The sequence below is a fragment of the Oricola sp. genome, from assembly GCF_022763245.1.
Classification (GTDB): domain Bacteria; phylum Pseudomonadota; class Alphaproteobacteria; order Rhizobiales; family Rhizobiaceae; genus Oricola.
Map to the genome: position 1 here is coordinate 110956 of NZ_JALEGV010000041.1, position 56697 is coordinate 167652.

Consider the following 56697-nt stretch of genomic DNA (forward strand, 5'->3'; position numbering starts at 1 on the left):
CGCCGTGCGCCGCGACGCCTGAGGAGCAACCCCGATGACCGATTTCAGCCTGCACGACCTGGAAAAGATCGTCGCCGCGCGCGCAACCTCCGGCGACGAGACTTCCTGGACGGCGAAACTCGTCGCCAAGGGGATCGAGAAGGCATCCAAGAAGCTGGGCGAGGAAGCGGTGGAGACCGTGATCGCCTCTCTCGGGCTGGATCCCGCGCCGCTCGTGGCCGAAACGGCGGACCTGTTGTACCATTTGCTCGTTGTGCTGCACATGCGCGGCGTGGCATTGGATGACGTTATGACCGAACTGCAGGGGCGAACCGGGCAGACCGGGATTCAGGAAAAGGCGGCGCGCGCGCCGGAGTGACGACAGGCAACCATATGGACCAGACCGTCCAGCGCAGCGGGCTTGATGCCTTCCCGGATCCGCTCGACCAGCTTTCGGGCAGCGAGTTGTCGCCCTATCGGCGCTATTCGGCGGCCAGATGGGCGGAGTTTCGGGCCGACACGCCGCTCACGTTGACCCTGGACGAGGTTCTGCGCCTGCGGTCGCTGAACGACCCGATCGATCTCGATGAGGTGCGGCGCATCTACCTGTCGCTGTCGCGGCTGCTCTATTCGCATGTCGAGGCCTCGCAGAGCCTGTTCGAACAGCGCAAGCACTTCCTCAACGTCGACGAGGCGATCAAGACGCCCTTCATCATCGGCATCGCCGGTTCGGTCGCCGTCGGCAAGTCGACGACGGCGCGCGTCCTGAAGGAATTGCTCACCCGCTGGTCTTCGCATCCGAAGGTCGACCTGGTAACGACCGACGGCTTCCTGCTGCCCAACGCCGTGTTGCGCGAACAGGGGCTGATGGAGCGCAAGGGCTTTCCCGAAAGCTACGACGTGTCCGCGGTGCTGCGCTTCCTGTCGCAGATCAAGGCCGGCGAACATTCTGTGCGCGCGCCGCTCTATTCGCACATGTCCTACGACGTGCTGCCGGGCGAATATGTCACGATCGACCGGCCGGACATCCTGATCTTCGAGGGCATCAACGTCTTGCAGGTGCGCGACCTGCCGGAAGACGGCAAGATGGTGCCCTTCGTGTCGGACTATTTCGACTTCTCGATCTATATCGACGCCGAGGAAGACCTGATCCACGACTGGTACGTGACCCGCTTCATGCATCTGCGCGAGACGGCGTTCCGCGACCCGCGGTCCTTCTTCCACCGCTATTCGGAACTCTCGCAGGACGCGGCGCTGGCGATCGCGGAGGGTCTTTGGGCGAACATCAACCTGAAGAACCTGAAGGAAAACATCCAGCCGACGCGGCCCCGCGCCGACCTCATCCTCAAGAAGGGCTCGAACCATCTTGTCGAGGAAGTGCTGCTCAGGAAGCTTTGAGCCGGGATCGAAACGACATTTGGAGCGCGGCTCGATGAGCGGTCCGATCACAGGGCCTGTGCGACCATGCGTTTCAGCGTTTCGATGAAGTTGAGCAGCGACAGCGGCGCTGCGGATTTCGACCAGACAAAGTCGAGCTGAAGCGACACGTCGAGACCCTCGACCGGCTTCAGCACCAGATCCGGGGTGACGATCCCGGCCATCGAGGCGTTGACGAAACCCAGGCCCATTCCGGCGGCGACGAAGCTCATCTGCATGTGGTCGTTGCTCGCCTCCTGAACGATGCGGGGGAAGAGACCGAGGGCGCGGCAGCGGGCCATCAGCCGTGTCTGCGGCAGCCAGTATGTCGTCATCGCGACCGACACGAACGGCTCACCCGCGAGCGCGTGCACGGGTATGCTGTCCAATCCGGCAAGGCGGTGGCTTCGGGGCATGGCGATCCAGAACGGGTCTTCCGCGATCGCGACGTGATCGAGCCCGGGCTCTTCCGGGCGCTCGATCATGACGCCGGCGTCGATCTTGCCGTGGCGAAACGCGGTCAGCTGATCCTGCGAAACCTGTGTCACGAAATCGAGCTGCACCTCCGGGTAGTCATGCGCGAACGCCGCGATCGCACGCGCCAGCGTCCGATTGCGCGCGCCGATGTCGTTCATGGCGATCGTCAGGCGGTCGATTTCGCCTCGCGCGGCCTTGCGCGCACGCACCCCGGCGCGCTCGATCATCTCCAGCGCCCGGCGCGCCTCTTCCGCGTAGGCATGTCCGGCCTGGGTCAGGCGGACGCCGGTCGGAAGGCGATCGAACAGTTTGACCTCCAGGCGCGTCTCCAGTTCGGCGATGTGTTTCGACAGCGCCGATTGGGCGACATGCACCGTTTCGGCGGCGCGGCGAAAGTTCTCGTGTTCGGCCACGGCGAGGAAATAGCGGATCTGCCGGAAATTCATCAAGGCTCCTGATCTCTTTTCGAGATCATACCATGAATTCTTTATATTGGCGCATTGCAAGGGGTTCGACCACACTTTCCGCAACAAGAAGACGGGGGAGTGAGTGAAGGCATCTCTTGGCAAGATCACCCAGGTCGCGTTCATGACGCGCGACATTCGCGCTTCGATCGACCATTTCGCGGAGCATCTCGGGATCGGTCCCTGGTTCATGATCGAGGGGGGCAGTTTCACCGAATGCCGGTATCGCGGCACGTCCTGCGCGCCGCGCCTCACGACGGCCTTCGCCAATGTCCGCGGCATGGAATTCGAACTCATGCAACTCGACAACGACGAGCCCTGCATGTGGCGCGACGCTTTGCAGAAGCAGTTCGCCCGCGAGATTTTCCATCACTGGTGCCATTGGCCGGACGATTACGACGCGTGTCTCACCGAGACCCTGCGGCGCGGCTACGGGATCTACCAGGACGGTTCGACCACGCGCGGGCGCTTCGCCTATCTCGAACATCCCGATCAGCCGGACGACATCCTGGAACTGACCGAGCGCACGCCCGGGCGGCGCGCCTTTCAGGAGCAGGTCGCCGAGGCCGGCCGGAGGTGGGACGGCGTCCGTCGCGTCATCACCGACTGGGCCTGACCGGCTTTTCGAAGAACATAAGGAGGAGACCCCATGAAGCAGATGATCCTGAGCGCGCTGGACATGTCCTGTGTCGGCTTTCTCGCGCAAGGCGTCTGGACCCATCCGGCCGACCGTTCGACCGAACTCAACAGCCTCGACTACTGGATGGACTACGCGAAGCTCCTGGAAAAGGGCATGTTCGACACGATGTTCCTGGCCGACACGATCGGCAGCTACGACGTCTATGGCGGCAACATGGACGCGGCGGTGCGGGGCGGTGTGCAACTGCCGATGAACGACCCGTCGGTCGTCGTCTCGGGCATGGCAGCGGTCACGAAGCATCTGGGCTTCGGCATCACCGGAAACCTCGTCTACGAGAAGCCCTATCTCTTCGCCAGGCGCATGTCGACGCTCGACCACATGACCGGCGGTCGGGTCGGCTGGAACATCGTCACGGGCATCCTCGCCAGCGGCGCCAGGGCGATGGGCCAGGAGAAGATGGTCCCGCATGACGAACGCTACGACATGGGCGACGAGTATCTGGAGCTCATGTACAGTATCTGGGAGGGCTCCTGGGACGAGGGCGCGGTGAAGCTGGACCGCGAGGCCGGTCTCTTCGCCGACCCGGACAAGGTCCACAAGGTCGTCCACGACGGCAAGTATTTCCGCATGGAGGCGGTGCATCCCTGCATGCCGTCGCCGCAGCGCACGCCGGTGCTTTTGCAGGCCGGGGCCTCCGGGCGGGGCAAGCAGTTCGCGGCTACCCATGCCGAATGCGTCTTCGTCAACGGTTCGTCCAAGGACAGCATCGCCGCCAATGTCGCCGACATCCGTCGCCGCGCAGTCGGGCAGGGCCGACGGCCCCATGACGTGAAGGTGCTGGCAGGCGCGACGATCATTGTCGGCCGCACCGAAAAGGAAGCGCAGGAGAAGGCCGCGGAATATCGCCGTCATGCCAGCCCCGAGGCCGTGCTGGCGCATGCTTCGGGCGGGCTCGGCATCGACCTGTCGCGCTACCCGCTGGACGAGCCGATCCGCTACGAGGAGAACGATTCCAATCGCACCGCCATGGAAAACCTGACGCGCGGCAAGGACGGCGCCTACACGCCCCGCCGGATCGCCGAGGAAATGGCACTGTCCGCGCGCAATCTCCTCATCATCGGCAGCGTGGACCAGGTGGTGGTCGAACTGGCCGACTGGATGGAAAAGACCGACATCGACGGGTTCAACATCGCGCGGCTCATCATGCCCGACACGACCCGCGACTTGGTCGAGTTGGTGGTGCCGGCGCTGCAGGAGCGCGGATTGGTCAAGCGCGACTACAGTGACGGGACCCTGCGCGAGAAACTGTTCGGGGCCGGCGCCCGGCTTGAAGCGCCGCATCCCGCGGCGAATGCCAGGAGCCAGTCATGACGATCCATTCTCATGCGATGCGGGATGAAGACGCCGTGCCGACGAACATCGAGCGGCCGACGCCGGACATGCTCAAACGCGCATTTTCGCTGTTTCCGAGCGGTGTCGTGATCGCCACGACGCTCGACGCCGAAGGCGACCCGCACGGATTCACCGCGAGCACCTTCGTGCCGCTTTCGGTCGATCCGCCGATGGTGCTGATGTGCCTCAACCGCTCGGCCCGGTGTTTCGAGGCCTTCATGACCAGTCAGCGGTTTGCCGTGTCGGTTCTGCGGCCGGGCCATGAGGAGGTCGCAATGCGGTTCGCGACCAGGGGCGCCGACAAGTTCAAGGACGTCGTCTTCGATCGGACCGGTGACGGGTTGCCGGTCATCGAGGGCGCCCTGGCGACATTCGAGTGCCGCACTTCCGGACGCCACCCGGGCGGTGACCACGTCATTCTTACCGGCGTCGTCGAGGGCCTGTGTTTCGAGGATGGGGGCGCAGCCATGGTGCATTTCGTCCGGTCGTTCCGTGAATTGCAGGTCTGATTAAGTGCCGCACAGGAAGCTTTGAAGGATAATCGAATCTTAGCTATTTTGGCGTTCTATTTTCCCTGAACGGGGAGATGTTCGGATTTGACCGCGCCGACACCTCAGGAGAATTTGAAGCGGGGAGCGCATGACGAGGCCAATACTTTGTCACCCGACCAGCGCACACTGACGGTCGCCCTGATCATCCCCGTCTTCAACGAAGCCGACACGATTGCCGCGTTCCTGTCCGACACCCGTGCGGTGATCGACCCTCTGCAAACCAGTCGCCTTCGTTTCCAGCTTCTCTTCGTCAATGACGGCAGCACAGACGGAACGCTCGACGCCTTGTGTGGCGCGCGCAGGGACGACAGCCGTATCCGCATCGTGGATCTCTCCCGCAATTTCGGCAAGGAAGCCGCGTTGACGGCGGGCCTCGACGCCTGCGATGCCGACGCCGCGATCCCGATCGACGTCGACTTGCAGGATCCGCCCGGCCTCATCCCGCAGATGATCGACCGCTGGCGCGAGGGTGCTGAAGTCGTCGTCGCCAAGCGGGCGGACCGTTCCTCCGATTCCCGGGCCAAGAGCCACTCGGCCAGCCTGTTCTACCGGGTGCACAACATGCTGTCGAAGACGCAGATACCGGAAAATGTCGGCGATTTCCGGCTGATGGACCGAGCTGTGCTCGACGTTCTGAAGAACCTTCCGGAGCGGCGGCGCTTCATGAAGGGCCTGTTCGCCTGGGTCGGCTTCAAGACGGCGATCATCGAATACAAGCGCGCGCCGCGGTCCGGGGGTGTCACCCGGTTCACGCCCTGGAAGCTCTGGAACCTCGCGCTGGAGGGAATCGCCAGCTTCTCCTCCGTCCCGCTGGAAATCTGGGGCTATGTCGGCAGTGTCATCTCGGTGCTCGCCTTTCTCTATGGCGGCGTCCTGATCGGCCGGACGATGATCTTCGGCGCCGACGTTCCCGGCTACACGTCCCTGATGACCGGCATGCTGTTCCTGGGCGGCATCCAGCTCATCGGCATCGGTGTGCTCGGACAATATCTCGGCCGCGTCTATGACGAGGTCAAACGGCGCCCGATCTATGTGGTGCGCAAGATCTACGAGGACGACGACTGATGGAACCCGCCGCGTATCGGAAAATGGCCGAGACGGAGGACCGGCACTGGTGGTTTTGCGGCCGCCGGGCCGTGATCGCCGCGATCCTCGAAACGCTGGACCTGCCGAAGGACGCGTCGATCCTGGAAGTCGGCGCCGGTACCGGCGGCAACATCGCGATGCTCTCGCGGTTCGGTACCGTCACCGCCGTGGAGATGGATGCTGGAGCACGCCGGATCGCCGCCGAGAAGACGGGTATCGAGCCGCTTGCCGGCCATCTGCCGGACAGCCTCCCCGCCTTCGGCCAGACATTCGATCTCGTCTGCATGTTCGACGTGCTGGAACATGTCGAAAAGGACGCCGCCGCGCTGCAGACGCTCGCCCGCCTGTTGAAGCCCGATGGCCGGCTGCTCGTCACGGTCCCGGCGCATCAATGGCTGTGGAGCCACCACGACGAGCACCTGCACCACTTCCGCCGCTATTCGAGGGACGGCCTGGCGGAGGTGCTGCGGGAAAACGGCTTCGACGCGCAGCGCCTGACGTTCACCAATTCGGCGTTGTTTCCGGCGGCGGCTGTCATGCGGGTTCTCGACCGGGCCCTGCCGAAGGACAAAGACGCTGCGTCCACCGGCGCAGACATTCCGCCAGGCCTCGCCAACAGGATGATGAAGGCACTGTTTGAAGCCGAAAGGCATCTGGTTGGCCGGATGAACCTTCCTGTCGGGCTGGGCCTCCTCGCCGTGGCCAGGCTTTCGGAGTTGCCGGCGAGAGCGGCAGGAAACGCGCCTCGCGCCGCGTGAGGCGGCGAAGGCGGGCACAGGGAGGAACGTGTCATCGCCACAACCTGTCACCCCGCTGCGACCCGAACACCGAGCCTTGCGCTGGGCCCCCTTCTGGCGGGCCTTCTGGTCATGCTGGCGGCGGCGTTGCTGCAACTCGGTTTCGCGGAATTGCATGGTGACGTCTCCTGGCTGCTCATCGTTGCCGACCGGGTGCTGAACGGCGAGACGCTCTACCGAGATGTCTACGAGATCAATCCGCCCTTATCGGTCGCGCTCTACCTCCCCTGGATGGGCCTGGAGCATCTGACCGGCATCCGCGCGGAAGTGTTCACGACCCTTGCCGTCTTCGCGGTCTTAGCCGTGTCCATGATGCTTGTCCTGGGCATCCTGCGCCGGACGGCCTGGCTGGACGGGTCCGTGCGGCCCGCGCTGTTTACCGTGGCGGCCCTGCTCTTCTTCGCACCGACCTCCGTCTTCGCCCAGCGCGAACATTGGGGCATGATCGCGTTCTTGCCCTGTCTGACCCTCATTGCGGCCCGCGCGGTCCGGGGTCCGCGGCTGGAGATGCCCTTGGGCTTGGTCATCGCCAGCGGCGTCCTCGGGGCAGCGATCGTCTGCCTGAAACCCTATTACGTGCTCGCCATCCTGTTGCCCGTCCTCATATCGGCGGCACGGCACCGGTCCCTGCGCATCCTGTTCGCCGTTGAGAACCTCGCCGCGGCGGCGGTCGTCGTCGCCTATGGCCTGATTGTCTGGAAATTCTTTCCCGCCTATGCGGAGAATGTTCTGCCCATCGCACTCGATCTCTACGGCACGAACTGGACCGACGCGGGAAGAGCGAGCCTTGAAGGCCTCAAGGTCACAGGGTTTGCCTTTGCGGCCGTGGCCGTCATCTGTTGGCGCACTCGTTTCGACCCGGTGGTGACGTCAGGCTTTGCTGCTTCGACGGGCTTCCTCGCGGTCTTCCTGGCGCAGGGCAAGGGTTGGGACTATCACCTCCTGCCGGTCGTCGTGACGGTCGGTCTGACCCTTGCGATCGCCTGGCGGCAGGCACCGCGGAGGGACGGTGCGCTCGGGATCGGGCGCATCCTTGCCCTGTGCGCCTGCGTCTCCTTCGCCCAATGGAGCGCCGACCGCATCCGAAACGGAACGCAATATGTCTTCGAACTCGCTTCGCTCGACAATTTGCCGCCCGATGCGACGTTGCTCACCTTCACGCAGCACCTGAAACTCGTGCATCCGGCCGCCCGGCACATCCGCGCCCGATGGATAGCGCGCGACGGCAGCGACTGGATCGCCGGTTTGGCCCTGAAAGGTCTGAGAACGCTGCCCGAAGGCGCGCCGCAGGCCAAAACCCTGCGCCGTCGGCTCGCCGAGGTGATCGATCAGAAGGCGGCCGAGCTTGCGACGAAGCCGGATCTCGTCGTCACCGTGCCGGAGGACGACGCGGCGGCGGCCTTTCTCGCCGACCCGCGTATTGCCGCGGCGATGCGCGACTACCGGCACGTGATGACGATAGGGCCCGTCATCTACCACATGCGCGTCGATCGCGCGTTGAACCATCCGTCACGTTAAATTTAGCCGACGAAATGATTTGGATCCACCGGGCGTACGAAGATGCGTCTTTCAGACGACGAGCGAGAGTTGCTTTGCTTCGTCCGGCGCATGCCGCGGTTCGCGGTTCTTGAGGAACGCGACCAGATCCTGGAAATCCAGCGGCCGGGCGATGTAATAGCCCTGCGCTTCATCGAAGAGCCCGCTGGCGCGAATGGCCTCCATTCGGTCTTCCGTTTCGACCCCCTCGACGACGAGCGCGAACCCGGCGCTCCTGACCATTTCCGCGGCGCGCGTCAGAAGCTCGGCCATCAGCGACCCGTCGGGCGCCTGGCCGAATGTCCGGTCCAGCTTCACGCCGGCGACGGATAGGTGGCCAAGATACTGGATGTTGCAATAGCCCGTGCCGAAATCGTCGACATAGGTGAGAATGCCGTGTTCCCGCAGCGTTTCGACGGTCTGGTGCGTCTGCTCCAGCGGCAGGCGGTCGCTCTCCACGATTTCCAGAACGATCGAGCAGCGGTCACCCAGCAGTCGCAGCGGCGCGAAGGCTTCCAGCAGCCACTTGGCCTCGAAGTCCCGCGGAAAGATGTTGAAATGGACGCTGAGCGGCCATTCGTGGTCCGGCAGCGTGAGCAGGTCCCAATAGACCTTGCGGACCAGCTGTTCGGTGAAGACGCGAGACAGGCCGCCTTCGAGGATGAGCGGCAGGAACTTGTCGGGCATCACCGTCTCGCCGGTCACGTCACGCCAACGGGCCAGAACCTCGAAGCCCGAGATCCTGTCGTCTCTGATCGACAGGATCGGCTGGTAGGCCGCGCACAGGCTGTCCCCGTCCATCATGTAGCGCAGGCGGTTGGGAAGGGCCCAGAGCCGATCGAGCCCCGTCCGGGTCAGCAGCATGGCGATCAGCCCGAGCAGGACGGAGAGAAGCCCCCCGGCCACGATCCACAAGCGTTCTTCGGCGACCAGGGCCGCAGGCGACACGACCAGATCGACGCAGAGCAGCCCGTTCGTCTCGCAGGCATTCTCGCGAAAACTCGGCATCCAGGGAGTGGCCGCCGTTGGCACGGCCGTGTCGCTGGCTTCAGCGGTTGCGCCGGCGGATTTCAAGGCGGCCCAGAACGATGCGCGCTGGGCGATCCATGGCACCGGAGCAGGCGATTGTGCCGGGTCGGTGATCACGACGATGTAGTTGTCCATGCGCAGGAAAGTGGCCTGCAGGTTCGGCTGGCCGAGAAGGCCCAGATTGCGGTCGAACCAGAAATCCAGGCCCTTGTCCTCCAGCGTCAGATCGGGAGCGCCGATCTCGATCGGGACGTCCGGGCGGCCGAGCGTGACCGAGCATTCGATGACATTGTCGCGCGTGTAGATGAGTTCGTGGATGCCGTCGGGCAGGAACGCGATCAGGCGCAGGCGCCTGATGAAGTCGGGCGAACAGGCATCCGCCTGGTCCAGCGCGCCGAGGCGCCGAAGCGTATCCAGCCAGTGGGTGGTCGACCGCCCCAACGCATGCGTCTTGTGGGCCGCGTGATGCGCCAGCGTCGATTTCACGGCGAGCGTGGTGGCGAATGCCAGAAGGGCTGCGGTCAGCAGGAATCCCGCGACAAAACTGCCGGCAATCACCCCGCGCCTGTGCGGGATCGCTTTCAGGGAAAGCCTGTACAAACTCACGGAATAGGCTCCAACTCGCGATCCAGTTAGTGGGCGCGAAATGAAGAAACGGTAAAATCGGAGCCGAACAGTGACGTAGGGTTAACGGGTGGGTTTCGTCACCCGGCGAAGGGTCAGGTTGATGCGCCCTTCCTTCTTCAGGAGCATCGAGGTTCCCGGATAGATCCGGTCCACGCCGTGATGGCGAAGCCGGCTGGCCCCGCCGAGAACCAGAACGTCGCCGCTTTCGAGCCTGAGGGGGACCGTGCGGCCCTTGCGTTCGATCTCCCCAATGCGGAAAAGGCAAGCGTCGCCGAGCGAGATCGACAGCACCGGCGCGTCGAAGGTCTCCTCGTCGCGGTCCTGGTGCAGGCCCATCTTCGCGGTCTCGTCGTAGAAATTGACCAGACAGGCCTCGGGCGGATGCGGGTGGTCGCTGTATTCGCGCCAAAGCTCAGTCAGCCGGTCCGGGATCGGCGGCCACGCCGCGCCGGTCACCGGATGCGTCGCCTGGTAGCGGTAGCCCCGGTCCTTGTCGGTCACCCAGCCGAGCGACCCGCAATTGGTCATTCGCACGCTCATCGGCTTGCCGGTGCGCGGCATGCGTGGCGTGAACAATGGCGCCCGTTGCACGACGCCGCGAATGTCATCGAGCAGCGCGCGCTGTTCTTCGGGGGAAAGGCAGGCGGGAAAGTGGCGCACGCCGTCGGGAAGGACCGTCATGCGCGCAATGTAATGCGCCGGCGGCGAAGCGCCATGCCCGCCGCCGGCCAAAAGGCCTAGTCGAGCTCGGGAATGCGCAGCACCTGCCCGGGATAGATCTTGTCCGGATGCGTCAGCATCGGAGTGTTGGCTTCGAAGATCGTCTGATATTTCGAGCCGTTGCCATAGGCCTTCTCGGCAATCGCCCACAGCGTGTCGCTCTTTTCCACCGTGTGGAATTTCGGATCCTTGGCGGGCGTCTCGGCGACCTTCAGTTCCGAGGCTTCCACCTTGGATATGCCGAGCGTGTTGCCCACGGCGACCACCGCCTTCTCGAAGATCGACTGATCCTCCACCGCACCCTTGATGATCGCAGTGTCGCCCTTGACCTCGACTTCCACGCCGTCGGTGCCGAGCTTGTGCGAATCGAGCTCCTTCTTCAGCTCCTTCGCATTCTCTTCGTCATCGTCGCCGAAGCCGAGCTTCTTGCCGGCCGACTTCACGAAATCGAAAATTCCCATCGCGGTGTCCTTCTTGAACTGAACATGTGTCTGTGCCGCGCACGGCTGCCACGAGACTAATGCCGGGTCCGACCGGGCGCCAGCCCCGATTCCCTGCGCGCTGTGTCAAATCGCACGGAACGCGCCACGGCCCCGCGATAGTCTCGGTGGGCCAATCGAACCTGGATGGAGAACATATCGAGATGCTGGCGAAACATGCTTCCGTGATCGGCCTCGCCGTCGCCGTCTCGATGTCCATGCATTCCGCCGCCCGGTCGGGCGATCGTTACGGAGGAGCGTCAGTCATGAAAGCGTCCACACATGAGAGCGTCGTCATCAATGGCCGCGACATGGGCCGGAACTGGGCGGCGACCTATCGCGTTCCCGCCGGCAGTTACTGGTATGACCGCATGTCGGGCCTCTGGGGCCTCGAGGGCCAGCCGGCCGCGGGACAGATCTATCCGGGCCTCGACCTCGGCGGCCCGCTTCACGAAAACGCCTCGCGCGGGTCCAGCAACGTATTCGTCAACGGGCGCAGGCTGACCGCCTCCGAGGTCGCCTATCTGCAGCAGCGCTACGGCTATGTCCTGCCGGGACGCTACTGGCTGAACGCGCAGTTCGTCGGCGGCGTCGAGGGCGGCCCCGCGAGTTTCCATCTCGGCAGCGCAGCCGGCGGGTCGGGCTCCAACGTTTCGACGCCCTTCGGCGACGTCATGAGCGACGGCAGCTGCACCTTCTTGCATCTTCCGGGTGGCGCCAGTGTCGGTGCGGGCGCCTGCTGACCGGCAATGAAAGATACGGCGATCAGGAATTCTGATCGTCGCGATCGACAGCGCCGCGCATCTTCTTGACCTGTGACCGACCGGCCTTGGCCTTCAGCCGGCGTTCGATCGCGCCGCGTGAAGGCCTCGTCGCCTTGCGCGGTGGCGGCGGCGGTTCGAGCGCCTTCAAGACGAGATCCTTCAGGCGATCGCGTGCATCCTCGCGATTGCGCTCCTGCGCCCTGAACCGGCTCGCCTGGATCAGGATCGAGCCGTCCTTGCCGGCGCGCCTGCCGGCGAGTTGCATGAGCCGTCGCAGCTGGTGGTCGTTGAAAACGCCCGCCGATCCCGGGAAAAAGCGCAACTGGACGGCGCTCGACGTCTTGTTGACATTCTGCCCGCCGGGCCCGGATGCGAGCACGAATTCCTCCGTCATCGACCAGCTGGGCAGGGTCAGCCCGTGGCGGATCGGCAGGTCCGCGACGCTCATGTCCGGACGTCCTGAAGTGGCGGAATTCTCGTCATGGCGCGACCATAGCCGTTGCCGCCCGCGGTGCAAGACCGGCAACGAAAACGGCGCCCGCCGGAGGCGGACGCCGTGATTTCAATCCCGATGCCGGTCCTTTATTCGGCGGCTTCGAGGAAGCGCGGTGCGGCGTCCATCACCTCGACATCGACATGCGGCGCGAATTTCTCGAAATTGGCGGTGAACATGGCGGCGAGTTTCTTGGCCTGCTCGTCATAGGCTTCCGGATCGGCCCAGGTCGAACGCGGATCGAGGATCGCCGTGTCGACGCCGTCGACCGCCACCGGAACCGCGAAGCCGAAATTCGGGTCGGTGCGGAATTCCGCGTCGTTCAGCTTGCCGTTCAGCGCCGCGGTCAGCAGCGCGCGGGTCTCCTTGATCGGCATGCGGTTGCCCGTGCCGTAGGCGCCGCCGGTCCAGCCGGTGTTCACCAGCCAGCAATCGACCTCGTGCTTGGCGATCAGGTCGCGCAGCAAATTGCCGTATTCCGACGGGTGGCGCGGCATGAAGGGAGCGCCGAAGCAGGTGGAGAAGGTCGCTTCCGGCTCGGTCACGCCCTTTTCCGTCCCGGCCACCTTGGCGGTGTAGCCGGACAGGAAGTGATACATGGCCTGCGCCGGCGTCAGCTTGGCGATGGGCGGCATCACGCCGAAGGCGTCGGCGGTCAGCATGATGATGTTCTGCGGCTGGCCGGCCTTGCCGGTGTCGCTGGCATTGGAGATGAAGTGCAGCGGATAGGCGCAACGCGTGTTTTCCGTCAGCGACGCGTCGTGGAAGTCCGGCATCTTGACGTCGTCGAGGATGACGTTTTCCAGAACCGTTCCGAAGCGTTCCGTCGTGGCGTAGATCTCAGGCTCGGCTTCGCGCGACAGGCGGATCGTCTTGGCGTAGCAGCCGCCCTCGAAATTGAACACGCCGTTCTCGCTCCAGCCATGCTCGTCGTCGCCGATCAGCGTGCGTGAGGGATCGGCGGAAAGCGTCGTCTTGCCGGTGCCCGACAGGCCGAAGAAGACGGCCACGTCGCCGTCTGGACCTTCATTCGCCGAGCAGTGCATCGGCATGACGCCCTTCTTCGGGAGAACGTAGTTGAGCGCGGTGAACACCGACTTCTTCATCTCGCCGGCATAGGAGGTGCCGCCGATCAGCACGATCATGCGGGTGAGATCGACCGCGATCACCGTGCCCGTGCGGCAGCCGTGACGTTCCGGATCGGCCTCGAAATTCGGCAGGTCGATGATCGTCAGTTCCGGCACGAAGGAGGCCAGCGCCGAACGCTCCGGCCGGATCAGCAGGTTGCGGATGAACAGCGAATGCCAGGCATTCTCGGTCACCACCCGCACCTTGATCTGGTGTTCCTCGTCGGCGCCGCCGATGAGGTCCTGCACGAACAGTTCCATCCCCTGCGCCTGCGTGAGGAAGTCCTCGTGCAGCGTCTTGAAATGCTCCGGCGACATCGCCTTGTTGTTGTCCCACCAGATGTGGTCGTCGACCAGGCCGTCCTTGACGACGAACTTGTCCTTGGCCGAGCGGCCGGTGTGCACGCCGGTCTTGGCGACGAGCGCGCCATGGGCGCTCAGCTGCGCCTCGCGGCGGTCGATCGCCTCTTCGTAGAGTTCTGCCTCGGTGAGGTTGTAATAGACGGCAGCCGGCGCCCGAAAGCCCTGTTTATCCAGTCCGTGCGCTGCGTTGAACAAGCCTGCTGTCTTCATGATCCTCACCCGTTGGTCTTTGGTTTCGATGCGCCGATCGCCGCCGTGGCTGCGAAATTTTTAATCCTGTTTAAAGCCGCGTTTAAGCAGACTCGTGGCTCAAACAGAAATCGTCTTGCATTTCAAATGATTAATCGATTTAACCTTTCAAAAAAGAGTTCAATCGGTTCAGGCGACGACTGAGTCACAGCATTTCGGCTGTCTCGTCAGGTGGATTGCGTGATCGGCGTGACGGGTGTCCAACCCGGTCAAAGCGGCGTCACGATGACACCGAAAACGTTCTGTGCCACATTTTGCGCCAAGTTTCGGCGTCAACCGCTTGCGTTTTTGACGGGCAGGGACTTGGCGGAATGGCCGGGGAGAATTTCAGCATGCAGACGATCGCGCTGGTCGATGACGACCGCAACATTCTGACCTCCGTCTCGATCGCCCTGGAGGCGGAAGGGTATCGCGTCGAGACCTACACCGACGGCGCGTCCGCGCTCGAAGGGCTGATGGCGCGCCCGCCCAACCTCGCCATTCTCGACATCAAGATGCCGCGCATGGACGGCATGGAACTGTTGCGGCGGCTGCGCCAGAAGACGGACCTGCCGGTCATCTTCCTGACGTCGAAGGACGACGAGATCGACGAACTCTTCGGCCTGAAGATGGGCGCCGACGACTTCATCACCAAGCCGTTCTCCCAGCGCCTGCTGGTCGAGCGCGCCCGCGCGGTCCTGCGCCGCACGGCCGCGCGCGAGGTCATGGTCAAGGGCGACGGCGCCAGCCAGGCCCAGTCGATCGTGCGCGGCAACCTCGTGCTGGACCAGGAGCGCCATACCTGCACCTGGAAGGACCAGCCGGTGACGCTCACGGTCACCGAATTCCTGATCCTGCATGCGCTGGCGCAACGTCCCGGCGTGGTGAAAAGCCGTGATTCGCTGATGGATGCGGCCTATGATGACCAGGTCTACGTCGACGACCGGACGATCGACAGCCACATCAAGCGGCTGCGGAAGAAGTTCAAGGTCGTCGATGACAGTTTCGACATGATCGAAACGCTCTACGGCGTCGGCTACCGGTTCCGCGAAACGTGACCGATCGCCGCCGGCGAACAGAAAACAGGGCGCGATGACGGCAGAAGTCGATCATATCCCGCTGGGAACCGAGACCGGCGAGCCCGCCAAGGCGCGCGACCGCGTGGCGAAGCCCGCGCGCGCCGCGCGCGCCGCGCCGCGCCGCCTGACCGGCGGCTACATCTTCTCCTCGCTCACCCAGCGCATCCTGTTCCTCAACCTGGCCGCGCTCGGCGTCTTGATGTCGGGCATTCTCTACATCAACCAGTTCCGCGACGGTCTGATCGACGCGCGCGTCGAGAGCCTGATGATCCAGGGCGAGATCATTGCCGGCGCCATCGCGGCCTCGGCCAATGTCGATACCAACGCCATCCTGATCGATCCCGACAAGCTGCTCGAACTGCAGGCCGGCGAGAGCATCGTTCCCAATGCCGACCGCTTCGACAATCTGGATTTTCCGATCAACCCGGAAAAGGTCGCGCCCGTCCTGCGCCGCCTGATCTCGCCGACCCGCACCCGCGCGCGCATCTATGACCGTGAATCCAACCTGCTGCTTGATTCGCGCCATCTCTATTCCGGCGGCCAGGTCCTGCGCTACGAATTGCCCGCCGTCGACGAGACCGAGCTCGACCTTGGCGATCGCGTCGACCGCATCTTCTCGCGCATCTTCCGCCGGCGGGACCTCAGCGTCTATTCCGAGCAGCCGGGCGGCAGCGGTGCCGGCTACTCGGAGGTGATGGATGCGCTCGCCGGCGCCCGCTCGCAGATCGTGCGCATCACGCCGCAGGGCGAGCTGATCGTCTCGGTGGCCGTGCCGATCCAGCGTTTCCGCGCGGTGCTCGGCGTGCTGCAGCTGTCCACCCAGGGCGGCGACATCGACAAGATCGTCAAGGCCGAGCGCTTCGCCATGATGCGCGTCTTCGGCGTCGCCGTCATCGTCAACACCATCCTGTCCATCGCGCTCGCCGGCACGATCGCCAATCCGCTGCGAAGGCTGGCCGCCGCCGCCGTTCGCGTGCGCCGCTCCATCAAGCTGCGCGAGGAGATACCGGATTTCTCCGCCCGCCAGGACGAGATCGGCAACCTCTCCGTCGCCCTGCGCGACATGACCAACGCGCTCTATGCGCGGATCGACGCCATCGAGAGTTTCGCCGCCGATGTGAGCCACGAACTGAAGAACCCGCTGACGTCCCTGCGCAGCGCGGTCGAGACGCTGCCGCTCGCCAAGAACGACGACATGCGCAAGCGCCTGACCGACGTGATCCAGCATGACGTCCGTCGGCTCGACCGGTTGATCACCGACATTTCCGACGCCTCGCGTCTCGACGCCGAACTGGTGCGCGAGGATGCGCAGACGGTCGATCTCGAACGGCTGCTGCGTGATCTGACCAGCATTCTCGGCCAGAGCGTCGCCGTCGGCGACCGCAGCCTGAAACTGCATGTCGACCGGCGGCAGAACGGGGCCAAGGGCTTCGCGGTCAGCGGCCACGAGTTGCGCATCGGCCAGGTGATCACCAATCTGGTCCAGAACGCCTCGTCCTTCGTCGACGAGGAGACCGGCCGTGTCGATATCCGCCTGTCCTCGGCGCCGCGCCAGGTGGTCGTCGCGGTCGAGGACAACGGGCCCGGCATTCGCGCCGAGAACATCGAGAACATCTTCGAACGCTTCTACACCGACCGGCCGGGCCCGGATCAGTTCGGCCGCAATTCCGGTCTCGGCCTGTCGATCTCTCGCCAGATCATCGAGGCCCATGGCGGCACCCTGACGGCCGAGAACATTCCCGGCGGCCCGGACGGCAAGCCCGCGGGTGCGCGCTTCGTGATCCGGCTGCCGCGCGAATGACCGCGGGCGCACCCGCCGGTTCCATCCTGCAGCATGCCAGCGTCGTGGAGATCGACGGGCGCGGTGTGCTCATTCGCGGACCGTCCGGCGCGGGAAAGACGGCGCTCGCCATCGAACTCCTGTTTCGCTGCCGCGCGAGCGAAATTGCGTCGGCCCTCGTTGCGGATGATCAGGCCTTCCTGTCGGCGGATGACGATACCGGGGCCCTGCTTGCCACCGTTCCGGGCACGATCGCCGGCCTGATCGAGCTGCGCGGTTTCGGCGCTGCGCCGGTCGCCGCCTCACGCTGCAAGGCCGAAACGCGGCTGGCGCTTTGTGTCACGCTGGTACCGGCCGAAGACAGCGAACGCGTCGCCGATCCCGACCGTCGCGCCCGCCTCCACACGGTGGAGCTTCCCGAACTCGTCTTGCCGTGCCGGCAGCCGGTTTGCGGCGCTTACGCCGTGCTCGGCTGGCTTGGCCTGTCGCGCCGGCTCCTCTAGAGACTGTTGAGGAGGGGCGAAAAACCTTGTCACACGTCAATTTTGCTGATCATGATGCGGCCTGCCCATTGGGGAAACGGCAGGTGGAGAAAACCGACCTGCGTCGGGCAGGACGGGAGAGTTGACGGTATGATCGGCGTCGTGCTCGTAACGCACGGGAATCTTGCGGACGAATTCAAGAAAGCGGTCGAACACGTCGTGGGCGACCAGGCGCAGTTCGCGACCGTGTGCATCGGGGCCGACGACGACATGGAGCAGCGTCGTCGTGACATTCTCGACCGGGTTTCCGACGTCGATGGCGGCATCGGCGTCATCATCGTCACCGACATGTTCGGCGGCACGCCCTCCAATCTTTCGATTTCCGTCATGGAAACCGGCCGCATCGAGATTCTCGCCGGCATGAACCTGCCGATGCTCATCAAGCTCGCCCGCGTGCGCGAGGATCATTCGATGGAAGAGACCCTTTCGCTCTCCTGCGGGGCGGGCCGCAAATACATCAATGTGGCCAGCCAGATCCTGGCGGGGAAGTGACCGCATTGACCGGCCAGATCGCCCCGGCGACGCGCACGTTCGAGATCACCAACAAGCGCGGCCTGCACGCGCGCGCCTCGTCCAAATTCGTCAAGCTCGTCGAGAGTTTCGAGGCCTCGGTGACCGTCTCCAAGGACGGGCTCTCGGTGAACGGAACGTCGATCATGGGCCTGATGATGCTGGCCGCCGCTCCCGGCTGCTGCATCAAGGTCGACGCCGAGGGTCCGGATGCCGAAGCCGCGCTTGACGCGATCGCCGCCCTGATCGCCGACCGCTTCGGCGAGGGCGAGTGATCCTGGTCAAGATCAGGATATAAGGATTTCCTTATGTTGTGATTGTCAGTTCGGCCGCTCTCTGGTAGGCAGCGCGCCAAACCGCTTGGAGTATCCGCATGTCAAACACGCAAGACTACGTGATCGCCGATCTGTCCCTGGCCGATTACGGCCGCAAGGAAATCGACATCGCCGAAACCGAAATGCCGGGCCTGATGGCCTGCCGCGAGGAATTCGGCGAAGCAAAGCCGCTGTCCGGCGCGCGCATCACCGGATCGCTGCACATGACGATCCAGACCGCCGTGCTGATCGAGACGTTGAAGGTGCTCGGCGCGGACGTTCGCTGGGCGTCCTGCAACATCTTCTCCACCCAGGATCACGCCGCCGCGGCCATCGCCGCCACCGGCACCCCGGTCTTCGCCGTCAAGGGTGAATCGCTGGAGGACTACTGGACCTACACCGACCAGATCTTCCAGTGGCCCGACGGCGGTTACACCAACATGATCCTCGACGATGGCGGCGACGCCACCATGTACATCCTGCTCGGCGCCCGCGCCGAGGAAGGCGAGGACGTGCTCTCCAATCCGACGTCGGAGGAAGAGGAAGTCCTGTTCGCCCAGATCAAGAAGCGCATGGAACAGAGCCCCGGCTGGTTCGTGAAGCAGCGCCACGCGATCAAGGGCGTCACCGAGGAAACCACTACCGGCGTGAACCGGCTCTACCAGCTGCAGAAGAAGGGCCTGCTGCCCTTCCCCGCGATCAACGTCAACGACAGCGTCACCAAGTCGAAATTCGACAACAAATACGGCTGCAAGGAATCGCTCGTCGACGGCATCCGTCGCGCCACCGACGTGATGATGGCCGGCAAGGTCGCCGTCGTGTGCGGCTACGGCGATGTCGGCAAGGGTTCCGCCCAGTCGCTCAGCGGCGCCGGCGCCCGCGTGAAGGTCACCGAGATCGACCCGATCTGCGCCCTGCAGGCCGCGATGGACGGCTTCGAAGTCGTTCAGCTCGAGGACGTCGTCTCCTCGGCCGACATCTTCATCACCACCACCGGCAACAAGGACGTGATCCGCATCGAGCACATGCGCGAGATGAAGGACATGGCCATCGTCGGCAATATCGGTCACTTCGACAACGAGATTCAGGTCGCCGCGCTGAAGAACCTGAAATGGACCAACATCAAGCCGCAGGTCGACATGATCGAGTTTCCGGGCGGCGATCGCATGATCCTGCTGTCGGAAGGCCGGCTTCTGAACCTCGGCAACGCCACCGGCCATCCGAGCTTTGTCATGAGTGCATCCTTCACCAACCAGGTGCTGGCTCAGATCGAGCTCTTCACCAAGGGTGAGCAGTATGGCCACGAAGTCTTCATCCTGCCCAAGCATCTCGACGAGAAGGTCGCGCGCCTGCATCTCGACAAGCTCGGCGCGAAGCTGACGGATCTCTCCGACGAACAGGCGTCCTATATCGGCGTCACGCCGAAGGGCCCTTACAAGCCGGAACACTACAGATACTGATCTGAAGTTTGATCACTACTACATCTGGTGGCCGGAGATTTGTGCATAATCTCCGGCCATCTTTTTGCGCGCGCAACGCTTCACGGCGATTCCCAGTGCGGGTATTTTGGAGTGATTCGGGAAGACGCGCCGCCGTGGCGCGGCGTGATTTTCACATGATTGCCGCCGTATCGCGTGCCCGCGGCGAGGGGACGACGGATGAAGGACTCGAGAGGCGCTAGACGACGGAGCGGACTTGGCCGACGCTCCGGCACCGTTGCGCTTTTCGCCGCCTCGACCGTTCTTGCCGGATTGCCTTCCCTGGCGCGTGCGGACGAACTCGGCCCCATCGTCGGCGCCTTTCTGGGCCAGCATTTCGACACGTTCGAGGTCGTGCAGTTCGCGCTTTTCGCCGGTGCGATGACGGCGGCGCTCGCCTCGGCACTGTGGCTGATACGCGAGCGCGGCCGCACGGCGCGTCAGAACACGACGCTGCGCACCAAGGTCTCGGCACTCAATGTGCAGGTTGCCCGGCTTGAAACGCTGGCGACGACGGAAGGCCAGCGCGCCGTGATCTGGGAAGACCGCGACCGCAAGCCCGTCATCATCGGCACGCTGACGCCGGAAACCGGGGCGCCGCCGGAGCGCAGCGCCTTTCTTGCATTCGGACGCTGGCTCGAACCGGCCTCCGCGACGCAGCTCGACCATCTGGTCGCCGAATTGCGCGAGGAGGCCAAACCGTTTTCCGTGACGGTCGAGACGCGGCGCGGCGTCCCGCTGGACGTGATCGGCCGAACCAACGGATCGAGCGCGGTCCTGCGGTTCGAGAACCTGTCGGGCGAACGCGCCGAACATGCCCGCCTGGCGCTGGAACATGGCCGCGTGGTCGATACGCTCGAGACCCTGCAGGCGCTCCTGGATTCGCTGGACGCGCCGTTCTGGCTCCGCAGCTCGGACGGGGCCCTGGCCTGGGTCAATCGCGCCTTCGCTCAGGCCACGGGCCACGCGCAGCCCGTCGAGACGATCGCAGCCAACGCGGAATTTCTCGGCAACCAGGCGCTGAAGGCGATCCTGACGAACCGTGACGATGCGGGCTGCTATCACGCCTCCGTCTCCGCCGTCGTCAATGGCGACCGCCTGCTCTACGACGTCACCGACGCGACCGGGCCCTACGGGTCGGCGGGTCTTGCCGTGGATCGCACCGATTTCGAGGCGACCCGCAGCGAATTGAACAAGACGATCCGCAGCCATGAGGAAACGCTCGACCGTCTGAACACCGCCGTCGCGATGTTCGACGAGAACGCCCGGCTGCGCTTCTACAATCAGGAATTCCAGAAGCTGTGGGATCTCGACCAGGGCTTTCTCGACTCCGGTCCCGACAATGCGATGTTCCTCGACCGGCTGCGCGCCGATGGCCGTCTGGAGGAAAAGCCGGACTGGCGCGACTGGAAGGACGAGGTGCTGTCGGCCTATCGGGCCGTCGAACCGCGAGAGGATGTCTGGTATCTCCCCGACGGGCAGACCATCCGCGTCGTCGCCAATCCCCATCCGCGCGGCGGCCTGACCTGGGTCTTCGAGAACCTGACCGAGACGATCGACCTTCAGAGCCGCTACGAGACGCTGGTTCGGGTGCAGGGTGAAACGCTCGACAATCTCGCCGAAGGTGTCGCCGTGTTCGGCCAGGACGGCCGCTTGCGTCTCTCCAATCCGGCATTCCGGCGCTTCTGGGATATCGAGGAACTGCTGGAGCGCGAAGCCGTGCATATCGGCCAGATCGCCAGGATCTGCGACCGGCGTTTCGGAAACGACGAATTGTGGTCCCGCTTCGCGGGCATGGTCACCGGCTTCGCGGACGATCGCAGCGACGAATCCGGCCGCTGCGCGGTCAGCGACTCCATCCTGTCCTGGACTGTCGTGCCGCTGCCCAACGGCCAGACCATGATCACCTTCGTCGACATCACCGCCAGCGAAGGCGTCGAACGTGCCCTGCGCGACCGCAACGAGGCGCTGGAAGGCACCGCGCTCCTGCGCACCCGTTTCATCCGCCACGTGTCCTACGAGCTGCGCACGCCGCTCACCAACATTTCCGGCTTCACCGCTCTCCTGCAGGAACCGTCGACGGGTCCGCTCAACGAGAAACAGTCCGACTATGTCGGCTACATCGCTGAATCGTCTGAAGCTTTGAAGCTGATCATCGACGACACGCTCGACCTCGCGACCATCGACGCCGGCGTGATGGAGCTCGACTTCACCGAGATCGACATCGAGCCGATGATGCGCGAAGTCGCCGCCGATCTCGCACCGCGATTCGCCGAGCACCGCCTCGATCTCGTCGTGCGCGTCGCCCCCGACATGGGCACCATCTACGCCGACGCCACGCGCCTCCACCAGATCATGATCAATGTCCTCTCCAACGCCGCCGATTTCGCGCCGGAGGACACGGTCGTGACCTTTACCTGCGACGATGGCGAGAACGGCGTCCGCTTCAAGATCCGCGATCGCGGGCCCGGCATTCCCGCCGAGGCGCTGAAGGAGATTTTCGATCCGTTCGAAACCGGCAAGCCCGGCCGCCGGCGCGGAGCCGGGCTGGGACTGGCGCTGGTGAAGAGCTTCGTGACTCTGCATCAGGGCGACGTGACGATCGATTCCTCGCCCGAACGGGGTACGGAAGTGACCCTGTTTTTCCCGCGCGTGCCGCCCGGCGCGCGGATGGCCGCCGAATAGTGGCTCGAAGCGAACCCGTGCAGCGGACCTTTCCGACCGAGCAGGCCCTGACGCGCTTCGCCGCCGATTTCGCCATGGCGTTGCAACCGGGCGACTGCATTCTGTTGCGAGGCGATCTTGGAGCCGGGAAGACAACGTTTGCTCGCGCCGTGATCCGCGCGCTGGCGGGCGATTTCGAAGGACTGCTGGAGGTGCCGAGCCCCACCTTCACGCTCGTCCAGACCTACGATCTGCGCTTGCCGGTCAGCCACTTCGATCTCTATCGCCTCACCGATCCGGACGAACTCGATGAGCTGTGCCTCTGGGAGGCGCTATCGGGCGGTGTCGCACTGGTCGAATGGCCGCAACGCGCAGAGGCGGCACTGCCGGGCACGGGTGTAACTGTCGCGCTCGACGAAAATCCCGCCGACCCCGACAGCCGCGATCTCGTCGTGGACGGTCCCGCCGAATTCATCACCCGGCTCGATCGCAGCCTTGCAATCCGCCGGTTCCTCGAAGAGCACGACTGGCCCACAGCACAGCGCATGTTCCTTCTCGGCGACGCCTCGACCCGGGCTTATGAGACCGTGCGGAGTGATGGCGTGACCGCGATCCTGATGAACGCCCCGCGCCGACCGGACGGCCCGCCAGTGCGCGACGGGAAGCCCTATTCGCAGATCGCCCATCTGGCGGAGGACATCCTGCCCTTCGTAGCGATCGGGCAGGCTTTGAAGGACAAGGGGTTCCGCGCACCCAAAATCCACGTCTTCGATCTTGACGCCGGCTTCGTCCTGCTCGAGCATCTGGGCGGTGATGGCGTCCTTGACGCGGATCGCCGGCCGATTTCGGAGCGCTATGAGGGCGGTCTCGATTGCCTTGCGGCGATGCATCGCCTCGAATGGCCCCGCGACATGGAAGTCGCCGGTCGCGCGTATCAAGTGCCGGATTTCGATCTGCCGGCCTTTCAAATCGAAACGGAACTTCTGACGGACTGGTACGTGCCGCGGGTCACCGGTGCGCCCTTGTCGCAGGACGGGCTCGCCGCATTTCGCGGCCTCTGGACGCGTCTGTTCAATATCGTCGATGCGGGTGAGAAGACGCTGCTCCTGCGGGATTTCCATTCGCCCAACATCATCTGGGACGCCGCCGCCGAAGGCGTCGAACGCGTCGGTCTGATCGATTTCCAGGACGCGATGATCGGGTCCACGGCCTATGACGTTGCATCGTTGCTGCAGGATGCCCGCGTCGATGTGCCTGCAGATTTGCGGTCCCGCCTTCTCGATCGTTACTGCGCCTTGCGCGCAGTGTCGGAAGCGTTCGACGAGGCCGGCTTCCGGCTTGCCTTCGCCATTCTCGCTGCCCAGCGAGCGACAAAAATCCTCGGGATTTTCGTGCGTCTTGACGAGCGAGATGGCAAGCCGGGCTATCTCGCTCACATTCCGCGCCTACAGGCCTATCTGCGCGAGAGTCTTGCCCATCCGCCCCTCGCGGAACTGGCCGATTGGTATGCGGAGCATGGCATTCTCGATGCGACCGTGGAGCCGCGCTAGATGGTTGCAGGAGTGACGACCGCCATGATCCTCGCCGCCGGTTTCGGCAAGCGGCTGCGGCCGATCACAGACACAGTGCCGAAGCCTCTCGTGCCGGTCGGTGGCAAGACCATGCTCGACCGCAGCCTGGATCTGGCCGGGTCGGCAGGCGTCGCCAGGGCTGTCGTCAACGTGCACTACCTTGCGGACCAGATCATCGGCCATTGCGCCAAGCGCGCTTCGCCCGCCATCACGATCAGCGATGAAACGGCCGGAATCCTCGAAACCGGCGGCGGCGTGGTCAAGGCGCTGCCGTTGCTCGGCACCGATCCGTTTCTCTTGCTCAACGCCGACACGTTCTGGGTCGAATGGGGCCGGCCGAACCTGACTGCGATGATCGAGCGGTTTGATCCTGCGGAAATGGATATTCTGCTGATGCTTTGCCGGCTTAGGGATACGACGGGTCATGCGGGTGGCGCCGATTTTGCGATCGGTGCTGATGGCAGGCTCACGCGGCTGGCCGACAAGACGGACCCGGCCGGCGTGCTCTATGCCGGTGCGACGATCTACAATCCGGCGATCTTCGCCGAGTCCGCGGCCGAACCGCATTCGCTCAATCTCTATTATGACCGCGCCGCGGCGGAAGGCCGCTTGTTCGGCCATGTGATGGAAGACGGCCATTGGTTCACGGTGGGGACACCGGAGGCCTTGCCGGCGGCAGAGACGAAGCTGGACTCGCTTGCGCGGCAACGCGCCGATTGACCCAGGCCTGTCCGGCGAAGGAAACTGCAGCCGGGAATCACCCTTCCTTGAAAGCAATACCCGGAAAGGCGGCACTTGGCCGGTTACGTTCATCCGCGTGTGTTCACCATCGCGCCCGGCATTCCCTTCTTGCCGGCGGTCACGCATGCGCTGTGTGACGGCGACCTCGTTCCAGGCTTTCGCTTCAACGGCGATCCGCTGCAGTTGCCAGCCGTGTCCATCTATGTTCCCACGCGGCGCGCGGCACGCGAGATGCGCTCCGCCTTTCTGGACCATCTCGGCGGCGAGACGATCCTCCTGCCGCGCATTCGTCCGCTTGGCGAATTCGACGAAGACGCCGAGTTTTTCGTTGGCGATGACGCGAGCGCGCTGGAGATTCCACCGGCCATCGACGCGACCGAACGGTTGTTGCTGCTCGGCACGCTGATCCGCCAATGGACAAAGCACCTGAAGATCGACATCGGCAAGCTCTACGGCGACGAGCGGATCGCGACGCCGGTTTCGACCGCTGACGCTTTTTGGCTGGCGCGCGATCTCGCCGGCCTGATGGACGAGTTCTCGACCGGACAGGTGCCGGTCACCGAGATCGCTGGCCTCGACACTGGCGAATTGTCGGAGTGGTGGAAGGTCACGCTCGCTTTTCTGGAGATCATGCGTCGTGAATGGCCGGACATTCTGGCCGAACGCCGGGTGATCGACAGCGGCGAGCACCGCAATCGTCGGATCCTCGCCGAGGCAACGCGTCTCAAACGCAATCCGCCGACAGGTCCGGTCATCGTCGCCGGTTCGACGGGCTCGATCCCGGCGACGGCAGACCTGATCGCCACCGTCGCGCGCCTTCCCTTGGGCGCGGTCGTGCTACCGGGGTTCGACCGGACGATGGACGAGCCCTCGCGTGCGCTACTGGCCTCCGACGAGGATCTCGCATCTGTCATCGGCCATCCGCAATACGGTCTGCAAAGGCTCGCCACCGTCATTGGTATCACGCCCGATTCTGTAGAACCGGTCGGGGAATTGGCACCATCTCTGGCGGCGCGAAACCTGTGGGTCGCTGAAAGCCTCCGCCCGTCCGCGACGACCGACCGGTGGATGCAGACGCGTGCGACCGTCACTGACGCGGCCTTCAACGATGTTGCGCTCCTTGTAGCGCCGAACGAGCATTGGGAGGCCGCAGCGATCGCCGCTGCCCTTCGTGAAGCGATCCGCGATCCGAAGGCGACCGCCGCGTTGGTGACACCGGACCGCAACCTCGCCCGCCGTGTCGTCGGCGAACTGGCGCGCTACGGCATCGATGCTCTCGACACCGGCGGAACGCCCGCCTTTTCGACGCAGCAGGGCCGATTGCTGCAACTGGTGCTGGAAATCGTCTTCAATCCGGGCGATCCGGCGACATTGCTCGCGCTGGCCAAGCATCCATTGGTCACGTTGTCCGCTGGACCCGACGATCATGCCGACAGGGTGGCGCAATTCGAGATGGCGATCCTGCGCAACGGCACCGGGCGTGTCGGTCCCGACGCGCTCGTTGCCCTGGTGGTGCGACGCAAGGCCGAACTCGCACGTCACAAGGAGGGTGGCACCCGCGTTTCGTCTTGGCTTGCCGCTCTCGACGATGAGGATTTCGCTCGGCTGACGGCGTTCGCTGCCTGTTTCGAGACCGCGCTCGCTCCGCTGGTCGAACTTGCCGGAAATGCCGAAGAAGTCGCCTTCGATCGTCTTGTCGAGGCCACGGTGCGCGTGCTGGAAGCCTTGGCGCGTGATGCGGACGGGTTCCACGATCCGCTTTATGAAGGCGAGCCGGGCGCGCTTCTGCGCGGTTTCCTGTCCGGGTTGGTCGCGGCCGAGGCGCCGCTTTTCTTGAAACCGTCGGAATGGCCGCAAGCCGTCGGCGCACTGATGGCCGATATGGCGGTCAAGCCCGCGCCGGGTGGCCATCCCCGCATCTCCATCTGGGGCGCATTGGAGGCTCGCCTTCAAACCGTCGATCTCATGATCCTCGGCGGTCTCAACGAAGGCGTGTGGCCGTCGCAAACGAACAACGATCAGTTTCTGACCCGCGGCATGAAGGCCGGGCTGGGACTGGAACCGCCCGAACGCCGGATCGGCCTCGCGGCACATGATTTCCAGATGGCGTTGGGCCAGGCCCGTGTGATCCTGTCGCGGTCCGAACGCGCCGAGGGTGCGCCCGCCATCGCATCGCGCTGGTGGCAGCGGCTCACAACCTTTGCCGGCAGGGAGGCTGTGGACCGGATGACTGCTAAGGGCGGGCTCTACCTCGCTTTTGCCCGGGCCATGGAGGATGGGCCGACAATGCCGTCGGCGCCGCGTCCTGCTCCAACCCCACCGCTTGCATCCCGGCCCAAGTCGCTCTCCGTCACTGAAGTCGAAACGCTGATCCGTGATCCCTATGCGGTTTATGCGAAGAAGGTCTTGCGCCTGAAACCGATCGAAGAGCTCGTGCGCGATCCTGGGGCTGCCGAACGGGGCTCGCTCTTCCACGCGATCTTCGAGCATGTCGTGCGCGAACATGTCGATCCGCTCGCTCCTGACGCGCTGGATCGCACGCTCGCGATCGCCCGACATCTCTTTGATGCCGAAGACCTGCCGCCGGACATTCGCGCGACATGGTGGCCCCGTGTCGAAGCGGCCGCCGCCGAGATCAAGGCATGGGAGGCGGATCGAGCCGCAGGTGTCGCAGAGCGCCATGCGGAGATCGTCGCGGCGCCGACGCCTGTCGGTCAGTCCGGCGTCGTCCTCACCGGCCGGGCCGACCGCATGGACCGGCGCAGCGACGGATCGGTGGACATCATCGACTTCAAGACGGGCACGCCGCCAAGCGCCAGGATGGTCAAGGCGCTGCTTGCGCCACAATTGCCGCTTGAGGGCGCCCTGCTGCTGGAAGGCGCGTTCTCGGAATTCGGACCGGCCAACCCGGCCGGCATGGCCTATGTCCACATCGACCCGAAGGGTCGCGTCAGAGAGAAGAACGCGTTGAAGGGGGATCGTTCGGGCGACGATGTCGACCCGGTCGATGCGAGCCAGGGCGCGTGGCAAAAACTGAAGGACATGCTCGCTTATTACGGTATCGAAACGAATGGATACCAGTCTCAGCGCATGCCGCAGAAGGTGCATGACCGGCCGGGCGATTACGATCACCTGGCCCGCACGCGCGAATGGCGGGTAGCCGGGGTAGACGATGATGAGTGAGGCGCCGCGCAAGGTCGTGCCCGACGCCGATACGCTTGCGCGCCAGGCCGTCGCGGCCAGCCCTGACCGTTCCGTCTGGGTTTCGGCAAATGCGGGCTCCGGCAAGACCTATGTTCTGGCGACCCGCGTCATTCGCCAGTTGCTGGACGGCACTGATCCCTCCCGCATCCTCTGCCTGACTTACACCAAGACCGCCGCCGCCGAGATGAAGGATCGGGTCTTCAAGCGGCTTGGCGAGTGGGTGACCATGCCGGAGGCGGATCTGCGCGCCGTGCTCGCCGATCTGGAAGGACGGCAGCCTGACGCGGCGAAGCTCGCCTTCGCGCGCTGTCTTTTCGCCCGGGCGCTGGAAACGCCGGGTGGCCTCAAGATCCAGACCATTCACGCCTTCTGCGACGCCTTGCTGCATCGATTTCCGCTGGAGGCCAATGTTCCCGGCCATTTCGAGCAGCTCGACGAGGACATGATCGCGGCTCTGATCGGTGAAGCGCGCGCCGAGATGCTGGCGCGAATCGATGCGGGTAGCGACGGGGCGGTCGAGGAGGCATTTCGGGCGGTCATCGACCTGACGGGTGAAACCGGCCTCAACGGCCTGCTCGACGAAGCGGTTCGCAGCCGGTCGAGGCTGACCACGTTTCTGCGCATGCTCGGTCCCCACGCCGAACGCCGCGCCTTCTATCGAGACGCATTCGACCTCGCCGCGGACGATACGGCGGACCGTTTCGTGGCAGATGCCGTAGCGGCATTGCGCCGCCATGTCCAGGTCATGCGTGAAGTGCTGGACGCGTCGGCGTCCGTATCGACGAAGTCCGGCCGCACATTCGCGGACGCCTTTCTGGGCGCGTGCTCGGCCGACGACGGTTTCACGCAGCTCGAAGAGCTGTTTTTCACGAAAAAGGGTGATCCCGCTTCCACGACGCGCCTGTTTGGCGACAAGTCCGTCCAGGCGGTGCCCGCCTTCGAGAATGCTCATGGTGAAGCACTGCACACGATGATGTGGGCGCGCGATCGCATCGCACTTCTTCGCCAGACCGAGAACACACTGGCGGCACTGACGGTCGTCGATCGGCTGTTAGCCGGCTATGAGAAATTGAAGAGCAGCCGCGGCTATCTCGATTTCGACGACCTGATCGAGCGCACCGCGTCGCTTCTCGCGCGGCCGGATGTCGGCGCTTGGGTGCGCTACAAGCTCGATCAGGGCATCGATCACATCCTGGTCGATGAGGCGCAGGACACCAGCCCAGAGCAATGGCAGGTCATTCGTGCCCTCTCCGACGAGTTCTTCGCGGGCGAAGCGGCCCGAGACGTGCGCCGAACCCTGTTCGCGGTCGGAGACGAGAAACAGTCCATCTATTCCTTCCAGGGGGCCGATCCAGCGATTTTCGGTGAAACCGGCGATGACGTGCGCCGCCGCGCGCGCGCCGCCTTCGGCGAGGAGGGTTTCGCCGACGTGCCGCTGGCGACTTCCTTCCGCTCCACCGGCGATGTGCTCGGCGCGGTCGATATCGTGTTCGAATCGGACCAGAACCGGCAGGGCGTCGCCTATGGCGCGAGTGCCGTCCGGCACCGTTCGCTGCGCAGCCGGCAGCCCGGCCGGGTCGAGGTCTGGCCGCTGGTGCGCAACGAGGACGAGGAAGAGACCGACGACTGGACCGAACCGGTCGATGCTCCGCGTCCGGCGACCGTCACCGTCGCCGAGCGGGTCGCAGACACGATTGCGGGCTGGATCGAGAGTGGCGAACGGCTCGAAGGCACTGGCCGTCCGATCACCGCCGGAGACGTCCTGATCCTCGTCCGGAGCCGCGACAGTTTCGTCGCGACCCTGTCACGGGCGCTGAAGGCGCGAAAGGTGGACGTCGCGGGTGCCGACCGGCTGAAGATGACCGACCACATCGCGGTTCTCGACCTGCTGGCGGTAGCGAATTTCGTCCTCCAGCCGGCGGACGACCTCTCGTTGGCCGCCCTATTGCGGTCCCCCCTCTTCAATGTCGACGAGGATGCCCTGTTCGAGATCGCCCATGACCGCGCCGGCATGACACTGTTCGAGGCCCTCGCGCAGAAGGCGGCGAATGACGAAACGATCGCCGCGATCCATGCGACGCTCGCCGGATGGCGGGAGCGCGCGCAGAGCCTGCCTGTCTATGAATTCTATGCGTCGATCCTCTCGGCCGAAGGCGGTCGCGAGAAGTTGATCGGCCGGCTCGGACCGGAAACGCCGGATATGCTGGACGAGTTCATGCGTTACGCACTCGCCCAGGAACGCGCAGGCCTGCCGTCGCTGCAGAACTTCGTCTCCGTCCTCCAGGCGGCGAGCCCGGTGATCAAGCGCGAGATGGACCCGACGCAAGAGCAGGTGCGCATCATGACGGTGCACGGTGCCAAGGGCCTGGAAGCGCCGGTGGTCTTCCTGATCGACCGCGGCGCCGCGCCGCACAATCCGCGCAACACCGGCGGCTTTCTGGAGGTGACGCACGAAGACGGTCCGCCCGCCATTCTGTGGAACGGCGAGAGCGGGTTGAAATCTCAGGCCAGCGAGAACGCGAGGGCGAAGGTGGCGGCCAAAGCCGCGGAGGAATATCGCCGCCTGCTCTATGTGGGGATGACACGGGCCGCCGACCGGCTCATCGTCGCCGGCTATGCCGGCAAGCGCGGCGGCAAGGAAGACACCTGGCGCGCTGTGGTGGAACAGGCGCTGGAAGCCAGGTCGCAGACGGTCGCCTATCCGGAGTTCAAGGCCCTGCGTTTCCACCTCGATGATGCTCCGCCGGTACCTGCGAGTGAGCCGGAAAGCCCCACGGACCAAGAGATCGTTGCGCTACCGGAATGGTTCGCGGATCGTGTCGTCGCGGAGCCACCCTTGCCCCGCCCTCTGGCACCGTCGGGTGCCTCGGGCATGGCGATCGAACCGGAGCGCGATACCGCCTCTGTCGGCGGAGCGCCGTCCCTTCTCGCAAGGTCCGACATCGACGATATTCCGGCCCTCGGCGTGCGGCGGGGCATCGCCATGCACCGTCTGCTGCAGACGCTCCCCTCCGTCGAGCCTGCGGAACGCCAAGCGCGGGCGGCCGAGTATTGTCGCCGGTTCGAGCCCCGCTGGGATGACGCGGCCATCGACAGGATCGTCGATGAGGCGCTGGCGATCCTGGAGGATCCGGCCTTCGCGCCGCTCTTCGCCACAGCCGCCGCCGCCGAAGCGCCGGTGATGGGCACGCTTGTTCTTGGCGGTGAAAAGCGGGCCGTGTCGGGCGTGATCGACCGGATCGCGGTCACCGACGATCGTGTCATGCTGGTGGACTACAAGACCAATGCCGCCGTTCCGAGCGATGCTTCTGATGTTCCGGCGGTCTATCTGCGGCAGATGGCGCTCTACCGATCCCTTGTCCGGCCACTCTTCCCGGATCGAACCGTCGAAGCGATGCTGCTCTATACGACGGGTCCGAAGATGATCACCCTTCCGGCCGACCTTCTCGACAAGGCGCTTCAGTCCTTCGCCACGCCGTGACTGCGCGGCAATTCGGGCACTGGCCTTGAATCATTTGCGGTGATACCCAGATGACATTCGAATTTCCGAACATGGTCGTTTGACCTCAAAGCGAAGGAGCGCCGCCATGGCCACCGTCAAGATCGACAACAGCAACTTCCAGTCCGACGTTCTTGGCTCTTCCGAGCCGGTCGTGGTCGATTTCTGGGCCGAATGGTGCGGCCCCTGCAAGATGATTTCGCCCGCCCTGGAAGAGATCTCCGAGGAGATGGACGGCAAGGTGAAGATCGCCAAGGTCAATGTCGACGAGAATCAGGAACTCGCCGTTCAGTATGGCGTCCGGTCCATCCCGATGCTGCTGATGTTCAAGGACGGCGAGATCGCCGACCAGATGATCGGTGCAGCTCCGAAGGCGCGCCTGACCGACTGGATCAAGGGCGCCATCGGCTGACCTGCACCACCATTGAGTTTAAAAACCCGGCTTCGGCCGGGTTTTTTGTGCTTGGCGCTGCCTGAATAGGCCCAGGCTGACGGTCTTGACCCGACCTATTGTGGCGGCGTGCCGTTGTCGCGGAGCACGGCTCCGGCGAGATAGAGCGATCCGCCGATCAGCACGCGCGGCGGCGGCTCCAGCCGGTTCCAGCCTTCGCCGAGCAGGCGCAGCACTTCCTCGACGTTCTTCATCGGTTGCGCCGAGAGGCCGGCATTGGTCGCGCTGCGCGCAAGCGCCTGAGGATCGACCCCGGCCTCGCTGTCGGTGACCGGTACGGTGAACACATGTCGGATCATGCCTTCGAAGGCGCGGAAATAACCGGTGGTGTCCTTGGTGTTGAGCATGCCGGCGATCAGGAAGAGCGGCCGTTCGGTTCTGTCCTGCATACCCGCCAGCGTCTCGGCGATCATCATCGCCGCATGCGGATTGTGTCCGCCATCGACCCACAGTTCCGATCCCGGCGGCAACAGTTCCGGAAAGCGGCCCTCGGTGAGCCTCTGCATGCGCGCCGGCCATTCGACGCTTTGCAGCGCCGCTTCGGCGGTCTCCTGGCGCATGGTGAAACCGGCAGCTGCGACGGTCACTAGGGCAGCGGCGGCATTGGCTAGTTGATGGCGACCGGGCAATCGCGGCATGGGCAGGTCCATGAGGCCGCTCTCGCTCTGGAACACCATGCGCCCATGTTCCTCATAGGCGAGGAAATCCTGCCCGTAGACCGCCGTCGGGCAGCCGTTTCGCGCGGCTGTCTCGACCAGAACCTCCCGGGCGACTTCATTGTCCTGAAAACCGATGACCACCGGCACGCCGGGCTTGATGATTCCGGCCTTTTCCATCGCGATGAGCTCGATCCGGTCGCCGAGATAGGCCTCGTGATCGAGCCCGATCGGCATGATCACGGTGGCCGCCGGCTTTGCGATCACATTCGTGGCGTCGAACCGGCCGCCCAACCCGACTTCGACGATCGCCACATCGGCCGGATGCTCCGAGAAGATCAGGAACATCGCCGCCGTCAGGATCTCGAACACGGTGATCGTCTGACCGTCATTGGCCGCCGAGATCCGGCGCAGGGCATCCGCCAGCACCGCGTCCTCGACGAAGCGCCCGGGCCCGCCACGCCGGCCGAGGCGGAAGCGTTCATGCCAGCGCACAAGATGCGGCGATGTGTGCACATGCACCGACTTGCCGTCGGCCTCAAGCAATGCCCGGCAATAGGCCGCGCAGGACCCCTTGCCGTTGGTGCCGGCCACATGGATGATGGGCGGCATCCGGTGCTGCGGATTGCCAAGTTTCTCCAGGAGACGGGTGATGCGGTCCAGCGAAAGGTCGTAACCCTTCGGATGAAGCGTCATCAGCCTGTCGATTTCCTGCTCGGCTTCGCTGCCTGTATCTTGCGAGAACAGGGGCGGGGACTGGCGTTCGGCCGGATTTGTCAATGGATGTCCGTTCGGCGGTAGGTCAGCTGGTTTCGGCCGGCTCGGGCGCGGCCGCGATGTCCTGCTCGACGTCTTCGGTCTCTTCGGCGGGTTCGGGCGCGGGCAGCACCATGTTCTCCGCCGGGCGCTTTGTGAGAATGCGCAGCAGCCGGGCGATGGTCGGCCGCAGCTCGTGGCGATGCACGACCATGTCCACCATGCCGTGTTCCAGCAGATATTCCGACCGCTGGAAGCCTTCCGGCAGTTTCTCACGGATCGTCTGCTCGATGACGCGCGCGCCGGCAAAGCCGATCACGGCGCCCGGCTCGGCGATGTGGATGTCGCCAAGCATCGCATAGGAGGCGGAAACGCCGCCCGTCGTCGGATTGGTCAGGACGACGATGTAAGGCAGGCCCGCTTCCTTCAGCATTTCGACGGCGACGGTGGTGCGCGGCAGCTGCATCAGCGACAGGATGCCTTCCTGCATGCGCGCGCCGCCGGAAGCCGCGAACAACACGAGCGGACGGTGCTGTTCGATCGCGGTCATGAACGCCTTGACGATCGCCTCGCCGGCAGCGATGCCGAGCGAGCCGCCCATGAAGCTGAAATCATGCAGGCAGGCGACGATGGGCATGCCTTCCAGCGAACCGAGCGCGTTGACGATGGAATCGTCGAGCCCCGTCTTAGCCTTGCTGTCGCGCAGCCGGTCGACATACTTCTTCTGGTCGCGGAATTTCAGCGGATCGAGCGGAACTTCGGGATTGTCGAGAACCTCGAAGGCGCCATTGTCGAGGAAATGCTGCAGCCGGTCGCGCGCAGAAATCTTCATGTGGTAGCCGGAGGAGGGAACCACCCACTGGTTGTCTTCCAGATCCCGGTGAAACACCATCTCGCCCGATTCCGGGCATTTGATCCAGAGGTTCTCCGGCATCTCGCGCCGGCCGAGCATCGAATTCAGCCGCGGACGGACATAGCTGGTGATCCAGTTCATGGGAAAATCCCCGCTTGTTCTTCTCGGACCTATGTGGCGCGCTTATTCGGCAGCTTCAAGGCGCGCGGCGCGTACGCCGGCGGCCAGACCGCCCACGAGCGTCGCCACCGCTTCCACCGTGTCGCCGCTTGCGCGATTGTCGGCATCGAGCGTGTTGGCGACGGCCTGGACGATCGCCGTGCCGACGACCACGCCGTCGGCGTCGCGGCCGATGACCTTGGCCTGTTCGGCCGTCTTGACGCCGAAGCCGACGCAAACCGGCAATTCGGTGTGGCCCTTGATCCGGTTCACGGCCTCGGCCACCGCCGATGTCGAGGCGATCGCGCCGCCGGTGATGCCGGTCATGGAGACGTAGTAGACGAAGCCCGACGTGTTGGCGAGCACGGCCGGCAGGCGCTTGTCGTCGGTCGTGGGCGTCGCCAGGCGAATGAAGTTGATGTCGGCGGCCAGCGCCGGCAGGCACAGTTCATTGTCCATCTCGGGCGGCAGGTCGACGATGATCAGCCCGTCCACGCCGGCTGCCTTGGCGTCGGCCAGGAAGGTGTCGACGCCATAGATGTAGATCGGGTTGTAATAGCCCATCAGCACGATCGGCGTGTCGGTGTCCGCCTGACGGAAATCCGACACCATCTGAAGCGTCTTCTTCAGCGTCTGACCGGCCTTCAGGGCGCGCAGCCCGGCTGCCTGGATCGCCGGGCCGTCGGCCATGGGATCGGAAAACGGCATGCCAAGCTCGATGATGTCGGCGCCGGCCGCCGGCAGTCGCTTCAGGATCGAAAGCGAGGTGTCGTAATCCGGGTCGCCGCTCATGATGAAGCACACCAGCCCCGGCCGGCCCTCTTCCTTCAGCTTGGCGAAACGGGCATCCATGCGTGCAGTCATTGCGTGTCGTCCTTCGGGCGGGCCGCGACGCGCTCGCCATCTTCCTTGGTGAATTCGCCGACCTCGTGCGCGGCGGGCAGGATGTCGAGCACTTTCTCCGACGGCCGGGCGAGCGCCGCGCCGAGCGGCGTCACCACGATCGGCCGGTTCATCAGGATCGGGTGTTCGACCATGAAATCGATCAGCTCGTCGTCGCTCCATTTCGGATCGTCGAGTCCGAGCTCGTCATAGGGCGTGCCCTTGCGGCGCAGCACGTCGCGAACCGAGAGTCCGGTCGCCGCGATCAGCGCGACGAGCCTGTCACGACCGGGCGGCGTCTTCAGATATTCAATCACCTCCGGCTCTTCGCCGGATTCGCGGATCATCGCCAGCACGTTGCGCGACGTCCCGCATTTCGGATTGTGGTAGATCGTGACGCTCATCCGTCGGCCGACTCCCGGATGGTGATCGTGACGTTGAAAGCGTAAAAGCCGGTCTTCGCGATGCGCGAGACCGCTTCCTTGGGGTCGAAGGCGATGCGCGGCTCGCCGTCATCGGGAACGCGCACCAGGAACTGCAGGTTCTGGCTCTTGCGCACGCCCTCGGCATTTTCGCGGTCGTCGCCTTCCTCGACCGCCACATAATGCAGCGGGTTCTGCTTCGACTGGTAGATTTCGAAGGCGGTCACAATTCCATACCCAGATGCTTGCCGACGGTATGGACGTCCTTGTCGCCGCGACCGGACAGGTTCATCAGGATGATCTGGTCCTTGCCCATCTTCGGCGCGCGCTTCATCACCTCGGCGATGGCGTGGCTCGGCTCGAGCGCGGGGATGATGCCTTCGAGCTTCGTCAGGAGCTGGAAGGCTTCCAGCGCCTCGTCATCCATGATCGGCACATATTCGCCGCGGCCGGAATCCTGCAGCCAGCTGTGCTCCGGTCCGATGCCCGGATAGTCCAGTCCCGCGGAAATCGAATGGCCGTCCTTGATCTGGCCGTCGCCGTCCTGCAGCAGATAGGTGCGGTTGCCGTGCAGCACGCCCGGCGAACCGGCGGTGATCGAGGCGCAATGCTCCTCGCCGGTAAGTCCCCTGCCGCCGGCTTCCACGCCGACGATCTGCACGCCGCGGTCGTCGAGGAACGGATGGAAGATGCCGATGGCGTTGGACCCGCCGCCGACCGCCGCGACCACCATGTCTGGCAGCTTGCCTTCGGCTTCCATCAGCTGTTCCTTGGCTTCCTGGCCGATCACGGACTGGAAGTCGCGCACCATCTCCGGATAGGGGTGCGGGCCGGCCGCGGTGCCGATCAGGTAATAGGTCGAATCGACATTCGTCACCCAGTCGCGCAGCGCTTCGTTCATCGCGTCCTTCAGCGTGCCGTGGCCGGAGGTCACCGGCTTCACTTCCGCGCCGAGCAGCTTCATGCGGAACACGTTCGGCGCCTGCCGCTCGACATCGGTAGCGCCCATATAGACGACGCAGGGCAGGCCGAAGCGCGCGCAGACCGTGGCCGAGGCCACGCCATGCTGGCCGGCGCCGGTCTCGGCGATGATGCGGGTCTTGCCCATGCGCTTGGCCAGCAGGATCTGGCCGAGGCAGTTGTTGATCTTGTGCGAACCGGTGTGGTTCAGCTCCTCGCGCTTGAAATAGATCTTCGCGCCGCCGAGATGCTCCGTCAGGCGCTCGGCGAAATAGAGCGGGCTCGGTCGGCCGGTGTAGTGCTTGCCGAGCGCGGCGAGCTCTTCCTGGAAGGTCGGGTCTGTCTTCGCGTTGTCCCATTCGGCCTGAAGGTCGAGGATCAGCGGCATGAGCGTTTCGGCAACGAAACGACCCCCGAAGATGCCGAACATGCCCTGTTCGTCCGGGCCGGTGCGGAAGGAATTCGGTGCGGCGGGCTTGTTCATGTGCTGCTCCCGTTGCGGGCGTCTGCCGCCCGCGCCGCCTCCAGAAAGGCGGCGATCTTGTTGATGTCCTTTACGCCTGGCGCGCTTTCCACGCCGGACGACACGTCGAGGGCCCTCGCGCCCGAAATCGCCAGCGCCTCCTCCACGTTCTCGGGATCGAGGCCTCCCGAAAGCATGTAATTCACCCGATCGTCAAGCGTCGCCAGCAGCGCCCAGTCGAAGGAGACGCCGTTTCCGCCCGGCAGCTCGGAATTCGCCGGCGGCTTGGCATCGAAGAGGAAGCGGTCCGCGATGCCAAGATAGGGCGTCGCTTTTTCAAGGTCGACGGCTTCGCGAATGGCCAACGCCTTCATCACCGGCAGCCCGAATTTGGCGCGCACATCGGCGACACGCGTCGGGCTCTCGGAGCCGTGCAGTTGCAGCATGCCCGGCTCGACGGTTGCGACGATTTCGGCCAGCGCGACATCATCGGCATCGACCGTCACGGCGACCGGGATGGCGAGCCTCTGACGCGCCCGCACGGCGAGGTCGCGCGCCACCGCGGCTTCAACGTTTCGCGGGCTTTTCGGGAAGAAAATGAACCCGACATGGTTCGCCCCGCCGTCCAGCGCCGCGTCAACGGCTTCCGGCGTCTTCAGCCCGCAGATTTTGATGTCCATTGTCATGGGTTGGAAATAGTGGGGCTGGGGCGAAGAGTCGAGAAGCGAGTCAATGCTCGGCGTCGAATAGGTGTTGTACCGAAACCGCACCTTGTCGGTCGGGCCTCATTCGAACCCGATCGCCTGCAACGCGCCACCGTTCTTCTTCAGCCACGCCTTGCAGCGCTTCGTGTCCGGACAGAGTTCTTCGCACAAAGCCCAGAATTTCGGTCCGTGGTTCATGTGCTTCAGATGCGCCACCTCATGCGCGACGAGGTAGTCGATGACCGGCCGTGGGGCCATCATGATGCGCCAGGAAAAGGACAGATTGCCCTCCGACGAGCACGATCCCCAGCGGCTCACCGTGTCCTTGTAACGGATCGTCTTGGCGCGCCGGCCGATCGTTGCCGTGTGCTTCTCGACCAGGGCACCGATTTCGGCCTTGGCTTCCTTCTTCAAATAGTCGGCCACGCGGCGCGGCAGGTGTTCACGCTCGCCGCGCACGATCAGCCGTGCGCCGTCGACGTCGCGGACTGCCCGCGTTAGCCCGCGGCCCGCTTCGTGCACGATCTCGTGGTTCACGCCGCGGATCGGGATTTTGACACCCGGCCGTACCTGCGGCTGGTCCGGCATCCCGTCCAGCTTGTCTTCCAGCCAGGCGCGATTGCGGTGCAGGAAGCGCTCGACTTCCAGCATTGAGATGCCGACCGGGGTCGTGACGCTGAGGCCCTGCGCGCCGGGCTTGATGCGCAAGGTCAGGCGCTTGGCGCGCGGATGCTCCGAAACCCGCAAGGGCAGCGAGCGGCCGGCGACCTCGTGGGTGAGGTGCCGCGCGGCCGGATCGTCCGCCCTTGCGGCGGGTTTGCGCATGAAACCGAAGACCATGCCCGTGATCTAGCCGATTCTTGCGGCAAGCAGAATAATCAAAGCCTCCATTTGCAAAGCGGCGCCGGTCGTTTCATAGTCACTGTCTGCGCTCCGGCGCCGCGACGCAAACGGATCTTGCTCCGATGACATTTCGAAACGCTGCCTTCTTCACTGTTTCGCCTCCGCCTCCCGGTCACTGAGGATCGCGGCGGGGCCCTGCCCGCGCGCGTCCATTGACATCGGGAGGTCGTGTCCGTCGAACCGGGCGCGTGTCACGCGTGCCGGCTTGGCCGTGCGTGATCGACCTCTCACTCTTCTTTCCGCGATGACGTGATCGGCACGGGCGCAGGGGCGCTCCTGCGTCCCTCGTCGCGCCTGTTTGCGAGGTCAATTTCCATGGCTGGAAACAGAATTCTTATTGTCTTGAGTGCGGCAGCGACGCTGCTGATGATCGGCGTCGGCATGATCGTGCCGCTGCTGCCGCAACGCATTCACGCCGAAACCGGCAGCCTCCACAGCGTCGGTCTGGTCGCTTCGGTCTTCGCCGTCGCTTATCTGCTTGCTCAATTGCCCGCCGGCATGCTCGCCGACAGGCTCGGCGCAAAGCCCATGCTGGTGGCGGGCTACGGCCTGTGCGCCGTTTCAGGCGTCGGCTTCTTCATGGCCGACAGGGCGACCGGCATCCTGGCGGGACGCGCGGTCCAGGGGCTTGGAGAAGCGCCGATCTGGGCGCTTGGTCCCGCCTTGCTGTCGATCGCCTATCCCGCCGCAAGGGGCCGGGCGATCGGCATCTACAACGCGGCCATTCACCTGGGCCTGATGACGGGCCCGATGCTCGGGCTGCTTCTGGTCGACACGGGACGCAGCCAGACGCCCTTCCTCGTCTTCGCGACCGTGTGCCTTCTCGGGGCCGTCGCGATCGCATCCCTGCTGCCCCGCATCCCGGCGACTGCCGATGGTACGCATGCCGCGAAACCGTCGATGCGGGCCGTCCTTGGCCTGTTCCTGCATGGCCCCTCCCGGATCCTTCTGACCGGCATAGGCCTCTATGGTGCGTGCTACGGCGTCTTCATCAGCGTTCTGCCGATCACCATGGCGACCATGAAAGGCGCCGGTTCGCGGGAGATCGCGTATCTCTTCGTCGTCTTCTATGCCGGTGTCGGATTGTCGCAGCTTGTCGCCGGGCCTCTGTCCGATCGTTACGGCCGAACCGGCTTCATGACCGGCGGCTTGATCCTGGCGATCATAGGCTTGTCGGCCTTGCTGTCGCTGCCGGCGTCGTTCGCCTACCCGGCGCTGGCCTTGGCCAGCCTGGGTCTCGGCGTGTTCTGTGTCGCGTCGCTGGCGCGGCTAAACGACGTGACGCCGCATCATCTGAAGGGAACCGTTTCCGGCACCTACTACTTCGCCTGGGCGATCGGCTATGTCCTCGGCCCGATGATGATCGGCCTCGTAGAGCCGATGGCGGCGGGCCTGGGCTATGGCCTGCTGACGATCGCCTTGGCGGCCCAGGCGCTCATGCTGGCGACGCGGCGCGCCGGCGGGCGCTGAGCGTTCAAGAAAAGAAAAAACCCGCGGTTCTTGCGAACCGCGGGTGGAGCCTTTGAAAAAGGTCAGTTTGGAGGTCAGACCGAGATTAGGCTCTAAGTTCAGCTCCAGTCTGTGACATTCGGCACAGAGGGGCCGGCATTGTTGTCGCCGTTGCCGGAGCGGTTCTGGCGGTCGCGCATGAAGCGGTCGAACTCTTCCTGGTCTTTGGCGCGGCGCAGTTCACGCACATAGGTGTCGAACTCGTTGCGCATTTCCTCGAGCTTGCGGCGCTCTTCCGCCAGGCGCTCGAGTTCCTTCTCGCGCCAGTCGTCAAACGCCACATTGCCGGTGCGGGCATGATGGCCATGGTGATGGTGGCGGCGCTTCCGGCCGATGCCGGCGCAACCCTTGAATACTTCGTCGGTCTTCATGTTCACGTCCCGTTTGAATTCGTCGAGTCTGTCGCCCCAGAGGATGTAGGCCAGCATCGCCAGGCCGAGCGGCCAGAAGATGATGAAACCCAGCACCATCAGCGCGATCGTCGCGGGCGTCCAGGCCGGGCGGATCAGTGCGGTGTGTGTCATTCGCAACCCCTTTTTGAGTTTTGGCGGCGGTCGTCGTCGCCTGGCAACGAGGTGGGGAGGGGCCGCAATCTTTGCAAGTTTGAAAACCCCGGAATTCCGGGCTTTCGAGGCGACTCACTGGAGTTTTCTCCAGTGGAGGAAATCGAAAAAAAATTCGCGCCCCCCGCGTGGAGGGCGCTTCGAGACCGGTTTTTCGGTCTGGCGAGAGACACGTTGGCGCTACGCGCGGACCCGCTCGACCATCGCTGAGACAGTGCGCGCGAGCAGGTCGAGATCCTGCGGCCGCGACAGGCGGTGATCGCCGTCCTTGATCAGGGTCAGCGTCGCGTCGTCCTTGGGCAGGAACTCCATCAGCTTCTGCGCAAGCGCGTGCGGCACGTCCGGATCGGCCATGCCCTGCAGGATATGGACCGGGCAATGGGTGTCGAGTGGCGTCGTCAGCACCCGGTTTTTCAGGCCGTCCTCGAACAGCGCCCGCGTGTAGACATTTGGCTCCGGCGAATATTCGCTCTCTTCCTCGAAATAGCCCTTGTCCTCAAGGTCCGCGCGCTGCGCGTCGGTCAGCTCAGGTTCCATCAGTTCGACCGTGAAATCGGGCGCCGGCGCGAGCAGAACCAGGCCGGCGATCCTGTCGCCCGCTGTGCCCTTGTTCAGTTCCTGCACCATGCGTAGCGCGATCCAGCCGCCCATCGACGATCCGACGAGAATCTGCGGGCCGCTGGTGTAGTGCTCGAACACCGCGATGCTTTGCGCCAGCCATTGCGAGATCGTGCCGTCGGAGAACGCGCCGCCGGATTCCCCATGGCCGGAATAGTCGTGGCGGCAACACGAGACGCCCAGTTCGCCCGCCAGCGCTTCGAGCCGTTCGGCCTTGGTGCCGAGCATGTCGGAGCGGAAGCCGCCGAGCCAGACGAGGCCGGGATTGCCGCCGGCCTTGTGGCGCACGGCGATGGGCGTGCCGGAAACCGTCAGGAAATCAGGCGTGTCGGTCATGGTGATCCTTTCGCGTGGTCTTGCGCCTTTGTTTTGCGCGGCGCGCGGCGTGAAGAAAACCCCTGCGCGGCGGACGGATGATTTTTCCTGAACGCTGTGCTATTGACTATGCGCCGGGAATCCCGACATTGCGCGGACTTCCGGTTAAACAGCTATCGAAACGACACAGGAGACAACGACCATTCGCCGTCCATTTCGAGCCGCTCCGGCTCAAAAAACAGGTCCGACAGCCAATCGCGACATTCGCGACCCCCAGATTCAGTTGATCGACGCCGAAGGCCAGAACCAGGGTGTAACCGACACCCAGGAAGCCCTTCGCATCGCGGAAGAGGCCGGGCTGGACCTCGTGTTGATCGTCCCGAACGCCAATCCGCCCGTGGCCAAGATCGTCGATCTCGGCAAGCTCAAATACGAACAGCAGAAAAAAGCCGCCGCCGCGCGCAAGAAGCAGAAGACCGTCGAGATCAAGGAGATCAAGATGCGTCCGAACATCGACACCCATGATTACGAGGTGAAGATGAAGGCGATGCGCCGCTTCTTCGACGAAGGCGACAAGGTCAAGGTGACATTGCGCTTCCGCGGACGCGAGATGGCGCACCAGAATCTCGGCATGGAGCTCTTGCAGAAGGTCAAGGGCGACATCGAGGAGATCGCCAAGGTCGAGGCCGAGCCGAAGCTCGAAGGCCGCCAGATGATGATGGTTCTGGCGCCGCGCTGAGCCTTCTCTTGCGATTGTCACATGCGAGAGCGGGCCGCAACGCCCGCTTTTCTTGTTTCTGTGGCGCTCGTGCCCCGTCCGCCGGCGCGTCTTTGACATCGCTTGCAATCCGGGCGTCTTGAGTCTATAGAGCCGCGTCCCGAGCGGTCCGGCAGGGCATGCCGTGTCCGCTCCGAATGCAAAACAGCGCACATCGTTTCAGGGCAAGACCCGTGGGCGGATTTCCGCCAGGCGGTCAAAGGTCGTTACGGCCTGTCCCTTGTCCAACTGGCGATGGCGCGAAAGAACGGAGAGCAAAATGCCCAAGATGAAGACGAAGTCTTCTGTGAAGAAGCGCTTCAAGATCACGGCCAATGGCAAGGTCAAGGTCGCGGCCGCCGGCAAGCGGCATGGCATGATCAAGCGGTCCAACAAGTTCATCCGCGATGCGCGCGGCACCATGGTGCTGTCCGATCAGGATGCGAAGATCGTCAAGAAAATGATGCCCTACGGCGACTGAGCCGTCACGACCGAACCAGGAGACTAGATCATGGCACGTGTAAAACGCGGCGTGACCGCTCACGCCAAGCACAAGAAAGTCCTCAAGCAGGCCGAAGGCTTCTACGGCCGTCGCAAGAACACCATCCGCACCGCGAAGGCTGCCGTCGACAAGTCGAAGCAGTACGCCTATCGCGACCGCAAGGTCCGCAAGCGGAATTTCCGCTCGCTTTGGATCCAGCGCATCAACGCCGCCGTGCGCGAACACGGCCTGACCTATGGCCGCTTCATCGACGGCCTGAACAAGGCCGGCATCGAGCTCGACCGCAAGGTGCTGTCCGACATGGCGATCCACGAGCCGGCTGCCTTCGAGGCGCTGGTCGGCAAGGCCAAGGAAGCGCTGTCCTATCTGAAGGACACCACGCCGAACGCCTACGAGTCGGTCGTCGGCTGAACCGCCGCGCACTGACGGGATGTTTCGGGCCCGCGGCGCTTCTGCGCCGCGGGCCTTGTCATCCGTCTGTCACACATGCGGCCTAGCCAAGGGCGCATCTGGTGGAGGCGGGCATGACGACTTACACGGCGATCGTCGTTGACGGCGACACGGGCGGCGAAGGCCGCTACAATTTCGAGTATGACGGCGATCTGCTCAAACATTCGCCGGCCACGGTCTTGCGCACCTTCTGGGAAAGCGTCGATCGCAACGTCCTTCTGACCGAGCATGTCGATTACGAACTCAACGCCGCGATGAAGAACGCGACCGGAACCGTCGTCACCGCGCTGGGCGCCATGCTCCGCGAGCATGACGGCGCGGTTCCCTTTATGGCGATGATCTCGAAAAAACGCGCCTGATCGATCGCCGGGCGCATTCAGGCGCCCGGGATGTGGACCTGCGGCGAATTCCTGAATAAGACAACGGCGAAGGACGCGGCTGAACACCGCGTCCCGCTTATTTCTGCAGGAAGTCCAATGGAAGAACTGGCCGCACTTGAACGCAAATTGATGGACGACATCGCCACCGCCGCCGACGAGGCGACAATCGAGGCGGTGCGTGTCGGCGCCATCGGCAAGAAGGGCTCGGTGTCGGAGCGGCTGAAGACGCTCGGCAAGATGACGCCGGAAGAACGCCAGGTCATGGGCCCGGCGATCAACGGCCTGCGCGACCGCGTCACGCAGGCGATCACCGCCCGCAAGATCGAGCTGCGCGACGCCGCGATCGAGGCCCGCCTGGCGACCGAGACGGTCGACGTCACCCTGCCCGTGCGTCCCGCACCGGCGGAGACCGGCCGCATCCATCCGATCACCCAGGTCACCGACGAACTGACCGCGATCTTCGCCGACATGGGCTTCTCGATCGCCGAGGGTCCGGACATCGAGACCGACTACTACAACTTCACCGCGCTGAATTTCCCGGATGGCCATCCGGCGCGCGAGATGCACGACACCTTCTTCTTCGAGCCGGGCGAGGACGGCACACGCAAGCTTCTGCGCACCCACACCTCGCCGGTGCAGATCCGTACCATGGAAAACCAGAAGCCGCCGATCCGCATCGTCATTCCGGGCAAGACCTATCGTTGCGATTCCGACGCCACCCATTCGCCGATGTTCCATCAGGTCGAGGGGCTGGTGATCGACCGCCAGGCGAATGTCGCCAATCTGAAATGGGTGTTGCAGGAGTTCTGCAAGGCCTTCTTCGAGGTCGAGCATCTCAACATGCGCTTCCGCCCGTCCTTCTTCCCCTTCACCGAGCCGAGCTTCGAGGTCGACATCCAGTGCGATCGGTCCAAGCCCGGCGAGGTGCGCTTCGGCGAGGGCGACGACTGGATGGAGATTCTCGGCTGCGGCATGGTGCATCCCAACGTGCTGCGCTCCGGCGGGCTCGATCCGGACGAGTATCAGGGTTTCGCCTGGGGCATGGGCATCGACCGCATCGCCATGCTGAAATACGGCATGCCGGACCTGCGCGACTTCTTCAGCGCCGATGCGCGCTGGCTTTCCCATTACGGCTTCCGCCCGCTCGACATGCCGACCCTGTTCGGCGGGCTGAGCAGCTAGAAAGATCTGACCGATGAAATTCACCCTCTCCTGGTTGAAGGACCATTTGGACACCGACGCCTCGCTCGACGAGATCGTCGAGAAGCTGACCGCGATCGGCCTCGAGGTCGAGGCCGTGGATGACAAGTCCGTCTTCAAGCCCTTCGTCATCGCCAGGGTGCTGACCGCCGAGCAGCATCCCGACGCCGACCGCCTGCGTGTGTTGTCCGTCGATACGGGCGACGGCAAGCCGGTTCAGGTCGTCTGCGGCGCGCCGAACGCCCGCGCCGGCCTGGTCGGCGCCTTCGCCGCACCGGGAACCTATGTGCCCGGCATCGACGTCACTCTCTCGGTCGGCAAGATCCGCGGCGTCGAAAGCCACGGCATGATGTGTTCGGAGCGTGAATTGCAGATCTCGGATGCCCATACCGGCATCATCGACTTGCCGGAAGACGCGCCGGTCGGCACGCCCTTCGCCGCCTATGCCGGCCTGGACGATCCGGTCATCGAGATCGGGCTGACGCCCGACCGCGCCGATTGCGCAGGCGTCTCCGGCATCGCCCGCGATCTCGCCGCCGCCGGCCTCGGCACGCTGAAGACCCCCGAGGTCAGGCCGGCCGGGGGTGAAGGCGCATGCCCGGTCAAGGTGACCATCGAGGACGCCGACCTCTGCCCGGGCTTTGCCCTGCGCATGGTCCGCGGCGTCAAGAACGGACCGTCGCCGGCCTGGATGCAGCAGCGCCTCCTCGCGATCGGCCTGCGTCCGATCAGCGCGCTTGTGGACATCACCAACTACGTGACGATGGATCGCGGCCGCCCGCTGCATGTCTTCGACGCAGCCAAGGTCGCAGGCAATCTTGTCGTGCGTCGCGCCAAGGAGGGCGAAACGGTCCTCGCTCTCGACGAGCGCGAATACGAGCTGACCGCCGAAATGTGCGTCATCGCCGACGACAACGGCGTCGAATCCATCGCCGGCATCATGGGCGGCGAACATTCGGGCTGCGACGAGAACACCACCGACGTGCTGATCGAATCCGCCCTGTGGGATCCGATGAACATCGCCCGCACCGGCCGCGATCTCGGCATCATCACCGATGCACGCTATCGCTTCGAGCGCGGCGTCGATCCGGAATTCATGATCGACGGCATGGAACTGGCGACCGCGATGGTGCTCGACTTCTGCGGCGGCACGCCGACCGAACCGGAAGTCGTCGGCTACAAGCCGCACGAGCCGAAAGTGATCACCTTCCCCTTCGCCGAGGTGAATCGTCTCGTCGGCATCGAGGTGCCGGCCGAGGAGCAGATCGACATTTTCAAGCGCCTCGGCTTCGGCGTGTCAGGGTCCGGCATCGAGATCGACGTCACGGTTCCTTCCTGGCGTCTGCTCGACGTTGAGGGCAAGGCCGACCTTGTCGAGGAAGTCATGCGCATCCATGGCGAGAACAACATCGAGCCGCAGCCTCTGCCGAGCCATGGCGCCGTCAACGCGAAGATCCTGACCACGCTGCAGATCAGGACGCGCCTCGCCAAGCGCGCGCTCGCCGTCCGCGGCATGATGGAATCGGTCTCCTGGTCCTTCATTCCGGCCGCGCATGCCGAATTGTTCGGCGGTGGCGGCAAGGCGCTGAAGCTCGCCAATCCCATCGCTGCCGACATGAGCGACATGCGCCCTTCGTTGCTGCCCGGCCTGCTGGCCGCCGCACAGCGCAATGCCGATCAGGGCGTTGGCGATGTCGCGCTGTTCGAGGTTGCCGCGACCTATGAGGGCGATACACCCGAGGCGCAGCGCCGCGTCGCCGGCGGACTTCGCCGCGGAACGGCCGCCCTCTCCGGTGGCGGTCGCCACTGGGCGGGCAACGGCGATCCTGTCGGCGTCTTCGACGCCAAGGCCGACGCGCTTGCCGCATTGGAAGCCTGCGGTGCGCCGATCGCCAATCTGCAGATCGAGCGCGGCGCGCCAGACTGGTACCATCCGGGTCGTTCCGGCGTGATCAAGCTTGGCCCGAAGGTCGTGCTTGGCCATTTCGGCGAGTTTCATCCGAAGGTGCTGGAAGCGCTCGACGTCACCGGTGCGTTGTGCGGCTTCGAAGTCTTCATCGACGCGATCCCCGAGCCGAAGCGCAAGGCGACGCGTACCAAGCCGAAGCTCGAGCTCTCGCCCTTCCAGATGCTCCGGCGCGACTACGCCTTTGTCGTCGACAAGGACGTCGCCGCCCAGACGTTGCTGCGCGCCATCTCCGGCGCCGACAAGAAGCTCATCACCAATGTCAGTGTCTTCGACATCTTCGAAGGCGCGTCGCTCGGTGAGGGCAAGAAGTCTGTGGCGCTGGAAGTGTCCATCCAGCCGACCGACCGCACGCTGACGGACGAGGATCTCGAAGCGCTGTCGGCGAAGATCGTCGCCAATGTCGAAAAGGCAGGCGGCGTGTTGCGCGGCTGATCAGCCGGCTTCCGGTTGCCTGAATTCAGGACTAGTCTTCTCCCGCAAACGGGAGAAGGCCATGTCTGCACTCGCGCAAACCTTGATCGCCGTCGTGGCGCTGGAGCATGTCCTGTTCCTCATCCTCGAGATGTTCCTGTGGGACAAGCCGCAGGGTATGAAGGTGTTTCGCAACACGCCCGAGCGCGCCGCCGCCACCAAGGTGCTGGCCGCCAATCAGGGCCTCTATAACGGCTTTCTGGCCGCCGGCCTGGCTTGGTCGCTTGCCCCGTTCGGTGCGCCGGACGCTGCGAAATCGATCGCGACATTCTTCCTGGCCTGCGTCGTCCTGGCGGGGCTCTACGGCGCGATGAGCTTCTCGCGCCGTATCCTCTGGGTCCAGGCCGCTCCGGCTTTCGTCGCCCTGGTTCTCGTCTGGGTGCTGTGAGCCATTCGTGACCAATGACGGGCGTCGCTCGGGATCGCCTTGCCTGAGTGGACGAATCGCAGCCAAGTGGAGCGATGGAACCCGAGCGTCTGCATCACGAACTCGAAGCTATCCTGCGCGCCGATCCTGTCGTCTGGACGGCGCTGGAACGGGCGAGCGCGCTCGATCTGCCCGACTGGATGATCGTCTCCGGCGCGATCTACAACACGGTCTGGAACGCGCTCACCGGCCAGCCGCCGGGTCATGGCATCAAGGACGTCGATCTCTTCTATTTCGACCCGCGCGACCTGTCATGGGAGGCCGAGGACGCTGTCATCCGGCGGGCGAGGGACCATTTCTCCGGCGTTGCGCTTCCCGTCGAGATCCGCAACCAGGCCCGTGTCCATCTCTGGTACGAGAAACGCTTCGGCCGCACATGTCCGACCTATCGGAGCAGTGCCCATGCGCTTTCCTGGTTCGCCTCCAAGACCCATGCCGTCGGTGTCCGCCTGCACCAGGACGACACGCTTACGGTGCATGCACCTTTCGGTCTCGGCGACATCTTCGCCATGCGGATCGTCGCGAACCGCGCTCTCGACAATCGCGAAACCCACGAGGAAAAGGGCGAGCGCGCGAAATCGGTCTGGCCGCAGGTGACAGTCGAGCCGTGGTGAGTACACTGCCGGCAAGACTACAGGAGGAGCGCCATGTTCAGGTGGGGAGTGTTGTCGACGGCCAAGATCGGCCGCGAGCAAGTGATTCCGGCGATTTGCGACGCCGATAACGGCGTTCTGGCCGCTATTGCCAGCCGTGACGAGGCCAAGGCGCGTGCCCTTGCCGACCGGTTCGGCGCGCCGCACGCCTTCGGCTCCTATGAGGCGATGCTGGCTTCCGACACGATCGATGGCGTCTACATCCCGCTGCCCACCTCCCAGCACGTCGAATGGGCCGTCAACGCGGCGGAGGCCGGCAAGCATGTGCTGGTGGAAAAACCGCTGGCGCTCAAAGCCGCCGACATCGAGCCGCTGCTGGAGGTCGAGCGCCGCACGGGTGTGCTGATTTCCGAGGCTTTCATGGTCACCTATCATCCGCAGTGGACGAAGGTGCGCGAGTTGATTGCCGACGGCGCCATAGGTCGGCTCCGCCAGGTGCAGGGCGCCTTCACCTATTTCAACACCGATCCCGGCAACATGCGCAACATCCCCGAACTCGGCGGCGGCGGCCTGCCGGACATCGGCGTTTATCCGACTGTGACGACGCGCTTCGCGACCGGCAAGGAGCCGCTCTCGGTGTCAGCAACGGTGGAGCGCGATCCCGTCTTCGGAACGGACATCTATGCCGATGTTCGCGCCAGGTTCGACGGGTTCGAACTCGCCTTCTACTGCTCCACCCAGATGGCCGCGCGACAGCTCATGGTCTTCCACGGCGACAAGGGCGTCATCGAGGTGCATGCTCCGTTCAACTCGATCCTCTACGACCATGACCATGTCACGCTGCACAATGCCGGGCACACCGAAGCGCAGGTGTTTCGCTTCAACGGCGTGCGTCAGTATCGTTTGGAGGTCGAGGCATTCGCCCGCCGCGCAAAGGGCGAGGACGTGCCGGTCTTCGATCTCGCCAACTCGATTGCCAATCAGAAATTCATCGATGCGGTCTTCCGCGCCGGTGAGAGCGGAGATTGGGAGACTGTTTAGCCGACTTCACACTGGCCCTTGGGTCGTCGGGAAAACTACCACCACACGCCGCCGTGGCGAATGCGGATGCGCGGTCCCTTGCCGTGCTTTTCCCACGGGTTGAGGCTTTCCGAAGACGCCGGCTCCCTGCTGGCGGCATCGTCCATCATGGGATCGCGTGCCGGGATGTCGCCGGCAAGCGCTGCCCAATGGTCGAAGCGTTTGCGGTCGCGCCTGCCGAGCCGGATCTGCGGAACCGGCGAAGCGCCGCGCTGTGGATGATAGCGTGTGTCGCCGCCGATCTCGGCAAGCGGCGGCTGATGCCGTAGCGCGCCTTTCAGGGCTTCGAGCCGCGCGATGCGTTCCTCCGTTGGCGGATGGCTGCGCAGCATCGACGGGTCGGGGATGCGGCCGCCCGGCAGCACCATGCCCTCCCAGCGGCGCCCCTGTGCCCGCTCCAGCTTCACCAGGGCCGAGGACAACCCATCCGGATCGCCTGTCAGCAGCGCCGCGCCGTAATCGGCGTCGAATTCGCGCGTGCGCGACAGGGCCAGTTGCAGCAATCCGCCAGTCGTCGGCGAGGCGATCATCGCAACAATGCCGAGCCAGGGGATCTGTCCGAAAAAGCCGGAAATGTTGAACAGGATCGCCACCATGCCGATCGAGGACAGCGCCGACGTCATCCGCGACACCATGTCGGCAAGCGACATCACCTTGATGTCCTCATTGACGACATGGGTGGTTTCGTGGGCCAGGACGCCGGCCAGTTCGCGCAGGCTGAGATTGCGCAAGAGCGCATCGGTAACCGCGATGGCGGAATCCTCGCGCCGCCCGACCGCGAAGGCGTTCATCATCTTCGACGGCACGACATAGAGCTTCGGCGTCGCGGGCAGTTCGGCCCGGGCGGCCAGTTCCCGGATCAGCCGGTATCCGGCCGGGAAATTCTGCGGTGTCACGGGCTGCGCCTTGTACATGCGCAAGACCATCGCCGGCGAGATGCGCCGTGCCGCCGCCAGCGTTATCGCACCGAAGATCAGGGCATAGGCGAGGCCCATCAGCCCGGCGATCGCCCAGGCCGTCACCGCGAGCAGCAGAAGGCTTCCCCCGGCCAGGAGCCAGGTATGCAGCGAGTTCAGCGCCCGGTGCTGGCGGTGGATAATGTGATCGTCGTGGAAGAACAGACGTGTCATGGCCCCTATATGGGGATCCGGTGGGCCGACTTGGAGTCGTCAGGCGCGGTTGAAGACGAAGCGCGAATAGCCGAGATAGGAAAACACCGTCACCACGCCGACCGCGATCACCAGCGCCATCAGCGGCGTAATGACGCCCGGCGCAGCCAGAATCAGGGCTGAATAGATGGCGTAGTTCAGCCCCGCGCCGATCAACGCGACGAAGCCGTAGCGCGCCCCTTCATGCACCACATGCCGGCCGCTCTTGCCGAAAGTCACGGTACGGTTGATCAGGAAAGTGGTCATCATCGCCGCCGCGATGGCGAAGATGCGCGCCGAATACGGTCCCAGAGGCGTCAGCTTCATGAGCAGCGTCAGCACGGTCGCGTCAACGACGAAGCCCGATCCTCCGGCGACGGCGAAGCTCGCCAGCCGCGTGATCAGCGCTTTCGAAACGGGGAGCCTCATCGTCAGCCAGTCGTGGTTTCCTCGACGCGCCGTTGCGGCTTGCGCCGTGAGCTGGATACACCGGTTGCCGTGCCGCGTCGACCGGTCATTCGGCCGGCTTCGCCGCGATGTGGCGGCTGGTTCAGATAGGCCATGCGCATCTGTTCCACACGACCGGCGGCGACCGAATCGAGCACCAGCCCGGTCACCAGCATCAACGCCGACAGCGTCAGAATGCCGATCGCGCCGATCCAGGTCGGTACGCGGCTGACGAGCCCTGTCGTCAGATACTCGTAGATCGGCGGGGCCATGAAGAACACGCTGGCCGCAAACAGGCCGGCGGCGATAAGGCCGTAGAAGCGGAACGGCTGCGTCTCCTTCATCAGCCGCGCGAACATCATCAGGATCTTCATGCCGTCGCGCAACGTCGACAACTTCGACGCCGACCCCACCGGCCGACGCCCATAATCAAGCTCCACTTCGGCGACCGGCAGCTTCAGGAGGCCGGCGTGCACCGACATCTCCGTCTCGATCTCGAACCCGTGCGAGATCGCCGGGAAGCTTTTCACGAAACGCCGGGTGAAGACGCGATAACCTGACAGGATGTCGGTGAAATCACGTCCGAAAATCTGCTGATAGAGCCGGTTGAACAGCTTGTTGCCGAAGGCGTGTCCCGCCCGGCCTGCGTCCTCGGTCACCCCTGAACGGATACCAACCACCATGTCGACACGCTCGCTCAGAAGCGTCGCGATCAGCTGCGGCGCGTCTTCCGGCGCATAGGTGCTGTCGCCGTCGGCCATTACGTATATGTCGGCGTCGATGTCGGCGAACATCCGGCGCACGACGTGGCCCTTGCCCTGCCGCCGCTCGCGCACGACCGTCGCGCCGGCGAGGCGGGCGGTGATCGCGGTGGCGTCGGTCGAATTGTTGTCGAACACGAAGACGCGCGCCGTGGGCAGCGCTTCCTGGAAGCGTTTCACCACGTCGCCGATCGTCAGCCCCTCGTTGTAGCAGGGCAGGATGACCGCGATGTCGGGCGTCTCAAATGGCGTGTGATCAGGCATGGGGCGATCTCGCAGCGTTTGCGCTTTACCATTTCTTGATCGGCTTAAGATTAGGTTTAGCGGGAGTTTTTTGCCCTGGACGACCTGCCGATGACCTTCCTTTCCGGGTTGGGCGAGACAGCCCCTCGCGCCGCGATCGCGCCGCCCAGCCGTTTCGCGGGCGTCGCGGCGGCGCTCGTGGCGACCCTGATCGTCACGGCGATCGGGCTTTCCGGCTCGACGGCCGCCGGCATTCCCAATTCCGACGATCTCCTGCGCATGGTCGAGGTGCGCGACCTTCTCGGCGGGCAGAGCTGGTTCGACCTCGCCCAGTACCGGCTCGGCCTCGACGGCGGCACGCCGATGCACTGGTCGCGCCTGGTCGACGCGCCGATCGCGGCGATCGTCATGGCCGCAACGGCGCTGACGGGCGAGGCGGCATCCGGCGAGGCGGCGGCCCGGCTCCTCTGGCCGGCGCTGACGCTGTTCGTCGCCATGCTGGCGCTGATGCGGGGCTGCCTGCGCACCGGCCACGCGGCATGTCGCATGCCCGTCGCGATCATCGGCGCGATCGCGCTGTGGACGACCGGCGCCTTCGCGCCGGGCGCGCTCGATCACCACAACATCCAGATCGCGCTGGCCTTGTGGCTGATGGTGCTGCTGCTGCCGGGAGACCGGCCCGTCGCCGCCCATGGCTGGGCGGGCTTCGTCGCCGTGGCGATGCTCGCCATCGGCATGGAGGTGCTGCCCTATGTCGCGCTGGCCGGCCTCGTCGTGGCGCTGCGGTTTGCGACCGACGCCGCCGCGCCGGCTGCCGCCCGCGCCTTCGGTCTCGCCGTTGCCGGCACGGCCGGCGCGATCTTTGCGGCCACAGTCGCCCCGGGAAACTGGTCCGACAGCGCCTGCGACGCCTATTCGGCCTTCCACCTCGTCGTGGCGTCCGCCGGCGGTCTCGGCCTCGCCGGCGCCACCCTCGCGCGATCGCCGGCCGCGCGCTGGATCGCCATCGGCGCGCTCGGCGCGGGCGTCGTGGCGCTGGTCGCGCTCGCCTTTCCCCATTGCCTCGCCAATCCGCTGGCGGGCCTCGATCCACGCCTCAAGACCTTCTGGCTGGAAGGCGTCGTCGAAACACGCTCCTTCGCCGATCTCTGGGCGAGCGACCGCTTCGCGCTGATCGGCCTCTTCGCGATGCCCGCCTGCGCCTTCGCCGTCGCGGTCGCGACCGCGCTGCGCGCGCCGGAGCGTCGCGGCGAGGCGGTCGTCTTCGCCGCCTTCCTGGCCATGGGCCTGGCCGTGACCGCCTGGCAGCAGCGCGGCTTCACCTTCGCGACGGCCTTCGCGGTCCTGCCGCTCGGCTTTCTCGTCGGTCGCCTGCGCGCCGCCATGCCCGAACGTCCGGGCGCGGCCCGGATCCTCGGCCTCGCCGCCGCCTGGGCGATCTCGATCAACCTCCTGTGGTGGATGGCCGGCGCGACGGCGGCCGGCCTGTTCACCGCCGCGCCCACCGTGCAGCAGCAGATCGCCGCGGCGTCGCCGCGCGACTATTGCTACACGGCCGATCTCTACGCGCCGCTTGCCGCCGAGCCGGCGGGCGTGGTCCTCGGCGCGACCGACATCGGCGCCAGTGTCCTGCTTCACACGCAACACCGCGCCGTCGCCGGGCCGTATCACCGCAACACGGCCGGCAATCTGCTGCTGATCGACGCCATGCTGGCGCCCCCGGCCGAAGCGCGCGCGATGCTCGCCGCGAACGGCGTCACGCTGATCGCCGATTGCCTGAAGGGCGCGGACGGTTTCGATTTCATCGCCGCCGCGCCGAACGGCCTGCAGGCGGCGCTGCGCGGCCCTTCCTTGCCGACCTGGCTGGAACCGGTTGTCGCGACCGTGGGCGAGCCGCTGGTGCTCTACCGCGTGCTGCCTTGAGGTCCGTCGAGGCGGGAACGCCCTTGGTCGGTCGGGCAAATCAGTCTAGAGTCGGCCCCGAGGCGGTGGGGCACAAACAGAAAGGCGTCGCGGCCATGGTCCTTGCGTCCGCATTGCATTTCGCTCAGGCGGTCCTGTCATCGGCAGGACGGGTCGCCCTTGTGGCCGGCACGGTGGCGCTTGCCGCCGGAACGGCGCCCGCATCCGCCCAGACGGCGGCCAAGGAGCTGTTCGGCAGGGTTCCGCTGCCCTCCGTCGAGAAACCCGCGTCCCACGGCTTCTATTCGAAGGGCTGCATCGCCGGCGCCGTCGCGATACCGGTCGACGGGCCGACATGGCAGGCCATGCGGCTGGAACGCAACCGCCGCTGGGGCCATCCCAAGCTGATCGCCCTGCTCGAGCGCCTGTCGCGCGACGCAGTGCAGGACGGCTGGCCCGGCCTGCTGCTCGGCGACATTTCGCAGCCGCGCGGCGGCCCGATGCTGTCCGGCCATGCCTCCCACCAGGTCGGGCTCGACGCGGACATCTGGCTCACGCCGATGCCGGATCGCCGCCTGTCGCGCGAGGAACGCGCCAATCTCAGCGCCACGTCGCTTCTCAAGAAGGACTCGCTGGAGGTCGATCCGAAGAAATGGACCGACGCCCATGGCAGGCTGTTGCGCCGCGCCGCCTCCTATGACGAGGTGCAGCGCATCTTCATCCATCCGGGCATCAAGAAGAAGATGTGCGACCTCTATGGCGGCTCGCGCGCCAACGACGTCTGGATGAACAAGCTGAGGCCCTATTACGGCCACCACTATCATTTCCACGTCCGCGTCTTCTGCCCGGACGACTCGCCCAACTGCAAGCCGCAGCAATCGACCGGCTCCGGCAATGGCTGCGGCAAGTCGCTGGCCTGGTGGTTCACCGACGAGCCATGGGCCCCGGCGGATCCGAAGCCGGGCACCAAGCCGGCCAAGCCGCGCGTCGTCACGCTGAACGACCTGCCCAAATCCTGTGCCGTCGTGCTGGGAGACCGTGCGCCTGCCGACGAATCGCTCGTCACCTTCACGGCCGGCTACGATCCGCAGCTTGCGCGCGCGACCGCCGTCGCCGTCAAGGCGCCGACGGTCCCGAAGAACAACGTCCCGATCATCGTTCCGATCCCCGCGGTCAAGCCGAAGGGCGCGGGCTGACCGCCGATAGGGGCTTTCATCGCCGATGCATTTCGATTATGCAGTTTCAAACGATTTAACATCCCGCCGAACATCGCCATGAGCACGACGCGCACGGTCGCACTGATCGCCCACGACCAGAAGAAGGACGATCTCGTCGCCTTCGTGCGCGAGCATGAGGCGGCATTCGCCAAATACGAGCTCGTGGCGACGGGCACCACCGGGAGCCGCGTTTCGGAAGCCTGTCCCGGCCTGTCGATCACCCGCAAGAAAAGCGGCCCTCTCGGCGGCGATCAGCAGATCGGCGCGATGATCGCGGAGGGGCAGATCGAGGCGGTGGTCTTCTTCGTCGACCCGCTGACGCCGATGCCGCACGACGTCGACGTCAAGGCGCTCATGCGGCTGGCCATTGTCTACGACATCCCCATCGCGTTAAACCGGAGGTCGGCGAGCATGCTGCTCGCGTCCTTGCCCCGGGTCTGACGCCCCGCAAACTGGATCAAGGAGAGGCGCATGACCAACGGCCATCCCGAAGCAGAAGTGAGAATGCCCTTCCCGGTTCTGATCGCCGACATCGGCGGCACCAATGCGCGTTTCGCCATCGTGGTGGATTCCAACGCCGAGCCGAAGCGATTTCCCCCCATCAAGACCGCCGATTACAAGACGCTCGACGAAGCGGTGCAGACGACCGTTCTCGACAAGACGTCGATCGTGCCGCGGTCGGCCGTCCTGGCCGTCGCCGGCCCGACGGACGGTGACGAGATCGACCTGACCAACTGCCACTGGGTGGTGCGCCCGAAGACGCTGATCGGCGATCTCGGCTTCACCGACGTCCTCGTCATGAACGATTACGAGGCGCAGGCGCTGGCCGTCGTCGCGCTCGACGCGACCCATCTGAAGCCGGTCGGCGGCGGTGAACGCATGGACTACGCGAACCGCGTCGTCATCGGCCCCGGAACCGGCCTCGGCGTGGCCGGCATCGTGCACGGATCCAACACCTGGATCCCGGTTGCCGGCGAGGGCGGCCATGTCGATCTCGGACCGCGCACCGAGCGCGACTACGAGATCTTCCCGCATGTGGAAACCATCGGCGGCCGGGTCTCGGGCGAGCAGATCCTGTGCGGCCGCGGCCTGGTCAATCTCTATCGCGCCGTTGCCGCCGCCGACGGGCGGAGCCCCCTCCTGACGAAGCCCGAGGAGGTGACCCAGGCGGCGCTCGACGGCAGCGACACGATGGCCGTGGAGACCGTCCAGCTCTTCCTCGAATATCTGGCGCGCGTCGCCGGCGACATGGCGCTCGTCTTCATGGCGCGCGGCGGCATCTACCTGACCGGCGGCATCACACAGAAGATCCTGCCCCTGTTGCACGCGCCGCGCTTCCGCGCCGCCTTCGACAACAAGGAGCCGCATCGCCACCTGCTGGAGCAG

Annotated in this window: 55 protein-coding genes (2 of these 55 cut by a window edge); 36 read left to right on the forward strand and 19 right to left on the reverse strand. The window is 64.8% G+C overall.

The genetic code is table 11. The features are described 5' to 3' along the window. The 3 genes in view from hisF to coaA are tightly spaced (at most 14 nt apart) and all read left to right on the forward strand, a layout consistent with a single transcriptional unit that may run on beyond the window. Window positions 1–22 carry the end of an imidazole glycerol phosphate synthase subunit HisF gene (gene hisF, locus MRY80_RS21155; RefSeq protein WP_293293225.1) on the forward strand. It extends 755 nt beyond the left edge of the window, so the window shows 22 of its 777 coding nt (coding positions 756–777); its start codon lies off the left edge, out of view; it ends in the stop codon at window positions 20–22. Between the two features lie 12 nt (window positions 23–34). Then, window positions 35–358 carry a phosphoribosyl-ATP diphosphatase gene (locus tag MRY80_RS21160; protein WP_293293227.1) on the forward strand — a complete coding sequence of 108 codons (324 nt, stop codon included), beginning with the start codon at window positions 35–37 and terminating at the stop codon, window positions 356–358. Window positions 359–372: 14 nt separating this feature from the next. After that, on the forward strand, window positions 373–1377 hold the full coding sequence (gene coaA, locus MRY80_RS21165) for a type I pantothenate kinase (protein WP_293293228.1): 1005 nt from the start codon (window positions 373–375) through the stop codon (window positions 1375–1377). A gap of 47 nt (window positions 1378–1424) precedes the next feature. Here the strand turns inward: coaA and MRY80_RS21170 are convergent, their stop codons facing one another. Further along, window positions 1425–2318 (reverse strand): LysR family transcriptional regulator, encoded by an 894-nt coding sequence (locus tag MRY80_RS21170; protein WP_293293230.1) that lies wholly within the window; start codon window positions 2316–2318, stop codon window positions 1425–1427. 103 nt (window positions 2319–2421) lie between these two features. Between MRY80_RS21170 and MRY80_RS21175 the strand changes: the two genes are divergently transcribed. The 6 genes from MRY80_RS21175 (at window position 2422) to MRY80_RS21200 (ending at window position 8320) form a co-directional block, all read left to right on the forward strand. Next, a complete protein-coding gene (locus MRY80_RS21175) occupies window positions 2422–2952 on the forward strand; it encodes a VOC family protein (protein ID WP_293293231.1) in 531 nt (176 codons plus the stop codon). A gap of 33 nt (window positions 2953–2985) precedes the next feature. Continuing rightward, the gene (locus MRY80_RS21180; RefSeq protein WP_293293233.1) at window positions 2986–4347 is read left to right on the forward strand and encodes an LLM class flavin-dependent oxidoreductase; all 1362 of its coding nucleotides are present in this window, start codon (window positions 2986–2988) and stop codon (window positions 4345–4347) included. Then, the gene (locus tag MRY80_RS21185) at window positions 4344–4877 is read left to right on the forward strand and encodes a flavin reductase family protein (protein WP_293293235.1); all 534 of its coding nucleotides are present in this window, start codon (window positions 4344–4346) and stop codon (window positions 4875–4877) included. The genes MRY80_RS21180 and MRY80_RS21185 overlap by 4 nt, the downstream gene beginning before the upstream one ends. A gap of 87 nt (window positions 4878–4964) precedes the next feature. Beyond that, window positions 4965–5984: a glycosyltransferase family 2 protein gene (locus MRY80_RS21190; protein WP_293293237.1), complete on the forward strand. Its 1020-nt coding sequence runs from the start codon at window positions 4965–4967 to the stop codon at window positions 5982–5984. Beyond that, entirely contained in the window at window positions 5984–6763 is a 780-nt protein-coding gene (locus MRY80_RS21195; RefSeq protein WP_293293239.1) for a class I SAM-dependent methyltransferase, read from the forward strand. The genes MRY80_RS21190 and MRY80_RS21195 overlap by 1 nt, the downstream gene beginning before the upstream one ends. A 111-nt stretch (window positions 6764–6874) precedes the next feature. After that, a complete protein-coding gene (locus tag MRY80_RS21200) occupies window positions 6875–8320 on the forward strand; it encodes a hypothetical protein (protein WP_293293240.1) in 1446 nt (481 codons plus the stop codon). A 51-nt stretch (window positions 8321–8371) separates the two neighbouring features. Here the strand turns inward: MRY80_RS21200 and MRY80_RS21205 are convergent, their stop codons facing one another. The 3 genes from MRY80_RS21205 to lysM all read right to left on the reverse strand — a co-directional run bounded on the left by MRY80_RS21205 (window position 8372) and on the right by lysM (window position 11175). Continuing rightward, complete coding sequence (locus MRY80_RS21205; protein ID WP_293293242.1) at window positions 8372–9973, reverse strand: EAL domain-containing protein; 1602 nt, start codon at window positions 9971–9973, stop codon at window positions 8372–8374. Between the two features lie 81 nt (window positions 9974–10054). Continuing rightward, window positions 10055–10675, reverse strand: a complete 621-nt coding sequence (locus MRY80_RS21210; RefSeq protein WP_293293243.1) for an alpha-ketoglutarate-dependent dioxygenase AlkB — start codon at window positions 10673–10675, stop codon at window positions 10055–10057. Window positions 10676–10731: 56 nt separating this feature from the next. Next, complete coding sequence (lysM, locus tag MRY80_RS21215) at window positions 10732–11175, reverse strand: peptidoglycan-binding protein LysM (protein WP_293293244.1); 444 nt, start codon at window positions 11173–11175, stop codon at window positions 10732–10734. A gap of 284 nt (window positions 11176–11459) precedes the next feature. Here lysM and MRY80_RS21220 point away from each other — a divergent pair, with 284 nt between their 5' ends. After that, window positions 11460–11936: a hypothetical protein gene (locus tag MRY80_RS21220; RefSeq protein WP_293293245.1), complete on the forward strand. Its 477-nt coding sequence runs from the start codon at window positions 11460–11462 to the stop codon at window positions 11934–11936. Window positions 11937–11958: 22 nt separating this feature from the next. On the opposite strand, the gene arfB is transcribed toward MRY80_RS21220, so the two are convergent. Both arfB and MRY80_RS21230 read right to left on the reverse strand, forming a co-directional pair. Continuing rightward, on the reverse strand, window positions 11959–12405 hold the full coding sequence (arfB, locus tag MRY80_RS21225; protein ID WP_293293246.1) for an alternative ribosome rescue aminoacyl-tRNA hydrolase ArfB: 447 nt from the start codon (window positions 12403–12405) through the stop codon (window positions 11959–11961). Window positions 12406–12539: 134 nt separating this feature from the next. Continuing rightward, window positions 12540–14150, reverse strand: coding sequence for a phosphoenolpyruvate carboxykinase (locus MRY80_RS21230; RefSeq protein WP_293293247.1), 1611 nt, complete (start codon window positions 14148–14150; stop codon window positions 12540–12542). Between the two features lie 371 nt (window positions 14151–14521). Between MRY80_RS21230 and MRY80_RS21235 the strand changes: the two genes are divergently transcribed. From MRY80_RS21235 to trxA, 12 genes are all read left to right on the forward strand, one after another. Then, entirely contained in the window at window positions 14522–15226 is a 705-nt protein-coding gene (locus MRY80_RS21235) for a response regulator transcription factor (RefSeq protein WP_293293248.1), read from the forward strand. A gap of 34 nt (window positions 15227–15260) precedes the next feature. Beyond that, a complete protein-coding gene (locus tag MRY80_RS21240) occupies window positions 15261–17048 on the forward strand; it encodes a sensor histidine kinase (protein WP_293293249.1) in 1788 nt (595 codons plus the stop codon). Beyond that, window positions 17045–17530 (forward strand): HPr kinase/phosphorylase, encoded by a 486-nt coding sequence (locus tag MRY80_RS21245; protein ID WP_293293250.1) that lies wholly within the window; start codon window positions 17045–17047, stop codon window positions 17528–17530. The genes MRY80_RS21240 and MRY80_RS21245 overlap by 4 nt, the downstream gene beginning before the upstream one ends. Before the next feature lie 129 nt (window positions 17531–17659). Beyond that, window positions 17660–18061 (forward strand): PTS sugar transporter subunit IIA, encoded by a 402-nt coding sequence (locus MRY80_RS21250; RefSeq protein WP_293293251.1) that lies wholly within the window; start codon window positions 17660–17662, stop codon window positions 18059–18061. Further along, window positions 18058–18354: an HPr family phosphocarrier protein gene (locus MRY80_RS21255; RefSeq protein WP_293293252.1), complete on the forward strand. Its 297-nt coding sequence runs from the start codon at window positions 18058–18060 to the stop codon at window positions 18352–18354. Before MRY80_RS21250 ends, MRY80_RS21255 begins: the two co-directional genes overlap by 4 nt. Before the next feature lie 98 nt (window positions 18355–18452). After that, a complete protein-coding gene (gene ahcY / locus MRY80_RS21260) occupies window positions 18453–19853 on the forward strand; it encodes an adenosylhomocysteinase (protein ID WP_293293253.1) in 1401 nt (466 codons plus the stop codon). 198 nt (window positions 19854–20051) lie between these two features. Further along, entirely contained in the window at window positions 20052–22556 is a 2505-nt protein-coding gene (locus MRY80_RS21265) for a PAS domain-containing sensor histidine kinase (RefSeq protein ID WP_293293254.1), read from the forward strand. Between the two features lie 17 nt (window positions 22557–22573). Continuing rightward, the gene (gene tsaE, locus MRY80_RS21270; protein WP_293293255.1) at window positions 22574–24085 is read left to right on the forward strand and encodes a tRNA (adenosine(37)-N6)-threonylcarbamoyltransferase complex ATPase subunit type 1 TsaE; all 1512 of its coding nucleotides are present in this window, start codon (window positions 22574–22576) and stop codon (window positions 24083–24085) included. Next, entirely contained in the window at window positions 24086–24826 is a 741-nt protein-coding gene (locus MRY80_RS21275; protein ID WP_293293256.1) for a nucleotidyltransferase family protein, read from the forward strand. A gap of 75 nt (window positions 24827–24901) precedes the next feature. Beyond that, a complete protein-coding gene (gene addB, locus MRY80_RS21280; RefSeq protein ID WP_293293257.1) occupies window positions 24902–28030 on the forward strand; it encodes a double-strand break repair protein AddB in 3129 nt (1042 codons plus the stop codon). Continuing rightward, window positions 28023–31532 (forward strand): double-strand break repair helicase AddA, encoded by a 3510-nt coding sequence (addA, locus tag MRY80_RS21285; RefSeq protein ID WP_293293258.1) that lies wholly within the window; start codon window positions 28023–28025, stop codon window positions 31530–31532. Before addB ends, addA begins: the two co-directional genes overlap by 8 nt. Window positions 31533–31638: 106 nt before the next feature. Continuing rightward, a complete protein-coding gene (gene trxA / locus MRY80_RS21290) occupies window positions 31639–31962 on the forward strand; it encodes a thioredoxin (protein ID WP_293293259.1) in 324 nt (107 codons plus the stop codon). A gap of 95 nt (window positions 31963–32057) precedes the next feature. Here the strand turns inward: trxA and MRY80_RS21295 are convergent, their stop codons facing one another. The 8 genes from MRY80_RS21295 to MRY80_RS21330 all read right to left on the reverse strand — a co-directional run bounded on the left by MRY80_RS21295 (window position 32058) and on the right by MRY80_RS21330 (window position 38681). Continuing rightward, window positions 32058–33353 carry a folylpolyglutamate synthase/dihydrofolate synthase family protein gene (locus tag MRY80_RS21295; RefSeq protein WP_293294178.1) on the reverse strand — a complete coding sequence of 432 codons (1296 nt, stop codon included), beginning with the start codon at window positions 33351–33353 and terminating at the stop codon, window positions 32058–32060. Between the two features lie 106 nt (window positions 33354–33459). Then, window positions 33460–34407 (reverse strand): acetyl-CoA carboxylase, carboxyltransferase subunit beta, encoded by a 948-nt coding sequence (gene accD / locus MRY80_RS21300; RefSeq protein WP_293293260.1) that lies wholly within the window; start codon window positions 34405–34407, stop codon window positions 33460–33462. Window positions 34408–34449: 42 nt separating this feature from the next. Then, window positions 34450–35289, reverse strand: a complete 840-nt coding sequence (trpA, locus tag MRY80_RS21305; protein WP_293293261.1) for a tryptophan synthase subunit alpha — start codon at window positions 35287–35289, stop codon at window positions 34450–34452. Then, on the reverse strand, window positions 35286–35711 hold the full coding sequence (gene arsC, locus MRY80_RS21310; RefSeq protein ID WP_293293262.1) for an arsenate reductase (glutaredoxin): 426 nt from the start codon (window positions 35709–35711) through the stop codon (window positions 35286–35288). Before arsC ends, trpA begins: the two co-directional genes overlap by 4 nt. Beyond that, a complete protein-coding gene (locus tag MRY80_RS21315; RefSeq protein ID WP_293293263.1) occupies window positions 35708–35956 on the reverse strand; it encodes a hypothetical protein in 249 nt (82 codons plus the stop codon). Before MRY80_RS21315 ends, arsC begins: the two co-directional genes overlap by 4 nt. Beyond that, the gene (gene trpB / locus MRY80_RS21320; RefSeq protein ID WP_293293264.1) at window positions 35953–37173 is read right to left on the reverse strand and encodes a tryptophan synthase subunit beta; all 1221 of its coding nucleotides are present in this window, start codon (window positions 37171–37173) and stop codon (window positions 35953–35955) included. Before trpB ends, MRY80_RS21315 begins: the two co-directional genes overlap by 4 nt. Continuing rightward, on the reverse strand, window positions 37170–37838 hold the full coding sequence (locus MRY80_RS21325) for a phosphoribosylanthranilate isomerase (protein WP_293293265.1): 669 nt from the start codon (window positions 37836–37838) through the stop codon (window positions 37170–37172). The genes trpB and MRY80_RS21325 overlap by 4 nt, the downstream gene beginning before the upstream one ends. A gap of 99 nt (window positions 37839–37937) precedes the next feature. Then, window positions 37938–38681, reverse strand: coding sequence for a M48 family metallopeptidase (locus MRY80_RS21330; protein WP_293294179.1), 744 nt, complete (start codon window positions 38679–38681; stop codon window positions 37938–37940). 420 nt (window positions 38682–39101) lie between these two features. Between MRY80_RS21330 and MRY80_RS21335 the strand changes: the two genes are divergently transcribed. After that, window positions 39102–40229, forward strand: coding sequence for an MFS transporter (locus tag MRY80_RS21335; protein WP_293293266.1), 1128 nt, complete (start codon window positions 39102–39104; stop codon window positions 40227–40229). Between the two features lie 98 nt (window positions 40230–40327). Here MRY80_RS21335 and MRY80_RS21340 read toward each other — a convergent pair whose 3' ends face one another. Further along, on the reverse strand, window positions 40328–40792 hold the full coding sequence (locus MRY80_RS21340; RefSeq protein ID WP_293293267.1) for a DUF2852 domain-containing protein: 465 nt from the start codon (window positions 40790–40792) through the stop codon (window positions 40328–40330). Window positions 40793–41011: 219 nt separating this feature from the next. Continuing rightward, window positions 41012–41785 (reverse strand): alpha/beta hydrolase, encoded by a 774-nt coding sequence (locus tag MRY80_RS21345; protein ID WP_293293268.1) that lies wholly within the window; start codon window positions 41783–41785, stop codon window positions 41012–41014. Between the two features lie 181 nt (window positions 41786–41966). Here MRY80_RS21345 and infC point away from each other — a divergent pair, with 181 nt between their 5' ends. The 9 genes from infC (at window position 41967) to MRY80_RS21390 (ending at window position 49554) form a co-directional block, all read left to right on the forward strand. Continuing rightward, entirely contained in the window at window positions 41967–42503 is a 537-nt protein-coding gene (infC, locus tag MRY80_RS21350; protein WP_293294181.1) for a translation initiation factor IF-3, read from the forward strand. A gap of 298 nt (window positions 42504–42801) precedes the next feature. Beyond that, window positions 42802–43002: a 50S ribosomal protein L35 gene (gene rpmI, locus MRY80_RS21355; protein WP_293293269.1), complete on the forward strand. Its 201-nt coding sequence runs from the start codon at window positions 42802–42804 to the stop codon at window positions 43000–43002. Window positions 43003–43032: 30 nt separating this feature from the next. Next, a complete protein-coding gene (rplT, locus tag MRY80_RS21360; protein ID WP_293293270.1) occupies window positions 43033–43434 on the forward strand; it encodes a 50S ribosomal protein L20 in 402 nt (133 codons plus the stop codon). Between the two features lie 113 nt (window positions 43435–43547). After that, a complete protein-coding gene (locus MRY80_RS21365; protein WP_293293271.1) occupies window positions 43548–43832 on the forward strand; it encodes a hypothetical protein in 285 nt (94 codons plus the stop codon). Window positions 43833–43949: 117 nt separating this feature from the next. Next, window positions 43950–45035 carry a phenylalanine--tRNA ligase subunit alpha gene (pheS, locus tag MRY80_RS21370; RefSeq protein WP_293293272.1) on the forward strand — a complete coding sequence of 362 codons (1086 nt, stop codon included), beginning with the start codon at window positions 43950–43952 and terminating at the stop codon, window positions 45033–45035. A gap of 13 nt (window positions 45036–45048) precedes the next feature. Further along, on the forward strand, window positions 45049–47454 hold the full coding sequence (gene pheT, locus MRY80_RS21375) for a phenylalanine--tRNA ligase subunit beta (protein ID WP_293293273.1): 2406 nt from the start codon (window positions 45049–45051) through the stop codon (window positions 47452–47454). A 61-nt stretch (window positions 47455–47515) separates the two neighbouring features. Next, window positions 47516–47881, forward strand: a complete 366-nt coding sequence (locus MRY80_RS21380) for a DUF1304 domain-containing protein (protein WP_293293274.1) — start codon at window positions 47516–47518, stop codon at window positions 47879–47881. A 74-nt stretch (window positions 47882–47955) separates the two neighbouring features. Further along, on the forward strand, window positions 47956–48534 hold the full coding sequence (locus tag MRY80_RS21385) for a nucleotidyltransferase family protein (protein WP_293293275.1): 579 nt from the start codon (window positions 47956–47958) through the stop codon (window positions 48532–48534). Between the two features lie 33 nt (window positions 48535–48567). Continuing rightward, entirely contained in the window at window positions 48568–49554 is a 987-nt protein-coding gene (locus MRY80_RS21390) for a Gfo/Idh/MocA family oxidoreductase (protein ID WP_293293276.1), read from the forward strand. A gap of 35 nt (window positions 49555–49589) precedes the next feature. Here the strand turns inward: MRY80_RS21390 and MRY80_RS21395 are convergent, their stop codons facing one another. The 3 genes from MRY80_RS21395 to MRY80_RS21405 are packed head-to-tail and all read right to left on the reverse strand — an operon-like array spanning window position 49590 to window position 52213. After that, window positions 49590–50723 carry a zinc metalloprotease HtpX gene (locus MRY80_RS21395; RefSeq protein ID WP_293293277.1) on the reverse strand — a complete coding sequence of 378 codons (1134 nt, stop codon included), beginning with the start codon at window positions 50721–50723 and terminating at the stop codon, window positions 49590–49592. Between the two features lie 39 nt (window positions 50724–50762). Then, window positions 50763–51143 carry a GtrA family protein gene (locus MRY80_RS21400; protein ID WP_293294183.1) on the reverse strand — a complete coding sequence of 127 codons (381 nt, stop codon included), beginning with the start codon at window positions 51141–51143 and terminating at the stop codon, window positions 50763–50765. Between the two features lie 29 nt (window positions 51144–51172). Beyond that, window positions 51173–52213, reverse strand: a complete 1041-nt coding sequence (locus MRY80_RS21405) for a glycosyltransferase family 2 protein (protein WP_293293278.1) — start codon at window positions 52211–52213, stop codon at window positions 51173–51175. Window positions 52214–52303: 90 nt separating this feature from the next. Here MRY80_RS21405 and MRY80_RS21410 point away from each other — a divergent pair, with 90 nt between their 5' ends. From MRY80_RS21410 to MRY80_RS21425, 4 genes are all read left to right on the forward strand, one after another. Further along, a complete protein-coding gene (locus MRY80_RS21410; RefSeq protein WP_293293279.1) occupies window positions 52304–54115 on the forward strand; it encodes a GtrA family protein in 1812 nt (603 codons plus the stop codon). A gap of 95 nt (window positions 54116–54210) precedes the next feature. Further along, a complete protein-coding gene (gene mepA, locus MRY80_RS21415; protein ID WP_293293280.1) occupies window positions 54211–55290 on the forward strand; it encodes a penicillin-insensitive murein endopeptidase in 1080 nt (359 codons plus the stop codon). A 78-nt stretch (window positions 55291–55368) separates the two neighbouring features. Further along, window positions 55369–55752 (forward strand): methylglyoxal synthase, encoded by a 384-nt coding sequence (locus tag MRY80_RS21420; protein WP_293293281.1) that lies wholly within the window; start codon window positions 55369–55371, stop codon window positions 55750–55752. A gap of 30 nt (window positions 55753–55782) precedes the next feature. Continuing rightward, on the forward strand, window positions 55783–56697 hold the 5' portion of the coding sequence (locus MRY80_RS21425) for a glucokinase (protein WP_293293282.1). 117 nt of this gene lie beyond the right edge of the window; the window shows 915 of its 1032 coding nt (coding positions 1–915); the start codon lies at window positions 55783–55785; the stop codon falls past the right edge of the window.

Excerpts from the sequence above, each read along its gene's own strand:
- MRY80_RS21345 (WP_293293268.1), bottom strand. The coding sequence starts at position 41,785 with ATGACCGACACGCCTGATTTCCTGACGGTTTCCGGCACGCCCATCGCC.
- MRY80_RS21160 (WP_293293227.1), top strand. The coding sequence starts at position 35 with ATGACCGATTTCAGCCTGCACGACCTGGAAAAGATCGTCGCCGCGCGC.
- MRY80_RS21330 (WP_293294179.1), bottom strand. The coding sequence starts at position 38,681 with ATGCGCAAACCCGCCGCAAGGGCGGACGATCCGGCCGCGCGGCACCTC.
- MRY80_RS21265 (WP_293293254.1), top strand. The coding sequence starts at position 20,052 with ATGAAGGACTCGAGAGGCGCTAGACGACGGAGCGGACTTGGCCGACGC.
- pheS (WP_293293272.1), top strand. The coding sequence starts at position 43,950 with ATGGAAGAACTGGCCGCACTTGAACGCAAATTGATGGACGACATCGCC.
- trpB (WP_293293264.1), bottom strand. The coding sequence starts at position 37,173 with ATGAACAAGCCCGCCGCACCGAATTCCTTCCGCACCGGCCCGGACGAA.
- MRY80_RS21170 (WP_293293230.1), bottom strand. The coding sequence starts at position 2,318 with ATGAATTTCCGGCAGATCCGCTATTTCCTCGCCGTGGCCGAACACGAG.
- pheT (WP_293293273.1), top strand. The coding sequence starts at position 45,049 with ATGAAATTCACCCTCTCCTGGTTGAAGGACCATTTGGACACCGACGCC.
- rplT (WP_293293270.1), top strand. The coding sequence starts at position 43,033 with ATGGCACGTGTAAAACGCGGCGTGACCGCTCACGCCAAGCACAAGAAA.
- accD (WP_293293260.1), bottom strand. The coding sequence starts at position 34,407 with ATGAACTGGATCACCAGCTATGTCCGTCCGCGGCTGAATTCGATGCTC.
- MRY80_RS21185 (WP_293293235.1), top strand. The coding sequence starts at position 4,344 with ATGACGATCCATTCTCATGCGATGCGGGATGAAGACGCCGTGCCGACG.
- MRY80_RS21220 (WP_293293245.1), top strand. The coding sequence starts at position 11,460 with ATGAAAGCGTCCACACATGAGAGCGTCGTCATCAATGGCCGCGACATG.
- addA (WP_293293258.1), top strand. The coding sequence starts at position 28,023 with ATGAGTGAGGCGCCGCGCAAGGTCGTGCCCGACGCCGATACGCTTGCG.
- MRY80_RS21200 (WP_293293240.1), top strand. The coding sequence starts at position 6,875 with ATGCTGGCGGCGGCGTTGCTGCAACTCGGTTTCGCGGAATTGCATGGT.
- trpA (WP_293293261.1), bottom strand. The coding sequence starts at position 35,289 with ATGACTGCACGCATGGATGCCCGTTTCGCCAAGCTGAAGGAAGAGGGC.
- lysM (WP_293293244.1), bottom strand. The coding sequence starts at position 11,175 with ATGGGAATTTTCGATTTCGTGAAGTCGGCCGGCAAGAAGCTCGGCTTC.
- MRY80_RS21380 (WP_293293274.1), top strand. The coding sequence starts at position 47,516 with ATGTCTGCACTCGCGCAAACCTTGATCGCCGTCGTGGCGCTGGAGCAT.
- arfB (WP_293293246.1), bottom strand. The coding sequence starts at position 12,405 with ATGAGCGTCGCGGACCTGCCGATCCGCCACGGGCTGACCCTGCCCAGC.
- MRY80_RS21340 (WP_293293267.1), bottom strand. The coding sequence starts at position 40,792 with ATGACACACACCGCACTGATCCGCCCGGCCTGGACGCCCGCGACGATC.
- MRY80_RS21240 (WP_293293249.1), top strand. The coding sequence starts at position 15,261 with ATGACGGCAGAAGTCGATCATATCCCGCTGGGAACCGAGACCGGCGAG.
- rpmI (WP_293293269.1), top strand. The coding sequence starts at position 42,802 with ATGCCCAAGATGAAGACGAAGTCTTCTGTGAAGAAGCGCTTCAAGATC.
- MRY80_RS21365 (WP_293293271.1), top strand. The coding sequence starts at position 43,548 with ATGACGACTTACACGGCGATCGTCGTTGACGGCGACACGGGCGGCGAA.
- MRY80_RS21180 (WP_293293233.1), top strand. The coding sequence starts at position 2,986 with ATGAAGCAGATGATCCTGAGCGCGCTGGACATGTCCTGTGTCGGCTTT.
- MRY80_RS21245 (WP_293293250.1), top strand. The coding sequence starts at position 17,045 with ATGACCGCGGGCGCACCCGCCGGTTCCATCCTGCAGCATGCCAGCGTC.
- MRY80_RS21385 (WP_293293275.1), top strand. The coding sequence starts at position 47,956 with ATGGAACCCGAGCGTCTGCATCACGAACTCGAAGCTATCCTGCGCGCC.
- MRY80_RS21325 (WP_293293265.1), bottom strand. The coding sequence starts at position 37,838 with ATGACAATGGACATCAAAATCTGCGGGCTGAAGACGCCGGAAGCCGTT.
- MRY80_RS21405 (WP_293293278.1), bottom strand. The coding sequence starts at position 52,213 with ATGCCTGATCACACGCCATTTGAGACGCCCGACATCGCGGTCATCCTG.
- arsC (WP_293293262.1), bottom strand. The coding sequence starts at position 35,711 with ATGAGCGTCACGATCTACCACAATCCGAAATGCGGGACGTCGCGCAAC.
- MRY80_RS21210 (WP_293293243.1), bottom strand. The coding sequence starts at position 10,675 with ATGACGGTCCTTCCCGACGGCGTGCGCCACTTTCCCGCCTGCCTTTCC.
- MRY80_RS21410 (WP_293293279.1), top strand. The coding sequence starts at position 52,304 with ATGACCTTCCTTTCCGGGTTGGGCGAGACAGCCCCTCGCGCCGCGATC.
- mepA (WP_293293280.1), top strand. The coding sequence starts at position 54,211 with ATGGTCCTTGCGTCCGCATTGCATTTCGCTCAGGCGGTCCTGTCATCG.
- trxA (WP_293293259.1), top strand. The coding sequence starts at position 31,639 with ATGGCCACCGTCAAGATCGACAACAGCAACTTCCAGTCCGACGTTCTT.
- coaA (WP_293293228.1), top strand. The coding sequence starts at position 373 with ATGGACCAGACCGTCCAGCGCAGCGGGCTTGATGCCTTCCCGGATCCG.
- MRY80_RS21235 (WP_293293248.1), top strand. The coding sequence starts at position 14,522 with ATGCAGACGATCGCGCTGGTCGATGACGACCGCAACATTCTGACCTCC.
- MRY80_RS21420 (WP_293293281.1), top strand. The coding sequence starts at position 55,369 with ATGAGCACGACGCGCACGGTCGCACTGATCGCCCACGACCAGAAGAAG.
- MRY80_RS21390 (WP_293293276.1), top strand. The coding sequence starts at position 48,568 with ATGTTCAGGTGGGGAGTGTTGTCGACGGCCAAGATCGGCCGCGAGCAA.
- MRY80_RS21275 (WP_293293256.1), top strand. The coding sequence starts at position 24,086 with ATGGTTGCAGGAGTGACGACCGCCATGATCCTCGCCGCCGGTTTCGGC.
- MRY80_RS21195 (WP_293293239.1), top strand. The coding sequence starts at position 5,984 with ATGGAACCCGCCGCGTATCGGAAAATGGCCGAGACGGAGGACCGGCAC.
- MRY80_RS21250 (WP_293293251.1), top strand. The coding sequence starts at position 17,660 with ATGATCGGCGTCGTGCTCGTAACGCACGGGAATCTTGCGGACGAATTC.
- ahcY (WP_293293253.1), top strand. The coding sequence starts at position 18,453 with ATGTCAAACACGCAAGACTACGTGATCGCCGATCTGTCCCTGGCCGAT.
- MRY80_RS21295 (WP_293294178.1), bottom strand. The coding sequence starts at position 33,353 with ATGACGCTTCATCCGAAGGGTTACGACCTTTCGCTGGACCGCATCACC.
- MRY80_RS21395 (WP_293293277.1), bottom strand. The coding sequence starts at position 50,723 with ATGACACGTCTGTTCTTCCACGACGATCACATTATCCACCGCCAGCAC.
- MRY80_RS21230 (WP_293293247.1), bottom strand. The coding sequence starts at position 14,150 with ATGAAGACAGCAGGCTTGTTCAACGCAGCGCACGGACTGGATAAACAG.